A 49,805-nucleotide genomic window follows, 5' to 3' on the forward strand; every position below is an offset into this window, starting at 1 on the left:
CCCCGCGGGGAGGAGGGTGGGGGCTCCCGCCTGTAGAAGAAGGAGCACACGCGTAAAACCTGGGAGGGGGATGCTCTTTGTGGGGTGGGTTGGGGGGTGGGGGTTGGGCCGGGGTGCCGCGAGCGGCACCCCGGTGCGGCTGCTCGTCGACGGGCACCCCTCCACGCACCCGGAGCGGCTGGCCGACGCGCTCGTCGCACCCCTGGAGGCCGTCGGACGGCCCGTCGCGCGGGTCGGGGTGAGCGGCTTCCTCCGCCCCCGGTCCCTGCGGCTCGAGCACGGCCGGGAGGACCCGGACAGCCTGCTCGACGGCTGGATCGACGTCGCCGCGCTGAACCGCGAGGTGCTGACGCGCGTCGTCGAGCGGGGCGAGTACCTGCCCAGCCTGCGCGACCCCGAGACCGACCGGGCCACGCGGGCGGCCTACGTCGGCGCGGGTCCCGGCACCGTCGTGGTGCTCGACGGCGCGCTGTCGATCGGCCGCGGGCTCGACGCGGACGTCGCCGTGCACCTCGCGATCAAGCCGGCGACGCTCCGGCGTCGGACGCCGCCCGAGGAGGAGTGGGCCATCCCGGCCTACGAGCGGTACGACCGGGAGATCGAGGGTGTGCCCGACCTGCTGGTCCGGGTCGACCATCCCGAGCACCCGGCGCTGGTGCACGCCTGACGCCGGTGCGCCCGCCCCTCACGCCGGTGCGCCCGCTCGGGGCGCCCGTGGGTCCCAGACCTCAGTCGCCGCTCGCGGCGTTCGCCTCGACGTAGCCCCAGCTCTCGCACATCGGGCGCAGCTCGCGCGGGATCGCGTCCGGGCGCGGGATGCTGCGCCCGGGCTGGACGGTGCCGCTGCGGATCTTGTCCCGCCAGTCGCCGATGCCCTTGTCGAAGTCGCCGTGGTCCTGCTCGCCGTAGGCGATCATGCCCGGCTCCCACGCCAGGCCGAGGAAGTCGCAGATCCGGTGGAATTCCGACGCCGGGTCCGCGGTAACGTCCTCGTAGCGCACGGTGAGCCCGGGGAGCCGCTGCCGGACGCCGTCGAGCGCCCTCATGTACTTCAGGGTGTGCTGGATCGCGCGGCTCATCGGCCGCCGCGCCGGGTCGGCGTCGTGCCACGACCGGGCGATCGACACGGGGTGGCGCAGCAGGAAGATGAAGCGCGCGTCGGGCCAGCACGTCGCGAACCGGTCGGCGGCGAACACGTTGCTGGGCGTCTTCTCCACGATGACGTCCTTGCCGCTGCGCAGCAGCTCCCGGTGGAGGATCCGGTCCCACAGGATGTGCTCGACGTCGGCGGTGTTGTGGCCCAGGGCCTCCATCGCCTTGCGGGCGAGCGGCGTGGTGGGGTCGACGGCCAGCCGCCGGACGTGCGTCTCGATGGGCGCGTGCACCCGGGAGTGGCTGTCCAGCACCACCCGCAGCAGCGTCGACCCGGACCGGGGCGCGGAGAGCACGAACACCGGGGCCACCAGCAGGCGGTCGGCCGGGTCCCGCGGCGGGCGGATCCGGCCCTTCCCGGGCCGGGCCGCACCGCTCGTCCCCGCTCCGCCTTTCGCTGCGCCGCCCGCACTGCTCCCGCGGTCGCGGGCGCGCGGCACGCGCGTGACCCGGAGGCCCGCGTGCTTCTCCAGTGCGGTGGCACAGCGGCGGGCGAGCTGCGTGCCCGTCTCTCGCACCGTGAGCATCCCGACTCCGTTCGCGCGACCTACCGCCATCCACCGTGGCACGGCGGATGGCCACGCGCTTGCCGGAGCCGCAACTTAACCCTCCGGTCAGAGCACCAGGCAGAACGGGTGGTTCGCCGGGTCGGCGAACACCCGGAAGCCCGAGCCCTCGCCCGGCAGCCGGGTCGCGCCGAGCGCCAGCACCGCGGCCTCGCCCGCGTCGAGGTCGGGCACACCGATGTCCAGGTGCACCTGCTGCGGGTGCGCCGGGTCCGGCCACTGCGGCGCGTTGTAGTCCTCCACCGACTGGAACAGCAGCGGCCGGTCGCCGCCCAGCATCGCGACGCCGTCGGCGTCGTACGTCACGGGGGCGCCCAGGATCTCCGACCAGAACCGGGCGAGGGCGGACGCGTCCGGGCAGTCGAAGGTGGGACCCATGACGGTCACGCCGGCGGACTCCTCCTTGAGACACAGGTCGAACGTGTGCCCCGCGAGGTCGGTCAGCGTGATCCACCGCTCGTTCTCCCGCAGCACCCTCGCCCCGAGGTCCACCGCCCGGGCGGTCGCGGCGGCCAGGTCGGGCACGTACAGGTCGATGTGCGCCTGCTGGGGGTGCTCCTGTCCCGGCCATTGCGGCGGGACGTGGTCGGGCGCGAGCTGGAACGCGACGTCCCACTGGTCCGGGGTCGTGACGGTGACCCAGTCGTGGTCCGTGAACTTCACGGTGCCGCCGGTCAGGGCCGTCCAGAAGCCGGCCTCGACGCCGAGGTCGGGAACGTCCAGGACCACCGACTTCAGGATGCCCACGCCGTCGGGCACAGGCCGGTCGGTCTCGGGTCCGGTGGAGGTCGAATCGGTCATGGTCCAGCCCTTCAGGAGGTTGTCGCACGAGGAACGCTTCGAACTCCTACCTTGCACCCAGCCACTGACACTCCCCAGCCGGATAAGTTGCGCGGCGCTGTCCACCGGGTTATCCACAGCATGCATCGCTGGCGACCGGCACCCGCGCGGAGTTATCCACAGATGTTGTCCACAGTCCTGTGAATTGTGTGGTCCTGCCCGGTGAGCAGCGGACACACTGTCCCGGTGAACGACACCGTCGCCCTCGCCGAGGCAGCGCTCGCCCAGGCAGTCCTCGTCCCGCCGTCGGGCGGCGTCCGCCTGACCGACCCGGTCGACCTGGGCGGCTCCGCCCGCTCGCAGGTGCTCCGCTGCCGGGTCGACGGCGCGGCCCCGGGCGCCCCGGCCACGGTGATCGTCAAGCGCTTCCTGTCCGACGACGGTGCGTTCGTCCGCGAGACCGTCGGCCTGGACCTGTGCCCCGGCACGCCGACCCTGCTCGCGCAGGACCCGGAGCACCACCTGATCGTCATGTCCGACCTCGGTGACCTGCCCACCCTCGCCGACCTCCTCCTCGGCGACGACCGCGACGCGGCCTGGGACGGAGCCCGGACCTGGGCCCGCGCGCTCGGCCGCACGACCGGCGGCTCCCGCGCCCGGGTCGCCGAGGCGCGCAGCCGCCTGGCCGCCGCCGAGCCGTGGGACGCCGACGCCGACCTGCGGGCCGGGCTCGACCGCCTGCTCGACGTGCCCGGCACGGCGGCGCGCCGGGCCGCGGTGGAGGCCGAGCTCGCCGCGGCCCAGCACCTGCGCACCACCCCCGGTACCGCCGCGGTCGTCACGCCCACGGACACCTGCCCCGACAACGCGGTGCTCGGCCCGGACGGCTGGCGCTTCCTCGACCTGGAGGGCACCGACGTCCAGCACGCGGCGTTCGTCGCCGCGTACGGGCTGCTGCCCTTCGCCACCTGCTGGTGCGTGTTCGACCCGCCGCCCGGCCTCACGGACCTGCTCCTCGACGAGCTCACCGCCGGCCTGGCCGAGCACGCGCCCGACATCGTGGCGGGGACCGGCTGGGACACCTCCGTGCGGCAGGCGTGCGCGACCTACCTGGTCCTCGTCACGGGCTGGCTGTGGAAGAGCACCCTGGCGGGCCGCGAGCTGGTGGGTCCGGCGGGCCGGTCGCCGTCCTACCGGCAGCTCATGGTGTCCCGCTGGCGCTGGGGCGCGCTCAACCTGCGCGACGACCTCCCGGCCCTGGCGGCCACGTTCGGCGACGCCGCGGCCTGGGCGCTGGACACGTGGGGGCTCGAGGTCGAGCCGACCGGCTACCGCGCCTTCCGCTGACCCCGGGCGCCGAGCGCCGTGGTGACGACGGTCCACGGCCGCCGGGCCAGGCGAGGCAGCCAGCCGCGCTGCTGCCCGGCACCGAACGTGCCGTCGGCGGCCACCGGCTCCGCCGTCAGGGCGCCGGACGTCGCGAACGCGGCCTCGGCCTCGGCCGCGACCTCGGTCGCGGTCCCCGGCTCGTCCGCCGCGTCGATCTCCGCGACGAGCGCCCGCACCCGCGCGGTGATGTCGTCGACGATCCGCTCGACCTCCTCGATGGGCCGGCCCGCCGGGTCGTCCAGGGGCCAGTCGAGGTAGCGGCGCCCGGGGAAGACGGGGCACGCGTCGCCGCAGCCCATCGTCACGATCACCCCGGAGGTGCGCACGATGTCGTCCGTGAGCTCGCGCGGGAACTCGATGAGCCCGTCGAGGCCGCGGCGGGCAAGCACGGTCTCCGTCATCGTGTCGGGCTCGGCCACGGGCCGGGTGCCCGCGGTGCGCACGCGGATGCGGTCGCCCGCGAGGCGCCGCGTGACCGCCGCCGCGATCTGGGACCTGCCGGTGTTGTGGACGCAGACGAACAGCACGTCCCGCGGCGAGCCGTGCGTCACCTCGGCCATGGCGGCGAGCCGGTCCGTCGCGAGCCACGCGGTGAGCGCCGGCACCTGCCCGGCCGACCGCACCTGCCGGTGCAGCGCGGCGTAGCACTCCCGGACCAGCCGGTCCACGGTCCCGGCGCCCGCGTTGGCGGCGAAGGTGGTCGCGAGCGTGTCGGCCAGCCGGTCGAGGAGCGCGTCGTGGTCGCGCACGTCCAGAGCCGGCTCGCCGGGGTACCGCGGGGCCGCGAGGGCCGCGGACCCGAACCGCGCGATCCCCCGGGACGAGACGCGGTACAGCGCCGCGGCCGAGGGCACGGGTCCGACGACGGCGACCAGCCCCACCGCGACCAGCGCCTCGAGGTGCTCCTCCACCTCCGCGACGGCCCGCGCCGCGGCGACGGCCCGCGGCAGGTCGCCGGCCTCCGGCCCGCCCGGGCGCGGGTCCTCCGCTGCGGCGCGCAGCACCAGGTCCTCGGCGGTGCAGCGGCCCGCAGGGTGCGTGAGCAGGCGGGCCAGCAGACGCAACCGCTCGGGGTTCGCCATGGTGAGTTTTTGTGCCGAGCGCAGCTCGTCCGGGGTCATGGGTTTCTCCTTGGCCGACGGCGTTGTGGCCGAGCGCCAGGAGTGAGGCTACCTCGCCGTTTCGCCGGGCAGCGCGCCGAGTCTGTCACCTGAGCGGGTGACGTCCGAGCAGTGGGCGGCGCCGGGCCGGCACGGGGGTGAAACGCTCAAGGCTTCGGGGCGCCGGACCTGGGCGGCCGCACGGTCGGCACGTCGCCCACGATCGGGACGGGACGCCGGTGGAACGGGAACCCGTACCGCGTGACGAGGCCCGCGAGGACCGTGACGCGGTTGCGGGGCCCGACGAGCGACATGATGTGCACGAACAGCCACACGATCCACGCGAGACCCTTGGTGATGCGCAGCGACCGGCCCCCGGGCAGGTTGATCTCGGCGATCGCGGCGCGGCGGCCGATCACCGCCATCGTGCCCTTGTCCACGTAGCGCAGCTCCTGCAGGGGCTCGCCGTCGAGCAGGGCGCGGATGTTCCGGCCCGCAACGAGGCCGCCCTGGATCGCGGGCTGGGCGAGCTGCGGCAGGTCCGACGGCGAGATCGCGATGTCGCCCGCGGCGAACACGCCCGGCAGGCCCTCGACCTGCATGTCGTCGCCGATCCGGATGCGGCCGCCCTCGTCCTGCGGCAGGCCCCAGTCGGCCACCTCGTCGTGCACGCGCACGCCGGCGGACCAGACGGTGAGGTCGGCGTGGATCCGGGTGCCGTCGGTGAGCACCACGGCCTCGCGCTCCACGGCCGCCACCCCAGCGCCGAGGTGCAGCGAGACCCCGCGGTGCCGCAGCTCCTGGGTCGCGTACGAACGCAGCTTGGGCGCGAACGACTTGAGGATCTCGCTACCGCGCTGCACCACCTTGACCTCGAACGCGTCGCCGTGGATCTCCGGGTAGGCGGGCGCGAGGCCCGCGGTGCGCAGCTCGGCGAGCGCGCCCGCCACCTCGACGCCGGTGGCGCCGCCGCCCACGACCACGACGCGCAGGCCGTCGTCGGCGCGCTTCGACTTCGCGGCCTTCTCCAGGCGGATGAAGAGGTTGTCGCGGATCCGCATCGCCTGCGAGCGCGAGTACATCGGGAACGCGAACTCCTTGGCGCCCGGCGTGCCGAAGAAGTTGGTGGTGACGCCCGCGGTGACCACGAGGTAGTCGTAGCTGATCCAGTGGTCGTTGAGCAGGCGGATCTTCTTGGCGGCGTGGTCGGCCTCCACCAGGTGCTCGTGCACCACGTGCACGTTCTTCTGCTTGAGGCGCAGGCCGCGCAGGAAGTAGGTGACGTCGCCCGGGTTCAGGCCGCCGGTCGCGACCTGGTACAGCAGCGGCTGGAAGGTGTTGTAGACGCGGCGGTCGATCAGCGTGATCCGTACGGGCGCGTCCTTCAGCGCCCGGACCGCCGCCATGCCGGCGAAGCCACCGCCGACCACGACCACGTGCGGCAGCGGTTCGGGGTGCTCGCTCATGGTCTTCTCGAGGCCGTAGTCCTCGTCGTCCTCGGGGGTGTGCACGGGGGTGTGTGCAGATTCGGTCACAGGCACGAGTCTCTCACCGCCCGGGTTACCGTGGTCGGTCGTGAGCACCACCGAACACCAGAGCGACCCCGCCGAACCCGTCGCCCGCGGCGAGCACCTGGCCCATGGCCTGCGCACACGCCACCTGACCATGATGGGCCTGGGCTCCGCGATCGGTGCCGGTCTGTTCCTCGGCTCGGGCCTCGGCATCGCCGCCGCGGGCCCGGCCGTGCTCGTGAGCTATGCCATAGCGGGCGCGATCGTCGTGCTCGTCATGCGGATGCTCGCGGAGATGGCGTCCGCGCTCCCGTCGAGCGGCTCGTTCTCCGTCTACGCGGAGGCCGCCCTCGGCCGCTGGGCCGGGTTCCTGCTGGGCTGGCTGTACTGGTTCACGATCGTCATGGTGCTCGGCGTCGAGGTGACCGGCGTCGCCGGGATCGTGCACGGCTGGTGGCCGGCGGTGCCGCAGTGGGCGGTCGCGGCCGCCGTCGTCGCCGTGTTCGGGGCGATCAACCTGGTGGGTGTGCGCCAGTTCGGCGAGGCCGAGTTCTGGTTCGCGACCGTCAAGGTCCTGGCGATCGTCGGCTTCCTCGTGCTCGGCGTGCTGATCGTGGTCGGCGTGGTGCCTGTGTCGGGCAGCGTCCTGGGGGAGTGGGCGCAGTTCGGCGGGTTCGCCCCGGCCGGGCTGCCCGGGATCGCGGCCGGCCTGCTCACCGTCGTCTTCGCCTTCGGGGGCATCGAGATCGTCACGATCGCGGCCGCGGAGGCGCGCGACCCGCAGTCCGCGGTCGCGAGCGCCACGCGCACGATCCTGTGGCGCATCCTGTTCTTCTACGTCGGCTCGGTGGCGATCATGGTCGCCCTGATCCCGTGGACCGACGCCGCCCGCCTCGAGTCGCCGTTCGTGTCCGTGCTGCAGATGGCCGGGTTCGACGGCGCGGCGCGGCTCATGGAGGTCGTCGTCGTCCTCGCGCTGCTGAGCGCGTTCAACGCCAACGTGTACGCGACGTCCCGCATGCTGTTCTCGCTCGGCGGGCGGGGCGACGCCCCGGCGGCCGCGACCCGGGTCTCCCGCCGCGACGTGCCGTGGGTCGCGGTGCTGGTCTCGGTGTTCTTCGGCGTCGTCGCGGTGCTGCTCAACTACCTGCTGCCGGAGTCGCTGCTCGGGGTGCTGCTCAACGCCGTCGGCTCGGCGCTGCTGGTGGTGTGGCTGATGGTCGTCGTCTCGCAGCTCCGGCTGCGCCCGCGGCTGGAGGCCGCGGCGGCCGAGCGGGGCGAGACCCTGCGCCTGCGGGCCTGGGGCTACCCGTGGCTGTCGTGGGTCACGCTCGTGGCGCTCGTCGCGGTGGTGGGCCTCATGCTGTCCGACGCCGCCGCCCGGCCCCAGATCGCCGCGACCGCCGGCCTCGTGGTGCTGATCCTGGCGGTCTATGCGATCGCGCGTGCGCTGCGCCGCGTGCGGTAGGCGTTCAGCAGACCGTCACCGGGGGTCCACCCCGTGGTCGGGCGGCCGCCAGCCGGGCCCTCGATCGTCGTCGGCATGACTGAGCACACTGCCGACGGCGTCGACCGCCGGACCTTCCTGTCCCTGAGCAGCCTCGGCGCGGCGGGCGTCGCGACCGTCGCGGCGGCCGGCGCCGCCGCCCCGGCGGAGGCCGTGGAGCTGAGCCGGCACCCGCAGCGCGGGCTCAAGTTCGGCCGGGACGGGAAGTTCACGATCGTCCAGTTCAACGACACGCAGGACGACGAGAAGATCGACCGCCGCACCCTGGAGCTCATGCGCGCGGTGCTCGACGACGAGCGGCCGGACCTCGTGATCCTCAACGGCGACAACATCACCGGGGGCTGCGACACCCCGCTGGAGATGCACCAGGCGATGAACAACGTGGTGCAGCCCATGGAGGAGCGCGCCGTCCCGTGGGCCATCACCTTCGGCAACCACGACGAGGACTCGACGCCGAACAGCGGCCTGGACGAGGCCGACATGCTGGCCTTCTACCGGTCCTACCGCTACAACGTGAACGGCCCGACGGCGCGTGGCGTCACCGGGCAGGGCAACTCGAACCTGCTGATCGAGGGCCGGGGCGGGCGTCCCGCGTTCAACGTCTGGCTGCTCGACTCCGGGCGGTACGCCCCCGACACCCTCGCGGGCCAGGACTTCGACGGCTACCCGCACTGGGACTGGCTGCGCATGGACCAGGTGAAGTGGTACTACGACACCTCGGTGGAGGTGGAGCGCCGTGCGGGGCACGTGGTGCCGGCCCTCATGTTCATCCACATCCCGCTGTGGGAGTACCGGTTCATGTGGTTCGGCTCGGTGGACGGGCGCACCGACGCCGACCACGAGCGCGGCAAGGCCCGGCACCGCATCGAGGGGGAGCGCAACGAGGACGAGTGCCCGGGACCCTTCAACTCCGGCATGTTCTCGGCGATCCAGCACCGGGGCGACGTCCGCGGCGTGTTCTGCGGCCACGACCACGTGAACACCTACTCGGGCGACTACTACGGCGTGCTGCTCGGGTACGCGGGGAACACCGGGTTCGGCACGTACGGGCTGGGCGGCGCCGAGCGCAACCGCCTGCGCGGCGCCAGGGTCTACGACCTCGACGAGTCGGTCGACGGCGTGCTGGCAGGCACCCGCATGCGGTTCGCCGGCGAGTACGGCATCGACCTCACGGCCAACGACCAGTGGATGGAGCCGCTCCCGCTGCCCTGACACGTCGGAGGGGTGGTTCGCGGATGAGAAAATGTGCGCATGGCTGAGCTCCTCGCGGTCTGTCGCGTGTACGTCCTGCATCCCGACCCCGGCACCGTGGGGGTCACGGCGATCGACAAGCGTCCCGTGGACGGCCGGGTCAAGGTGCGGCCCTACGGCCTCTACGCCGACGTGCAGGCCGACCGCGCCAACCACGGCGGCCTCGACCAGGCGGTCTACGCCTACGCCCAGGAGGACGCCGACCACTGGTCCGCCGAGCTGGGCCGGGAGGTGACGCCCGGGCTCTTCGGCGAGAACCTGCGCGTCAGCGGCCTCGACGTGAACGGCGCGGTGATCGGCGAGCGGTGGCAGGTCGGCTCGGCGCTGCTGGAGGTCACGCAGCCGCGCACGCCCTGCCAGACCTTCGGACGGCGGCTCGGCGAGCAGCGCTGGGTGCGCCGGTTCACGCAGGCCAACCGCACGGGTGCCTACCTCCGCGTGATCGAGAACGGCGAGCTCGGCGCGGGCGACACCGTCGACGTCGTGCACCACCCCCTGCACGGGGTCACCGTCGCGGACTGGTTCGGCGCCCAGTACGGCCTGGCCCGCGCGGCGGCCGGGGCGGGTGCAGGCGCTGGTCCAGCGGGCGCTGGTTCGGCCGGAGCGGATGCGGCGGACGCGGACGCGCCCGCGGCTAACGCGCCCGAGTCTTTGGAGGAACTCGCCCAGCGGCTGCTGAACGCGCACGCCGCGGGCGAGATCCGGCTCAGCGTCGACATGCACCGCCGCAGCGAGCAGGCCGCAGCCCGCGCCGTCGTCGACTGACCCGCCGTCAACCGACCCGCTGAGTGCGGGCTATTTGCGCTCCCTGGACGGTCAGAGCCGCAAATAGCCCGCACTCAACGAGTCAGGGGTGGGACCTGCGGTCGTGACGGGCACGCGCGGCCTCGTGCGCGTCGCGCAGAAGGGCGAGCACGGTGTCGCCGGTCGCGGCCCCAGGGAAAAGACATACGCAGCCAGGTGGGTAACGCTGACATAGCAGTGCTACCTCTCCGTTACCCACCCGCGTGCGCAAGTGTTCCCCCGGAGTTCTCGCAACCCACGACCAGGGCGTCAGTGGCGGCGCTCGAACCGGGCACGCGCGGCATCGTGCGCGTCGCGCAGAAGGGCGAGCACGGTGTCGCCGGTCGCGGGCCCAGGGTTCACGACGGCGATCCAGCCGGCCGACCCGTACACCGGGTGCGGCCGCATGACGTCGGCGGTGTCAGGTCGCGGCCCTGCCTCCCCGTGCCCGCCCGGCCCAGGCCGCGCGTGCCCAGGTTCCGCAACCCCGGGCTCCGCAACCTCGGGCTCGACGGCTCCGACGAGCTCGGCCTGCCGCGCGCGCCCGACGTGGACGTTCACCCGCCAGCGTCCCGCGGGGTCGAGGTCCGAGGTGGTGTCGTCCGGGTAGTTCTTCGTGACGATCGTCCCGTACGGCTGGACGTTCCGGGGCATCTCGCCGTCGGGCGCGTAGTAGAAGAACGCATCGCCCCAGGCCAGCTCCGGGACGGTGGGGTCGCCGACGGCGGGCGCGACGACGAGGGCGCCGTCGAGCTCGCGGACGGCGGCGATGATCTGCTCGATGGTCGGGCCGGTACTGTGCTGAGGGTCCATGCTTCAAGCATCACCTTCTAGTGCTTCTGTGGGGTTGAGCGCATGACACCTCAGGCCTCGCGGCCGCTCCGCACCGCCGACGTCGCGCGGGAGTCCGGGTACTCCGTGCAACAGGTCCGCGACCTGGAGCGGCTCGGCGTCATCCCGGCGGCCACCCGCGCGGCGAACGGCTATGGCTCGTACGGCCCGGTGCACGTCCGGGCGCTCCGGGCGTACCGGGCGCTGGCGAGCGCCGCCGGGCCGGTGGTCGCGCGGGGTCTGCTCGCGCAGGCGCTGACCGGCAGCCTCGCCGACGCCGCCGCCGCGATCGGCGCCGTGCACGTCCGGCTGGCCGCCGACCGCGACGAGGCCCTCCGCGCGCAGGCGGCGCTCGCGGCCATCGAGGGCGAGGAGCGCGGGCCGGACGCCGGAACCGCGCACGCCGGAACCGCGCACGCCGACGCGGACGTCCTGACGATCACCCAGCTCGCCGCCGCCCTCGGGGTGCGCACCTCCACGCTCCGGTTCTGGGAGCAGGAGGGGCTGGCGGTCCCGGAGCGGGTGACGACCCTGCGTGCGCGCCAGTACGGGCCCGCCGCGATCCGGGAGGCGCGGATCGTGGCCGCGCTGCGCTCCAGCGGGTATGGGATCCCGGCCGTGCGCGACGTCGTCGTGAGCCTGCGCCGCCTCCCGGGCGCCGGGGACGGCACAGGCGAGGGGACCGCCGGGGCCCGACGGATCCTCGACCGCCGTCTCGACCAGATCGCCGTCCGCACGGTCGCGCTGCTCCGCGCGGGCGCGGACCTGGCCGACCTCCTCGCCCCCACAACCCCGTGAGTGCTGGCTATTTGTGCTTCTGGCCCGCAGAAAGGCGCAAATACCCAGCACTCAACGGCTGAGGGAGGGGTGGGGCCGGGTCGGGTGGTCAGTCGTCGCTGAGGAGCTTGCCCTGGCGCACCAGGTCCTGGAGGGTGCGCTGCACCTGCTCGACGTCGGGCACGTCGTCGAGCACCATGCCCGGCTGGTCCGTGCCGTCGGAGATCACCAGGGTGCCGCAGCCGAAGATCCGGTCGCTGAGCTGCTTCTCGAAGGTGACGTTGTTGATCCGGTAGAGCGGGATGTCCCGGCCGGTCTGCGTCAGGATGCCGGTGCGCAGCGCGACCCGCTGGTTGGTGATGATGTAGCGCGTGGTGCGCCAGCGCAGGAACGGACCCGCGGACGCGACCAGGCCGAGCACCACGAGGATCGCCGTCGCGAACCACAGCACGATCGGGTCGATCGGCAGCGGCAGCACCCACATGGCGATCAGTACCGCGACCAGCAGCAGGAGCAGCAGGATCGGCTTGACGACCTTCTTCGGGTGAGTGCGGAGCTGCATCACGATGGTCTCGCCTTCGGCGAGGTGCTCTTCCCTCATGCGGCGAATACTGCCTTACTGCGCCTTTTGGATCTACTGGTTGGATCTATTGGGCGGCCAGGTTCCATCCCTCGATCGTCCGCAGGCCGTGCCCGTACCCCAGCAGGCAGACGGCGGCGGTGCCGAGCTCGAACCGGGCCCCGAGCCGCGGGTCGACGCCGAGCCACACCGTGGCGAGCACCCGCAGCAGGTGCCCGTGCGCGACCAGCAGCACGTGCCCACCGGCCCCCGACCCCGCGTCCGACCTCCCGTCCGGCCCGGCCACCGCACCCTGACCGGTGAGCACCTGCTCCGCCCGGGCGATGACCCGCGCGGCGCGCACGGCGACCTGGTCCAGCGTCTCGCCGGGCCGGCCCTCGCCGTGCTCGGCGGACGGCGGCAGCACCTGGACGCCGTCGTCGAAGATCTGGAAGTCGCGCCCCAGGATCTCCGAGACGTCGCGCGAGGTGCGGCCGTCGACGGGACCGTAGTCCCACTCGGCCAGGTCCTCGTCCACGACGGCCCCGGGGTGGCCCACGAGCTCCGCCGTCCGCCGCGCCCGCTCCCGCGGGGACGTGAAGACGGCCGCGAACTCGTAGGCGGCCAGGGTCGCCCCCGCGGTCCGGGCCTGCTTCTCGCCGTCCGCCGTGAGCGGCAGGTCCGTGCGTCCGGTGTGCTGGCCGCTCGCGCTCCACTCGGTCTGCCCGTGTCGGAGCAGCACGAGCTGCGGCTCGCTCGGGGGCCGCAGGGCCGGGGGCAGGGCTACGGGCCGATCCGGTGGCATCGTCTCGTCGGGCATGGCACGAGCATCCTGCGTCCGGCGGCCGCGCGCACGCCTGAGGCGGCCTTCGCGGGCCGTGCGTCCGCCGGACAGCCCCTGACCTGGGCGAACACGCCACGGACAACACGCCGGCCGAGGGTGAAGAATCCTGGTGCGCGCTGGGGGCCTGCACCTACTGTGGGGCTCGTGAGTCGTGCCACACCGGCGTCGCGCGGCGCCGTCGACCGCTTCTCCACGCGAGGCCTGCCCGCGGCGCGGCGGATCGAGCTGTGGGAGGAGCACAACGCCGACGCCCTCGTCGCGTTGCAGTGCCGCATGCTCGACGACGACTCGGCGCTGGAGGCCTCCGAGGCGAACCTCCAGCTGGACCGGCTGCACCTGGCGCACGTCGAGGCCAACCCGCACGCCGTGGAGCGCACGGCGCGCACGGTCCGCACCCGCCCCACCGAGTCCGTGGCCCTCTACTTCACGCTCCGCGGCGAGGCGTACTTCTACCACGACGACGGCGTCCGCCGGCTGCGGCCCGGCCAGCTCCTGGTGTGCGACGCCGACCGGCCGTTCCTGCGCGGCTTCTCCCGGGGGCTGGAGGAGCTGGCGGTCAAGGTGCCGTACGACGTGTTCCGCTCCGCGGGCGGCACCATGCCGCGCACCGCCCGGGTGATCGAGTTCGGCACGCCGTCCCCGGCGGCGGGCGGCAGCGCCCACGCCGCGGCCCTCGCCGAGCTGGTCGCGCGCGCCGTGGGCCCGGACGGCGACGGCGCCGCCGACGAGGACGCCCTGCTCGACCTGGTCACGGCCGTGCTGGTCCGGCCGGAGGCGCCCGGGGCGCAGGCCGCGGGCGCGCACTTCGCCGCGGCCGAGCGGTACGTGCGGCAGTGGCTGCGCGACCCGACCATGTCGGCCCGCCGGATCGCCGACGCGATCGGCCTGAGCGAGCGGCAGCTCTCGCGCGTGCTCGCCGAGCACGGTACGAGCGTGCCGCGCCTGGTCGCCCGGCGGCGCGTCGAGATGGCGAGCCGGATGCTGCGCATGCCGTCGTACGCGGAGCAGACCGTCGAGGCGATCGGCCGGCGCTGCGGGTTCTCGTCGGCGGCGCAGTTCTCGCGCGTCTTCCGCGAGCAGTCGGGCATGTCGCCGTCCGAGGCCCGCCGGTACGCCCTCGCAGCCAGGGCTTGATACTTTCCGCCGACTTTCATGGCCCGCCCTTTTCCCAGGTCGGGGCGCGCGGCAGCCTGTGCGCATGCCTGAGTTCGACGACGGTCAGACCGAGACCGCACTGCCCAGCACCGCCGCCGGCACGACCCCGGAGGGACACGGCACGGTGGTCGAGACCGACGTGCTGGTCGTGGGCTCCGGCCCGGCCGGCGCGTCGGCGGCCCTGTTCCTGTCCAGCCTGGGGATCGGCAACATCATGATCACCAAGTACCGCTGGACCGCGAACACGCCCCGCGCGCACATCACCAACCAGCGCACCATGGAGATCTTCCGCGACCTGGGCATCGAGGACCAGGTGCTCGCGGACGCGACGCCGCACGAGCTGGTGGGCGACACGGTGTTCTGCACGACGATCGCGGGCGAGGAGATCGGCCGCATCCTCACCTGGGAGACCCACCCCGCCCGCGAGGCGGACGCGCGGCTGGCCTCGCCGTCGCTCACGGTCGACATCCCGCAGACCTACCTGGAACCGATCCTGGTCAAGAACGCGACCCAGCGCGGCACCCAGTCGCGGTTCTCCACGGAGTACCTGGGCCACACCCAGGACGCCGACGGCGTGAGCACCCGCGTGCTCGACCGGGTCACCGGCACCGAGTACACGATCCGCTCCAAGTACCTGATCGGCGGCGACGGCGCCCGCTCCCAGGTGGCCGCGGACATCGGCCTGCCCATGGAGGGCGCGATGGACATCGCCGGCTCCATGAACATCACGTTCAAGGCCGACCTCACGCACCTTGTGGGGCACCGCCCGTCCGTCCTGTACTGGGTGCTGCAGCCCGGCTCCGACGTCGGCGGCATCGGTGCGGGCCTGGTCCGCATGGTCCGGCCGTGGAACGAGTGGCTCATCGTCTGGGGCTACGACATCGCCGGCGAGCCGCCGCAGCTCGACGACGCCGCGGCGACCGAGATCGTGCGCCAGCTCGTGGGCGTCGAGGACCTGGACGTCGAGATCACGGGCTACTCGCTGTGGGGCAACAACCAGATGTACGCGACGCACCTCCAGCAGGGCCGCGTCTTCTGTGCGGGCGACGCCGTGCACCGGCACCCGCCGAGCAACGGGCTGGGCTCCAACACGTCGGTCCAGGACTCGTACAACCTGGCCTGGAAGATCGCGGCCGTGCTCAACGGGCAGGCGGCGCCGTCGCTGCTGGACACCTACTCGGCCGAGCGGGCGCCCGTCGCCGAGCAGATCGTGCTGCGCGCCAACAAGTCGGGCGGCGAGTTCCGGTTCATGGAGGTGCTCGGGGTCCTGGACGCCGAGACGCCGGAGGCGATGCAGGCCGCGATCGACGAGCGCAAGGCGAACACCCCGGCCGGCGCGGCCAAGCGCGCGGCGCTCGTGGAGGCGATGGACCTCAAGCACTACGAGTTCAACGCGCACGGCGTGGACATGGGCCAGTTCTACACGTCGGCCGCGATCGTCCCCGACGGTTCTCCCCAGCCTGTGGACGAGCGCGACCCCGAGCTCTACTACAAGCAGTCCACGGTCCCGGGCGCGCGGTTCCCGCACGTGTGGGTGGCCGACGTCGACGGGCACAAGCGCTCGACGCACGACCTGGTCCCGTACGGGCAGTTCACGCTGGTCACCGGCATCGCGGGCGAGGCCTGGGCCGACGCCGCCGCGAAGGTCGCGGACGAGCTCGGCGTGCCGCTGGAGGCGGTCGTGATCGGGCCGGGCCGCGAGGTCATCGACACCTACTACGACTGGGCGAAGATGCGCGGCGTCGAGGAGTCGGGCGCGATCCTGGTCCGCCCGGACGCGCACGTGGCCTGGCGCGCCCAGACCCTGGCCGACGACCCGGCGGGGGCGCTGGGCGACGCCCTGCGATCGGTCCTCGGACGGGGCGAGCACGATGCCTGAGCCGGACGCCGAGCAGGCCGCCCGCGAGCAGGAGCTCACCGACCGGGTCGCGGCGTCCTTCGCGGGCGCCGACGACGCGCGGCTGGCGACCGTCATGCAGTCCCTGACCCGGCACCTGCACGCGTTCCTGCGCGAGGTGCGGCTCACCGAGGACGAGTGGAACCGGGGCATCGAGTTCCTCACCGCCGCCGGGCACATCACGGACGACAAGCGGCAGGAGTTCATCCTGCTGTCCGACGTGCTGGGCGCCTCCATGCAGACCATCGCCATCAACAACGCGGCGTACGAGAACGCGACGGAGGCCACGGTCTTCGGCCCGTTCTTCGTGGACGACGCGCCGCGCATCGAGAACGGCGGCGACATCGCGGGCGATGCGACCGGGCAGCCCTGCTGGGTCGAGGGCACGGTCACCGACACCGCGGGCAACCCCGTGCCCGGCGCGCGCATCGAGGTGTGGGAGGCGGACGAGGACGGCTTCTACGACGTCCAGTACGGCGACGAGCGCACCGCGGGCCGCGCGCACCTCTACTCGGCCGACGACGGCGGGTACCGCTTCTGGGGCGTCACGCCCACGCCGTACCCGATCCCGCACGACGGGCCGGTCGGCGCGCTGCTCGCGGCGTCGGGCCGCTCGCCCCTGCGCGCCGCGCACCTGCACTTCATGGTGACGGCGCCCGGGCTGCGCACGCTCGTGACCCACATCTTCGTGCGCGGCGACGAGCTGCTCGCGTCGGACTCGGTGTTCGGCGTGAAGGACTCGCTCGTCATGGACTTCGACGAGCTGCCCGCGGGCACGCCGACGCCCGACGGCCGCGCGGTCGAGGGCGCGTGGGCCCGGACCCGCTTCGACGTCGTCCTGGCCCCGGCCGACTGACCCACCCGCACGACCCGACCGAACACCCCGCACCACCCGAACCACCTGCACCAAGCACCACCGGCAAGCCGCAATCCCGTGTCAGACCCACAGGTCACCCCGGTGACCTGTGGGTCCGACAACCAGAGGCTCGACGACAGACTTGGAGTGACGACGATGGTTGGCAACGGACGGTCCCTGAACAGACGGGCGCTGGCGGTCTGCGCCTCGACGGCAGCCCTGGCGGCCGCCCTGGCGGGCTGCGGCGACGTGGGCGGGGGCACGGTCGGGGGCGGCGGGGACGACGACGTCCTGAAGATCGGCTTCGTCTCGACCGAGACGGGCTCGTCGGCGCCGTTCGGCGAGGCCAACACCTACGTGATCGAGTCCATGGAGAAGTGGTTCGCCGACAACCCGGTGACCGTCGACGGCGCCGAGCAGTCCGTCGAGATCATCGTCAAGGACTCGCAGTCGGACTCCGCCCGCGCGGGCGAGGTGGCGGCCGAGCTGATCAACAGTGACGGCGTCGACCTGGTGCTCACGTCGTCCACGCCGGACATCACCAACCCCGTCTCGGAGCAGTGCGAGGCCAACTCGGTCCCGTGCATCTCGACGGTCGCGCCCTGGCAGCCGTTCGCGATCCGGGAGGGTGACGAGCCCGCCGACCTGAAGTACAGCTACCACGCGTTCTGGGGCCTGGAGGACGTGTCCGCGGTCTACGCGGACATCTGGAGCCAGGTGGACACCAACCAGAAGGCGGCCGGCCTGTTCCCCAACGACCCGGACGGGCAGGCGTGGAGCGCCAACTTCCCGGCCCTGACGCAGGACACCGGCGTCACGATCGACGACCCGGGCCTCTACCCGAACGGTACCCAGGACTTCTCCGCGCAGCTCTCCGCGTTCGAGGGCCACGACATCCTGGTCGGCGTGCCGATCCCGCCGGACTTCACCACGTTCTGGCAGCAGGCCGGCCAGCAGGGCTACCGGCCCAAGGTCGCGACGATCGGCAAGGCCCTGCTGTTCCCGTCGTCGGTCGAGGCGCTGGGCAACGCGGGCGACGGCCTCACCTCCGAGGTCTGGTGGCACCCCACGGCGCCGTTCAGCTCGTCGCTGACCGGGCAGACCGCGCAGGAGCTCGCCGACCAGTACGAGAGCGACACGGGCAAGCAGTGGACGCAGCCCCTCGGCTTCGCGGAGGCCCTGTTCGAGATCACGGTCGCGGCCGTGCAGGAGGCCGGCTCCACCGAGCCGGACGCGATCACCGAGGCCCTGTCCACGCTGGAGGTCTCCACCGTGGTGGGCGACATCGCGTGGGGCGTCGACGACAGCGTGCCGCCGTACGTGGCCAAGACCCCGCTGGTCGGCGGCCAGTGGCGCCTGGCCGACGGCGCGGACGAGGGCAAGAACCCCTACGAGCTCGTGGTGGTCTCCAACACGCTGGCCCCGGAGATCCCGACGGGCGGCGAGGTCGAGCCGCTCTGGTGACCGAACCCCTGCTGCGGGTGACCGGCGTCGCCAAGCGCTTCGGCCGGGTGGTCACGGCCCGCGACGTGTCGTTCGAGGTCTCCGCAGGCGAGGCCCTGGGCCTCGTCGGCCCGAACGGCGCGGGCAAGACCACCCTGCTCGACGTCGTCGCGGGCACCCTGCGGGCCGACGCCGGGACCGTGACGCTGGACGGGCAGGACGTCACCCGGCTCGGCGCGGCTGCCCGCGCCGACCGGGGCGTAGCGCGCTCGTACCAGGTGCCGCGCCCGTTCGGCGGCCTCACCGTGTACGAGAACGTGCTGGTCGGAGCGTCCTTCGCCGGACGGCGGCACGGCGGCGCCGGCGAGCGCGGCACGGCCCGCGGCGCCCGGGACCGGGCCTGGCACGCGCTCGAGGTGACGGACCTGACCGGGGCGGCGAACACGCCGTCGGGCAGCCTGCGCCTGCTGGACCGCAAGCGGCTGGAGGTCGCGCGGGCGCTCGCGACCGGGCCGCGCCTGCTCCTGCTGGACGAGATCGCGGGCGGCCTCACCGACCGCGAGCTGCCCCAGGTCGTGGACCTGGTGCGCCGCCTGCGGGACGACGGCGTGGCGGTGGTCTGGATCGAGCACGTGCTGCACGCGCTGCTCGACGTCGTGGACCGCCTGCTGTGCCTCGCCGCCGGCGAGGTGATCGCGCAGGGCGACCCGCACGAGGTGATCCGCAGCCCGCGGGTGGTCGAGGTGTACCTGGGCTCCACCGTCGACTCCGTGCCCGGCTCCGTGCCCGACGCCTTGCCGGGGGAGCCGGTATGAGCGTCCTGGAGGTCACGGGCCTGGAGGTCCGGTACGGCGACCTGCTCGCCGTCGACGGCGTCGGGCTGACCCTCGGCGAGGGGGAGACCCTCGCCGTGCTCGGCGCCAACGGCGCCGGCAAGTCCACGCTGCTCGCGGCGCTCGCGGGCACCCACCTGCCCACGGCGGGCACCGTGGTGCTCGACGGCGCCCCGGTCACCCGGGTGCCTGCGCACCGGCGGGTGCGGCGCGGCATCGCGCTCGTACCGGAGGGGCGGCGCCTGTTCGCGTCGCTCACCGTCGAGGAGAACCTGCTCATGGGCCGCTACCCGGGGCGGCCGGGGCCGTGGGACCTGCGCGCCGTGTACGAGGTGTTCCCGCACGTCGCCGAGCTGCGGGACCGGCGCGCCGGCGTGCTGTCGGGCGGCCAGCAGCAGGCCGTCGCGATCGGCCGGGCCCTCCTGACCAACCCGCGCGTGCTGCTGCTCGACGAGGTGTCGCTCGGGCTCGCGCCCTTCGTGGTCACCCAGATCTACTACGCCGTCCGCCGCATCACGGCGGAGGGCACCACGGCGCTCGTCGTCGAGCAGGACCTGGACCAGGCGCTGCGCGTGGCCGACCGCGTCCAGTGCCTCCTGGGCGGCCGCACCGTGCTGGAGGCCGCCGCCGCGGGCCTGGACCGCGAGGCCGTGGCCGACGCCTACTTCGGTATCGCGCCAGCCCCGACGTCCGCCCCTGCCCCGATCCCCGAACCCGCCCCGAGACCCACGGAGGCCTGATGGACTGGCTCAACGCCGGCGTGCAGGGCGTGCTGCTCGGCGGGCAGTACGCCCTGCTGGCCTGCGGCCTGTCGCTGATCTTCGGCGTGATGCGCATCGTCAACCTGGCGCACGGCGTGCTCGCGGTGCTCGCCGCCTACCTGTCGCTGGTCCTGGTCCAGCAGGGGCTGCCCCTGTGGCTCGCGGTCGTCGTGGTGGTGCCGGTGTTCGCGGCCCTCGGGTACGCCGTCCAGCGCGGCCTGTTCAACCCGGCCCTCGCGCAGGTCCGGGGTTCGGGCGAGGCCCGCCAGGGCGCGCCGGGCGCGGGCGAGCTCGCGCCCCTGCTGGTGTCGTTCGGCGTCGCCGTGGCCCTGACCAGCCTGCTCCAGGAGGTGTTCAGCGCGGACACCCGCAAGATCCCCACGGGCGACCTCGCCTCGGCGGGCGTGCCGCTCGGCCCGCTCTCGGTGGGCCTGCTGCCGCTGATCACCCTGGTCGTGGCCGCCGCGGTGATCGCGGGGGTCCAGGTCTTCCTGGCACGCACGGCCACGGGCCGCGCCATGCGCGCCGTCGCCGACGACGCCGGGGCCGCCGCGATGTACGGCGTCGACCCCAAGCACATGTACGCCGTGGCGACCGCCCTCGCGTTCGCCACGCTGGCGCTCGCGGGCGTGTTCGTCGGCATGAGCACGCAGTTCTCGCCGGGGTACGGCGACCTCGTGCTGCTGTTCGCGTTCGAGGCCGTGATCATCGGCGGGCTCGGGTCGCTGTGGGGCACGCTCCTGGGCGGCATCGTGCTGGGCCTCGCCCAGACGGTCGGCGCCCAGATCGACCCGCAGTCCGGGGTGCTCGCCGGGCACCTCGTCTTCCTCGCCGTGCTGGTGGTCCGGCCCGGCGGCCTGCTGCCGAGGAGCGTGCCGGCATGAGCGCGCCGAACACCGCCCCGGACGCCGCCGCCCCGGTGGCGTCCCCGACGGCTCCGATCGTCACGCGGGGCGGGCGCGGGTCCCTCGTCGGAGGCGGGGTGCTCCTGCTCGTCGTCGTGCTCCTCGCCGCCGTCGTCCCCTACGTCGTGACCCTCGGCGCGCTGTCCAGCCTGGTCATGCTCTTCGCCCTCGTGATACTCGGTACCACCTGGAACCTGCTCGCCGGGTACGGCGGCATGGTGAGCGTGGGCCAGCAGGCGTACGTCGGCGTGGGCGGGTACGCCCTGATCCAGCTCGCCGACGCCGTCGGCGCCCCGCCGTGGGCCGCCGTCCTGGCCGCCGGCCTCGTGGGCGCCGCGATCGCCCTGCCGACGAGCTACCTGGTGTTCCGCCTCGCCGGCGGGTACTTCGCGATCGGCACCTGGGTGGTGGCCGAGGTGTTCCGCCTGGTCACGATGCAGATCGACGGGCTCGGGGGCGGTGGCGGGCTGTCCCTGAGCGCGTTCCGCGGCACCGACCGGGTGGACCGCGTGGCCTTCGTCTACTGGTTTGCGCTGGCGCTCGTGGTCGCCGTCGTGCTCGGGACCTACCTGCTCATGCGGTCCCGGGTGGGACTCGGGCTCACGGCGATCCGCGACGACCGCGTCGCGGCGAGCAGCCTGGGCGTGGCCGTGGACCGCGGCCGCCGCATCGTCTACGTCGCCGGATCGGCCGGCGCCGCCCTCGCGGGCGCGCTGATCGCGCTGAGCACGCTCGGCGTCACCCCGGGGTCGATCTACTCCGTGAACTGGACGGCGGCGATGATCTTCATCGTCGTGGTCGGCGGCATCGGGACCATCGAGGGGCCGATCGTGGGGGCCGTCCTCTACTGGGCGTTGCAGCAGGCCCTGGCGCCGTTGGGCACCTGGTACCTGGTGGTGCTCGGCGTGGTGGCGGTGGCGGTCGTGCTGCTCGCGCCGCGCGGGCTCTGGGGCCTGGTGGCGGGGCGGTTCCAGCTCTTCCCCACGACGTACCGGGTGCGCGCCTGACGGCGGCGGCGGATCTGACGGCGCGATGAGTCCGACGTCACAGCCTCTTCAGTCGACGCGCGACTCGGTATCAACGAGGATGGATGATCCGCAGACCAGCGGGTGAACCACGTGCAGCGTAGCCGTAAGCCTGCACCGGAGGAGGACCCATGACGGACGCCGACGACGCCCAGTACCACTCCATCGCCAACCCTCGCCGGACCACGCTCATGCACCGGAGCGTGACCGACACGTACGGGTCGCAACACGAGGAACGCGAGACGCCGGCCGACGACGCCGCCGCGGGCTGACCGCGCAGCGGCTCCCGCCGAGAGCTGTGCCCACGACAGAGGGCCCGGCCGCACGCCACGACGTGGCGCACGCGGCCGGGCCCTCTGCGTCGTCAGAGCACTCCGTGCCGGCCGGGCCGCCGCGGTCCGGTCGCCGCCGTCCCGCGATGCGAGACGCGACAAAGTTCACCCGCACTCGCCGGAAGGCCTGGTCCGGGGCCGGATGTCACCGGAAATTCATGTGACGGACCTCACTCCCGTTACATTCTGGAAACACTTCCGCTAGCCTGGGGCGCGCATCCTCTCCCACAATTCGGTAGAGCAACCCGCTACGGCGAGTCGATGCAGGCGCATGAAGCACAGCGAGTTCGGCACGGTGAGCAGGCGGGCAAGGTCCCGCGGCGACCGGTACGACGTGGCAAGGAACTCGCCGGCAGCCTGGCCCCGAGACGGGGCACGGGCCCAGCAGAGCACGTCCATCACGTACGACACATGAACCGAGTGGGGTTACCAGGGATGAATGGCGAATCGATTCGACACTTCACGGACGGCCGCGTTCCCGACGCCGGGATCGCGCACCTCTTCAGCGTCGAGAACCGATTCCAGGCGCGCCTCGACGTCGAGGCTGCGCTCGCGCTCGCAGAGGCTGAGATCGGCCTGATCCCGGAGCCGGCCGGTGAGACGATCGCCCGGGCCGCGCAGATCGAGAAGCTGGACCTCGACCGCGTGGCGGCCGAGACCGCGTCGGCCAGCCACCCGCTGATGCCGCTCATCGAGGAGTTCGCCCGCGTGGTCGGGCGTCAGTACGGCGGCTGGGTGCACTGGGGCGCCACCACGCAGAACATCACGCAGACGGCGGACGTCCTCGTGCTGCGCGACGCGCACCGAGCGGTCAAGGACCTGCTCGCCAAGGTGCTGCGCGGCATGTCCAAGCTCGCGGAGGCCTCCGCGGCGGTGCCGATGGCGGGCCGCACGCACAGCCAGCACGCCGTGCCCGTCACGTTCGGCTTCAAGGTCGCCGTCTGGATCGACGAGCTGACGGCGCACACCGACCGGCTCGAGCGCCTCGAGGACCGGCTCTTCCGGGTGCTCATGGGCGGCGCCGTCGGCACGTTCGCGTCGTTCGGGCCGGCCGGCCGCGAGGTCGAGCGCCGGGTCGCCAACCACCTCGGGCTCGGCACCATGCCCGTGCCGTCGCGCGCGATCAACGACGGCATCGTCGAACTCGTCCTCGTCCTCGGCCAGGTCGCCGGGACCGCCGGCAAGATCGGCAAGGACATCTACTCGATGATGCAGCCGGAGTTCGGCGAGGCGTTCGAGCCCATCCCGGAGGGCACCGTCGGCAGCTCGACCATGCCGCACAAGCGCAACCCGCAGCTCGCCCTGGACCTCCTGTCGATGAGCGCCCAGCTCCGTGCGCTGGCCGCGCCCGCGCTGGAGTCGATGCAGCACGACCACGAGGCGAACGGCGGCATGACCGACCTCCTGGAGTCGACGGTCTCCCGCGCCGCCGTCCTGGCCGGCGACATCCTGACCCGCCTCGACGTGATCCTCGACGGCCTGGAGCTGGACGAGCAGCGGATGCGCGCCAACCTCGCGCTGAGCGAGGGCCTCATCGGCTCGGAGTCGCTCATGATGGAGCTCGGCGAGCGCATCGGCCGGCAGAAGGCCCACGAGGTCGTGTACGAGGTGGCGCAGGAGTCCGCCGTCGGCGACGAGCAGTTCCTCGACCTGCTGGTGCGGAACGCGACCGTCAGCGCGTACTTCGACCGGGACGAGATCTGCCGTCTGATCGACCCGCGCGCCTACCTCGGCGAGAGCGTCACCATCGCGCACGACATGGCCCAGCACGCCCGCGCCGTCGCCGACCGGCTCGAGTTCAGCGCCCGGACGGCCAAGCCGGTCCCGCTCTTCGTCCGTGCGGCGGCTGACGAGCCCGCCGACGAGGCGGGCACCGGGGGCGACGTCGTCGGCCCGGTCGACGACACCAGGGTGGCCGCCGCCGCGCGGACCCCGGAGGAGCTCCTGCTCGTCGGCCTGTAGGTCTCGCTCACTGCGGCTACCCAGCCGTCGCGCCCGGAACTCAGCGGCTTCCCGGGCGTGATGGCTGGGTAGCCGTTTGCGTTCCCCCTAGAAGAGGGTGTCCGACTCCCACGTGCGCCCGGCGCCGGCGCCGGTCACGACCGGCGTCGGCCGCGTCACGGGCGGCGCGCTCTCGCGGGCCTCGACGGTGAGGCTCCCGTCCCGCAGCTCGGCGTCGGGGATCATCCCGGCGTCCGGCACCAGCATCTCGCCGACGCCGCCGCGTCCCGCGGCCCACTCCTCCGCGGCGAACCCCGCGAGCTGGTCGACCCGGTCGTTGTACGGGTTGCCCACGTGACCACGCACCCAGTGGAACCGCACGGGGCCGGTGCGCTCGGTGACGGCGCGGTCGATGTCCTGCACCAGGCCGACGTTCGGCACTGGCTCGCCGGCGGGGGAGCGCCAGCCGTTGCGCTTCCAGCCCTCGGACCACTCGGACACGGACCGCACGGCGTACTGCGAGCCGGACTCCACGAGCAGCGGCTCGCTGCCGGGGTGCGCGTCGATGGCGCGGAGCAGAGCTGAGAGTGCCGCGACCTGATCGTTGCCCTGGGCCGCGCCGCCCGAGTCGAACTGCCCGCCCGCGTGGTTGATCCACGCCCATCCGATCGCGCCGCCCGGCGCGGCCGACCCGTGCGTGCTGACGATGATCACGGCGTCCATTGTGCATCCTTCTGCCCGAGAATCCGGACGCCTGGCCGGGGGTGGACGGCGTTCGAGAGTTCGGCGCGGCGAAACCGAGGCCAAGGGCCTACGAAACCCATGACCGGCGATCCACGGGCATGATGGCTGTGTGCCTCACGTACCTTCCGACCCCGCCCGTCGCTCGTCCGGCGGCACACCCACGCCCGAACAGCGCGCGCAGGGGCTGCACCCCTCGCGCCCCCGGACCCGCGCCGACATCCGGCGGTGGCGCCGGCTGCTCGCCGACGAGCGGGCCGAGGCCGCGGTCTACCGCGACCTGGCGGGCCGGCGCACGGGCGAGGAGCGGGAGATCCTGCTCGCGCTCGCGCGGGCGGAGAAGCGGCACGAGTCGCACTGGCTCGACCTCCTGGGTCCCGACGTCGGCGCGCCCGTGCGCGGCGACCTGCGGACCCGCGGACTCGGCTTCCTGGCCCGCCGCTTCGGCGGCGTCTTCGTGCTGGCGCTCGCCCAGCGGGCCGAGGCCCGGTCCTCGTACGCGCACGACGCGGACGCCACCGAGACGATGGCGGCCGACGAGCAGATCCACGAGGAGGTCGTGCGGGCGCTGGCCACCCGGGGCCGCAACCGGCTGTCGGGCACGTTCCGCGCCGCGGTCTTCGGCGCGAACGACGGGCTCGTGTCGAACCTCGCGCTCGTGCTCGGCATCGGCGCCTCCGGCGTCGCGACGAGCACCGTGCTGCTGACCGGGCTCGCGGGGCTTCTCGCGGGCGCGCTGTCGATGGGCGCCGGCGAGTTCGTGTCGGTGCGCTCGCAGCGGGAGCTGCTCGAGGCGTCGTCACCGTCGCCCACGGCCGACGCCGCGCTGCCGCACCTCGACGTCGACGCGAACGAGCTCGCGCTCGTGTACCGGGCCCGGGGCATGGCCGGCGAGGAGGCGACGGCGCGTGCCGACGCCGTGCTCGCGCGGCTCGCCGTGGCGCCCGTGTCGGGCGGGCTGCTCCTGGAGCCCGCCGCCGAGAACGACTCCGCCGACGAGGTGGACGACCTGGAGACGCACGGGACGGCGTGGGGAGCGGCGGTGTCGTCCTTCCTGTTCTTCGCGTCGGGTGCCGTCGTCCCGGTGCTGCCCTACCTCTTCGGCCTCGAGGGGCTCGCGGCGGTCGCCGTCGCGACCGCGCTGGTCGGGATCGCGCTGCTGGTGACGGGCGCCGTCGTCGGGCTGCTGTCGGGCACCTCCCCGCTCACCCGGGCGCTGCGGCAGATCGCGATCGGGCTCGGCGCGGCCGCCGCCACGTACGTCCTCGGCCTGGTGTTCGGGGCCACCGTCGGGTGATCCCGGAGAGTTCACCCGCGCCTCTTCCGCTGCCCGCCGATAGCCCTTGATGCCCTGAAATAACTGAGATATCGGGCCTCTTCCGACATACGCCGGTACCCATGCACAATATTCTCGATCCGCAAACCGCAGGTTTGTAGTTGCCGAACCTCGGAACGCACCGCAGATTAAATGTGTATGCATGGCTGCTGAGCGGCCCGTCAAGGGTCGGAGAGCGGGAGACCGATGTCGAAGGACGCACGGACGAGCACGGGGGACCACCTCCGTCGCGTCGTCGTGCGCGCCGTCGGCAGCCTCGCGCTCGGCGCCGCGGGCGTCGCGCTCGGCGTCGGCCTCGCGGCCCCGTCCAGCGCCGCCGAGCGCCCGTCGCTCGGGTCGCTGCTCGGCGACACGGTGGAGGCGACGGTGCAGACCGTCGTCCAGACGACCGAGGCGCTCGGGTCGGTCACGACGATCGACCAGGCCGTGCCGGGCGGTACCGGGTCGGCGACGACGCCGGACGCGCCGGGGTCCGCGACCCCTGCGCCGGAGGCTCCCGCGCCCGCCGCCGAGCCCGCGCCGAAGCCGGCCGAGCCCGCTGCCCCTGCTCCCGAGCCGGCGCCCGCCGAGCCCGCGTCGCCGTCGGCGGGCAAGCCGACGCCGGCCGCGCCGTCGTCGGCGGGGAAGCCGGCGGAGCCCGTCACCCAGGCCGTCGAGGACGTCGTCGCGGCGGTCTCCGGGGGCGTGCTGGAGCCGGTGACGACGCCGGTCAAGACGGTGACGGAGCCCGTGGGCCAGATCGTCGCCGGTGTCACGAAGCAGCCCGCCGAGCAGGTCGCCGAGGTCGTCGAGCAGGTCTCCGACCCGGTCCTCAAGCCCGTCACGGAGCAGGTCGGCAACGTCCTGACCCCGGTGACCGAGCCGGTCGGCGAGGTGCTCGCCCCGGTGACGGGCGTCGTCGGGCAGGTCGTCTCGCCGCTCGCTCCGGTGCTCGGCGCCGTGACCGAGCCGCTGGCGCCCGTGACGGGCGGCCTCCTGGCCCCCGTGGCCGACGTGCTCGCCCCGGTGACCGGCGCGGTGGGCGGCGTGACCGCCCCGATCACCCAGGTGCTCAAGCCGGTGACCACTCCGGTCACGGACGCCCTGGCGCCCGTGCTGACGCCGGTCGGCGAGGTGCTCGCCCCGGTCGTCGAGCCGCTGACCCCGGTCGTCGAGCCGCTGACCCCGATCGTGGAGCCGCTCGTCCCGGCGCCCGCCGTGCTGCCGGCCGAGCCGGCCACGGGCGGGCCGGCGACGGACGCGCCGACGACGGTGGTCCCGACCCAGCGGGTCGACGACCCCACAGAGCCGACGTACCCGGGGGCGCTGCAGACCCCCGGTGACGCCGCGGGTGTCGTGGTCTGGACCTCAGCCGGGGTCCAGCACGCGATGCTCGACCTGATGCGTGCCCCCGCCCCCGCGGCCGCGGTGGACACCGTCGACGCGCTGATCGTGACGGCGGGCGTCGTGGAGACGGGCGGCCCCGGCCTGCTGGGCGCGGGCCTCCCGCTCGCCGCCGGCGGCGTGGGCACCGCAGCGTCCGCCGGGAGCGCCGGCGGCGCCCTGGGCGGCGGCGCCCCGCAGCTCAAGGTGCCGGGCGGCGACGCCCTGGCCGTGCTCTCCGCCCTGCTGGTCTTCCGGGCGCGCTCCTGGCGCGTGTCGACCGACGAGTCGCGCGCCAAGCTGGCGAGCAGCTACACGGACATCCCCGTCTCTCCTGCCTGACCTGGCTGGTCCGCGCACACGTGTGCGGTACCACCCGACGGCGTATGTGCCGTCGGCTCCACGCCAGGCAAGGAGAGACCCATGCACAAGAACTTCCGACGGGCGCTGTACACGGCGCTCGTGACGGGCGGCCTCGTGGTCGTCGGCGCCGCCTCGGCCTACGCCGTGGGCGGCGGTCAGCCGGATGCTGCTCAGGGAGCCCCCGAGACGATCGAGGGTGCTGCCTCGCCTGCTGCTGCGCCCGAGGGGCCGGCCGACGGCGCCGCGGAGGTCGCGGCGGACGACGGCGCGGCTGAGGCCGCCGCGACGGTCACTCCGGCCGACGACATGGCGGAGCTTGCTCCGGCCGATGACGGCGCAGGGTCAGTCGGGCACGTCGACATCTCCGGCGTCGTCGAGGAGGTCCTCGACGGGACGCTCGGTGAGGACGGCCTGGTCGACGGGATCCTCGAGGGTCTCCTGCCCGTCGAGACCGAGGTGCCCGGCGCCGATCCCGGTGCCGGTGAGCCCGGCGTGGAAGAACCTGGTGCCGGAGAACCTGGCACGGACGAGCCGGGCACGGAGCCCGGTGCCGGAGAACCCGGCACGGACGAGCCCGGCACCGATCAGCCCGGCACCGATCCGGGCACCGACGGACCGGGCATCCTCGATCCCGGCATCCTCGATCCCGACGGGGGTGACCCCGACGTCGTCGAACCGGGTGTCGGTGAACCTGGACCCGGTGAGCCCGCGCCCGGCCGTCCCGGCCGCGACACGCTCGGGACCGGTGGTTCGCGGCCCGTGCACGAGACACTTCCCGGGGCGGACGCCCCCGGGATCACCCACCCCGCTGGTGACCGGTCAGCCGCGGCTGCCGGCATCGCGGCGGCAGACGCCGCGCCCGGTTCCGCCGACGCGGCGGACGCGGCCGACACCGACGCGTCGTCCGCCGACGTGGTCCAGGAGCCCGACACCGAGAACGCCGGCGTCGACCTCAGCTGGGGTGACAGGGCGGTCGTCGTGCCGACGGCCTACGACGGGACGCTCCTGGCGGGCGGTCCGCACGAGGGCTACCTCATCGGCACATCGAACAGGCTCGACGGGCAGGTGGTGCCGGTGGACGTTCCCGGCGAAACCCTTGCCCAGACGGGCCCCATGATCACGGGGCAGCTCGCGCTGGTCTCGCTCCTTCTGGGGCTGGGCATCGTGGTGCTCCGTATGCGTCGCCGTCGTTACGTGGTCTGAACCACGGAGCGACGGGCGACAACGGCCCGGGTGCGGTCCTGCCGACGAGCTTGTCAAGGGGCTCGTGAAGCAGGACCGGCTCAGCCCGGGTCGGAGAGGTTCGTGAGGTCGGGGCGCCGCTGGGGGGCGTCCCGGCCCACGGACCGGAGTCTGGGGTCGGGACACCGCTGGGGGGTGTCCCGGCCCACGGACCCGAGTCTGGGGTCGGGGCGCCGCTGGGGGGCGGCCCGGCCCACGGACGAGGTGGACAGAGCGGGAGCTCAGGGCATCGGGGGGTGACCTGGGCGCCCGCTCTGTCATGTCCGGGTTCGACATCGGGGTGCGGCGAACGTCATACGGACGCCGCCGTCCGACGGCGTTGCCCGGGCATACGATCGGACCACCATGCGCCATCTGCTCGCCGACACCACGCCCCTGAAGGTGTCGCCGGACTACCGGCGCCTCTGGTTCGGCCTGTCGATCTCCAACATCGGCACGCAGGTGACCATCGTCGCGGTGGGCCTGCAGGTCTACGCCCTGACCGGCTCCACCCTCGCCGTCGGCGTCCTGGGCCTGTTCTCGCTGGTGCCGCTGGTGGCGCTGGGCCTGTACGGCGGGGCGCTCGTGGACCACTACGACCGGCGCAAGGTCTCGCTCATCTCCTCGGCGGTGCTGTGGCTGGTCGTGGCCGGCATCGCCGTGCAGGCCTGGCTCGACCTGGAGTCCGTGGAGCTGCTGTACGGCCTGGTCGCGGTGCAGAGCGCGGCGTTCGCGATCAACAACCCCGCGCGCTCGGCGATCATCCCGCGGCTGCTGCCCAAGGAGCTCATGCCCGCGGCCAACGCGCTGTCGTCGCTCTCGATGAACGTCGCGCTGACCGGCGGGCCGCTCATCGGCGCGCTCCTGGTGGCGCAGCTCGGCTACGCCTGGGCGTACACGCTGGACATGGTGCTGTTCCTGGCGGCGCTCTGGGCCGTGTTCCGGCTGCCGCCGGTGCTGCCGGAGGGCATGGGCGAGGGCGGCAGCGGGAACGGCCGCAGCCGGGTGGGCGCCGTCGGGCTGCGCTCGGTGCTGGACGGTCTGCGCTACCTCGCCACCCAGCCCAACGTGCGCACCACGTTCCTCGTCGACATCTGCGCCATGGTGCTGTCGTTCCCGCGGGTGCTGTGGCCCGCCGCCGGCGTCATCTACCTGGGCGGCGGCGAGACGACGACGGGTGTGCTCGCCGCGGCCTTCGCCGTCGGCGGCATCCTGGCGAGCGTGTTCTCCGGCGGGCTGACGCGCCTGCGCAAGCAGGGGCAGATCATCGTCTGGGCCATCACGGCGTGGGGCCTGTCGATCGCCGCGTTCGGGCTGGTGCTGGTGCTGGTGGGCCGCGGGTCGCCCGACGGGACGATCGTCTGGGCCGTGGTGGCCGCCGGGATCGCGCTCGCGTTCGCCGGGGGGTCGGACAGCATCTCGTCCGTGTTCCGCCAGAGCATCCTGCAGACCGCCACCCCGGACCACATGCGCGGGCGGCTGCAGGGCGTGTTCATCGTGGTGGTGGCCGGCGGCCCGCGTCTCGGGGAGATGGTGCTCGGCGCAGAGGCGACCTGGTTCGGCGAGGGCTGGGCGGCCGTGGCCGGCGGGCTCACGTGCGTGGTGCTGCTCTGGCTGATCGTCCGCCTGACTCCGCGGTTCTGGCGCTACGACGCGCGCCACCCGGAGCCCTGACAACGCAACGTCCCTGACGCGGCAGCACCCCGGACGTGTCAGACCCCCAGGTCCCTCGGGGGACCTGGGGGTCTGACAGCTCGTGCGGGGTGGGTCAGTTCTTGTCGGCGACGTCCCCGCCCGCGGTGCCCGCACCGTTGCCGTGCGTGGGACCGGCCAGACCCGAGATCAGCGAGTTGATGTCCACGCCGGTGAGCTGCTTGATGACGCCCTGGCCCTCGCCGAGCACCGCGGCCACGTTCTTGGTGATCGCGGAGGCCCCGTCGGTCGAGACCACGGTCATGCCCTGGATCGAGGCGATCGGCTCGGCGGCGGCCCGGACGATGTCCGGGAGGCGCTCGATGAGCTCCTGCACCAGCGCGGCCTCGCCGTACTTGCGCAGGGCCTCGGCCTTGGCGTCGGTGGCCGTCGCCTCCGCGAGACCCTCGGCCTCGACGGCGGCGGCGCGCGCCCGGCCCTCGGCCTCGATACCGGCGGCGAGGGCGACCTGCCGGTCGCGCTCGGCCTCACCGGCGCGGCGGACCGACTCGGCGGACGCCTCGGCGTCCTGCAGCGCGGCCGTCTTGTTGGCCTGCGCGATCGTGGTGCGCTTGAACGCCTCGGCCTCGGTGGCCGCGTTGTTGGCGTCGCGGCGGGCGTTCGCGCCCTGGACCTCGGCGTACGCCTTGGCCTCCGCGGGCTTGCGCACCTCGATGTCGAGGCGCTCCTGCTCCACGCGCGCCTTCTCGGCCATGGCCTCCCGCTCCTGCTGGGCCACGAGCCGGTCCTGCTCGGCCCGGGCGAGCTGGCCGGCGGCGTCGGCCTCGGCGTTCGCCTTGTCGGTCTCCGCCTTGATGGCGGCCTTCTTGAGGTCGAGCGCCTTCTGGCGCTCGGCGATCTGCTCGGCGGCCTCGATCACGGCGAACTCCGACGCGCGGTTCGCCTCGGCCTCGGACACCTCGGCGAGCTGACGGGCGTTGGCGGCCTCGGCGCGGCCGAGGTTCGCGAGGTAGTCCGAGCCCGGCGTCGAGATGTCGGAGATGTTCAGCAGGTCGACCTGGAGGCCCTGCTCCGAGAGGTCCGTCTTGGTCGACTGCACCACGCGGTCGGACAGGCCCTTGCGGTCCGAGATGATCTGCTCGATCGTCATGTCGCCGACGATCGACCGCAGCGAGCCCTCCAGGGACTCCTTGATGATCTCGGTGAGCAGGTGCTGCTGGGACAGGAAGCGCTGCGCGGCACGCCGCACACCCTCCTCGTCACCGCGCACCTTGAAGTTGATCGACGCCTTGATCGCGATCTTGATGCGGTTCTTGTCGACGCCCTCGACGGTGATGCCGATCTGCCGCTGCTCGAGCGAGATCGAGAAGCCCTGCTGCAGCACCGGCCAGACGAAGGCGCGGCCCCCGACGACGACGCGCTGGCTCGCCGTCTGGGCCTCGGACTTCCCCGCGCCGCGGCCCACGACGATCAGCGCCTCGTTCGGCGGCACCCGCCGGATGCGGCTCGCGACGAACGCGAGGACGAGGAAGATCGCGAGGACGCCCGCGGCGACGGCGATGACACCTATGAGTTGACCGGTCATTTCGGCTCCTGGGGTGGGGTGTGCCGGCCGAGCCGTCGAGCGGTCCCGGCCGAGGGTGCGTTCGGGGAGGGGCGGGGGACGGGGTGGCGCCGGGGCCAGGCTCAGCGCACGGGCTCGACCTTGACCCGGGAACCGTGCTGCTCGACGACGACGACGCGCGTGCCCTGCTCGATCGGCTCGTCCGAGAACGCGAGCCGGGCCTCCAGCTCCGTGGCGGCGTCCAGCGAGACCTCACCGTGCCCGCGGTCGACGTCGGAGGTCACGCTTCCTTGCGCGCCGACCAGGGAGACCGGGGCGCCGTCCTCGCCGGCCTTGAGGCGCTTGATCAGCACGTTGACCAGGACGATCACCAGGACAGCGACCACGAGGCCAGCGGGGTAGGCGACCCAGACGGGAAGGCCGGACGAAACGATCACCGTGCCGGTCGCGCCGAAGAGCAGCGCACCCGCGCCGAGCGACGTGCCCGAGATGGCGCCGTCGAGCAGGTCGAAGAAGTCGCCGAGCAGCAGTGACGCGAGCGCGAGGGCGAGCCCGAGGAGACCGATGACGATGAAGACGAGCATGCGCGTCCGTTCGTGAAGTTTCTGGGAGTCGTCTGCAAGTTATCAGGAAATGGAATGTTATCTCCTGATAAAAGGGGTGAACTTCTACTCCGTCCGCAGGTGCGCGGGCGTTACTCCCGTGCCGCGGACTGGCGCCGCAGCGTGCGGGCCGCGGCCAGCGTCAGCAGGGTGGCGAACCAGGCCGCGGCGACGGGCACCAGAAAGCCCGCGGTCGCCCCGGCGTCGTCCACCCGCAGCCCGGCGACGGACGCGCCGAGCGAGGCGCCGATGCCGATCGAGGTGCCCACCCAGGTCAGGGCCTCGGTGAGCTGATGCTTGCCGACCATGTCCTGCACCAGGCCGTTGCCCGTGATGACGGTGGGTGCGATGGCCAGACCGGCCACGAACATCGCGGCCGCCAGCGCCCAGAGCGTGTGCGCGAGAAGGAAGAGGGACACGCCCGGGCCGAGCGCAGCCATGCCGATCACGAACCGCCGGACCGCCGGGCTCGTGAAGTGCCGGGCACCGTAGACGAGCCCCGCCACCATGGAGCCCAGCGCGAACACCGCGAGCACGAGGCCGGAGGCGCCCTTGCTGCCCTGCTCCTCCGCGAACGCGACGGTGACGACCTCCATGGAGCCGAAGATCATGCCCATGGCCACGAAGACGAGCACCAGCACGGGCATCCCCGGCACGAGGACGACCGGCCGGTGCCGCACCTCGGCGTCGGCGGCCACGACGGCCGGCTCCGTGGACCGCTGCATCAGGAACAGCAGCCCGCCGACCAGCGCCGCGATCCCGGCGACCACCAGGGCGGACGGCGCGGCCACCGCCGTCGCGAGCGTCGTGGCCAGCACCGGGCCCACGATGTAGACCAGCTCGTCGACCGACGACTCCAGCGAGTACGCGGTGTGCAGCCGGCGTGGGTCATCCAGCACGCCGTTCCAGCGGGCCCGGACCATGGAGCCGTACGAGCCCTGGCTCCCGCCGGCGATCGCGGCGAGCGGCCACAGCACCCACTCCGGGGCGCCGAGCACCGCGGCCGTGACGAGCCCGCCCAGCCCGGTGACGGACACGAGCAGCGCGGGCAGCAGCACCCTCCGCTGACCGCGCCGGTCCACCCAGCGGGCGATCTGCGGGGCGAGGAACGCCTGCGCCAGGCCCAGCACCGCCGCGACGCGGCCCGCCATGGCGTAGCTGTCGTACAGGCCCTGGACCATGAGCACGGCGCCGATGCCGACCATCGACATCGGGAGCCGGGCCAGCGCGCCGGCCACGGAGAACTTGAGCGCACCGGGAGTACGGAGCACCGCCGTGTAGGGGTTGGAGCGGGGTGAGGCGGCGGTCTGTGGCACGGGTCGAGTCTCGCACCGACCACTGACACCGGCCCCGCGTCCCCTGGTGACCCGGCTCACGTCGCGACCGGCCGTACGGGGCTGGCGACCGGCTGCCCGGTGCCGCACGATGGGCCCCATGACGGACGAGCCCCAGGTGACAGTGGTCGACAACCCCGACGAGCCCCGGTTCGAGGTGCGCGTCGACGGCACCCTGGCCGGCTTCGCGGTCTACGAGACGGATCCGGGCGTCGTGTACTTCGTGCACACCGAGGTCTTCGAGGAGTTCGCCGGCCAGGGCCTGGCGGGCCGGCTCGCGCAGGCGGCGCTCGGCATGGTGCGCGAGGCGGGCGACAAGATCGTGCCGCTGTGCCCGTACATCAAGGCGTACGTGCGCAAGCACTCGCCCGAGTACGACGACCTGCTGGGGGCTCCGGTCCCGGAGGTGTGAAAGTAAGTTTCACAATCTCGTTCACTGTGCAAACTTCACATCCGACGCGACATGTGCGAGAGTTTCCCCACGGCGTCGCCCGGTGGCATTGTTTGTCACCTCAGTGTGGCCGATCGACGCCGGCCAACCTAGCAAAACCACATCACCGAGCACCACGGCACCAACCCCCAGCAGCCAGCACCGGAGGTCAAGCACGTGAGGCACCCCGCCCGCCGTGAGGCGACCGATCTGCCAGCCTATGCGCGCACCATGTCGCTCCAGAAGGAACGGCAGGCGGGGGTGATGTCGGGGATCGGACGCCGGGAGTTCCTCACCATGGCGGCGACGGGCACGGCGGCCGCCGCGATCGGTGTCTCGATCGCGGCGCTCGACCCCGCCACGGCGCTCGGGGCCACGGCCATGACGGGCAACGCGACGCCGGAGCCGTCGTCGGCCCTCGGGCTCAAGCGCGAGCTGCGCGCCATGTGGATCGCCACCGTGGCCAACATCGACTGGCCGTCGACGAGCGGCCTCGACGCGGACACCCAGAAGGCGGAGTTCCTGCACTGGCTCGACGTGGCGGAGGAGCACCGGCTCAACGCCGTGTTCGTGCAGGTGCGCCCCACGGCCGACGCGTTCTACGACAGCCCTTACGAGCCCTGGTCCAAGTACCTGACGGGCACGCAGGGGCAGGACCCGGGCTACGACCCGCTCGCGTTCATGGTCGAGGAGGCGCACCGGCGCAACATCGAGCTGCACGCCTGGTTCAACCCGTACCGCGTCTCGATCGAGGCAGACCTGTCGCAGCTCGTCCCCGAGCACCCGGCACGGCAGCACGCGGACTGGGTGTGGGAGTACAACGGCCGGCTCTACTTCGACCCGGGCATCCCTGCGGCGCAGGAGCACATCCAGCAGTCCATCCTGCACGCGGTGGAGAACTACGACGTCGACGGCGTGCACTTCGACGACTACTTCTACCCGTACCCGCTGGACGGCCACGTGCTGCCGGACATCGGCACGTACGAGCAGTACGGCGCCGGCTTCGACACGATCGAGGACTGGCGGCGGAACAACGTCGACCACTTCGTCGAGACGATGAGCGTCCGCATCAAGGAGACCAAGCCCTGGGTCAAGTTCGGGATCAGCCCGTTCGGGATCTGGCGCAACTCCACTACCGACCCGCTGGGTTCGGACACCGGCGGGCAGGAGTCGTACGACGACCTCTACGCCGACACCCGCAAGTGGGTGCTCGAGGGCTGGCTCGACTACGTGAACCCGCAGGTCTACTGGCAGATCGGGCTCGCGGTGGCCGACTACGCGAAGCTCGTGCCGTGGTGGGCCGAGGTCGCCGCGCAGTCGGGCACGCAGCTCTACGTGGGCGAGGCCCTCTACAAGGTGACGAGCGGGGTCTTCACCGACCCCGACGAGCTCACCAACCACCTCGACCTCTGCCGGGAGGTCAGCCGCGACGTCGGGCCGATCCACGGCAACGTCTACTACTCGGCGGTGCACGTGCCGGCCGACCCGCAGGGCGCGATGAGCAAGGTCGTCGCCGACCACTACCAGCACCCGGCGCTCGTACCGCCGATGCCGCACCTGCCCGCGGACCCGGTGGTCACCCCGGTGCTCACCAAGGCCCGCCGCGTGCGCGACGGCGTCCGGATCCACCTCGCCGACATCGGCAACAAGGACGCGCGCGCGACGTCGTTCGCCGTCTACCGCGTGGAGGGCGCCGCCGAGTCGGTCGACACGAACGATCCGGCGAACCTCGTGGGCACGTTCCGCGCGGCGAGCGGGCGCGTCCAGTCGTGGCTCGACACATCGGTGGGGCGCGGCGAGACGTACACCTACGCCGTCACCGCGCTGGACCGGGTCTGGAACGAGACCGACCCGAGCCAGCCGCGGGTCGCGGAGTAGGCGTCAGCGCTCGACCGGCAGGCCCGCGCCGGCCCAGGCGACGATGCCGCCGTCGAGGTTGGTCGCCTCGAACCCGACCGCCTCGTTGAGCCACTGGGTGGCGCGCGCGGACCGGCCGCCGGAGTGGCAGATGACCAGGATCGGCGCGTCGGCGTCGAGCTCGCCGTAGCGCACGGGCAGGTCGCCCAGCGGGATGTGGACGGCGCCCGGGGCGTGCCCGGCGTCCCACTCGTCCTGCTCGCGCACGTCCAGCAGGACGGAGCCGGCGGGGACGGGGGCGGACGGGTCGAGCTCGCTGGGGTGGCGCGAGGGGATCTCGGGCTGCATCGGCGGGAACATGTCGCCAGCCTACGACGGCTGCGTGGGGGCGCCGGGCCGCCGTCACCCGAGCGAGAACGCGGGGCGGACGCGGAGCCAGGGGGCGAACCCGAGCGTGGGCGACGACGGACCCGCCCGGACCTGGCAGTATCGGGCGTATGGATGCGCGTGCCGGAACTCCCGCCCAGCCCAGCGACCTGATCGACGTCGACCGGGTGGTCGGGGCCTACTACGACCTCTCCCCGGACCCGGGCGACCCTGGCCAGCAGGTCGCCTTCGGTACGTCCGGGCACCGCGGGTCGAGCCTCGACCATGCCTTCAACGAGGACCACATCGTGGCGATCACCGCCGCGATCGTCGAGTACCGGCGCGGTCAGGGCACGGACGGGCCCCTGTTCATCGGACGGGACACGCACGCGCTGTCCTACCCGGCCTGGCGGACGGCGCTGGAGGTGCTCGCCGCGGCCGACGTCGACGTCATGGTCGACGCGCGCGACTCGTGGACCCCGACGCCCGCCGTCAGCCAGTCGATCCTGCTGCACAACCAGACGCGGTTCGCCGAGGGGACCCCGGGCCAGGCCGCCCCGGGCCTGGGCCTCGCGGACGGCATCGTGGTGACGCCGTCGCACAACCCGCCGCGCGACGGTGGCTTCAAGTACAACCCGCCGCACGGCGGGCCCGCCGACTCAGACGCGACCGGGTGGATCGCGGACCGGGCCAACGAGCTCCTGCGCACCGGCGTCGGGCAGGTGAAGCGGGTGCAGCTCGACCAGGCGCTCGCCGCCGAGACCACGCACCGGCACGACTACCTGTCGACGTACGTGGACGACCTCGCGAACGTCCTCGACCTGGACGCCATCCGCACCTCCGGGGTGCGGATCGGGGCCGACCCGCTGGGCGGGGCCTCGGTGGAGTACTGGGGCGCGATCGCCGAGCGGTACGACCTCGACCTCACCGTCGTCAACCCGCAGGTCGACCCGCGCTGGTCGTTCATGACGCTGGACTGGGACGGCAAGATCCGCATGGACTGCAGCTCCCCGTACGCGATGGCGTCGCTGGTGCAGCGGATGACCGCCGGCGACGGCCCGGCGCCCTTCGACGTCGCGACCGGCAACGACGCGGACTCCGACCGGCACGGCATCGTCACGGCCGACGGCCTCATGAACCCCAACCACTTCCTCGCCGTGGCGATCGAGTACCTGTACGGCGGCTCGCGCCCGAACTGGCCCGCCGACGCGGCGATCGGCAAGACGCTCGTGTCGTCGGCGCTCATCGACAAGGTGGCGGGCGGGCTGGACCGCCGCCTCGTGGAGGTGCCGGTCGGCTTCAAGTGGTTCGTCCCGGGTCTGCTGTCGGGCGAGGTCGGTTTCGGCGGGGAGGAGTCGGCGGGCGCGTCGTTCCTGCGCAAGGACGGCCGCGTCTGGTCCACCGACAAGGACGGCCTGCTGCTCGCGCTGCTCGCCTCGGAGATCCTGGCGACCACCGGCAGGTCGCCCTCGGAGCACCACGCGGACCTGGTCGGGCGCTACGGCGAGAGCTGGTACGCCCGCGTCGACGCCGCCGCCACGCGGGAGCAGAAGGCCCGGCTCGGCGCGCTGTCGCCGCGCGATGTCTCGTCCACGACGCTCGCGGGGCAGGCCATCACGGCCAAGCTGACCGAGGCGCCCGGCAACGGCGCGAAGGTCGGCGGGCTCAAGGTCACGACGAGGGACGCGTGGTTCGCCGCGCGGCCCAGCGGCACCGAGGACGTGTACAAGATCTACGCGGAGTCGTTCGTGTCCGAGGAGCACCTCACCCAGGTGCAGGACGCCGCCCGGAAGCTGGTCGACGAGGCGCTGAGCTGAACTTAAACGATGTGGGTGGTTCTGCCGGGGGCGGCGGTTTCCTAGCGTCACGCGGGCACGCCTCGGCCGTTCGGCCGGGCGTGGACCCGGACGAACGGAGAGCGCCATGTCCCGTGCACGACGCCGTACCCGAACGGCGGCCCTGGCCGCAGCACTCGCCCTCGTGACCACCGCGACCCTGACGACGCAGAGCGCCACCGCCGGGGTGACCAGCCTCGGGGTCACCAGCCTCGGGGTGACGAGCCTCGAGGCGGCGCCTGCGGCGTCCGACCTCTACGTGGACACGAACACCCAGGCGTACGCGGCCTGGGCGGCGGCGAGCGGGACCGACAAGGACCTGCTGGCGAAGATCGCCCTGACCCCGCAGTCGTACTGGGTGGGCAACTGGGCGGACGCCGACCACTCCCGCGACGAGGTCGTGGACTACACGGGCCGGGCCGCGGACGCCGGCGCCACCGGTGTGCTGACCGTGTACGCGATCCCGGGCCGCGACTGCGGCAACCACTCCGGCGGCGGGGTGCCCGAGAGCGAGTACGCGCGGTGGGTCGACACGGTGGCGAGCGGCATCGAGGGCAACCCCGTGGTGGTCCTCGAACCGGACGCCCTGGCCCAGCTCGGCGACTGCGACGGCCAGGGCGACCGCGTCGGGTACCTGCGGTACGCGGCGGCCTCGCTGACCGACGCCGGCGCGCGGGTCTACGTCGACGCCGGGCACTCGGGCTGGCTGAGCCCGGCGGAGGCCGCGCGCCGGTTGCAGCTGATCGGCTTCTCGGACGCCGTCGGGTTTGCGCTCAACACGTCGAACTACCAGACCACGGCGGCCACCCAGGCCTATGCGGAGCAGGTGTCGTCCCAGGTGGGCGGCCGCCCCTACGTGATCGACACGTCGCGCAACGGCAACGGGTCCAACGGCGAGTGGTGCAACCCGCGCGGCCGCGCGCTGGGTGAGCAGCCCCGGTTCGTGGACGACGCGACGTCGCTCGACGCGCTGCTGTGGGTCAAGCTCCCCGGCGAGTCGGACGGCGCGTGCAACGGCGGCCCGGCGGCCGGCGCGTGGTGGCAGGAGATCGCGCTGGAGCTGGCGGCCAACGCGAGCTGGTAGCTCAGCAGCTCAGTCGGCGGCCGTGACCAGGAGGTTGACGAGCTGGCTCAGGACGGCGGTGCCGGGTGCGGCATCGCCGTCCTCCTGCGTGGGGTTGGCGACGACGGCGGCCCGCGCGGACGACTCGTACACGCTGAGCAGCAGGTCGACCGCCGTGCGCCGGTCGACCGTGAACCGCAGGCCGAAGTCCTGGAGGATCCGCTCGATCGCGGCGCCCAGCTCGGTGCGGAGGGTCTGCTCCTGCGCGAGGAACGGCCGGCCCACGGCCGGGTCGCGCATGGCGAGCAGCTCCAGCTCGGCGCGCATCAGCGCCCACTGCTGCGCGTCCCCGACGTTCGTGACCACCACCGAGAGGATGGTGCCGATCGCGTCGTGGTCCACGGCGCCGCAGCGGACGAGGTTCGGCTCCAGCTCCTTGCCGATGGACTCCAGCGAGACGAGCTGCCGGCGCATCGCCCGTTCGGCGAGCGCGAGGAAGAGCTCTTCCTTGCTGGAGAAGTTCGAGTAGAAGGCACCACGGCTGAAACCCGCCGCCTCGCAGACGGCTTCGATCGACGCGCCGCGGATGCCGTGCTGGGCGAAGACCGCGAAGGCGGCGTCGAGCAGGCGTTCGCGGGTTCGTTCACGTCGTGGGGTCAGGGCCGTGGCGAACGCGCGCTCGACGGACGACCCTGAGCCGACGTCGCTGGCGGGCTCGGTGGTCACAGCAGCTCCTCGGGGTATCGAGTGGCCAGTCTATCAATACATCCGTGTATCCGATGCACTCGTGTATCGGATACAGTGGTGCATCGAACGTCCCCACATCGGTCCCCGCCTCGTCCAGGAGTGTGCGTGTCCTCCGTTCTCTACTCGCTCGGCCGCTGGGCCGTCCGCGCCCGTCGGCTCGTCGTAGCCGGCTGGGTCGTGGCACTCGTCCTCGTGGGCGGTGCGGCCGGCCTGCTGCAACAGGGCCTCGACAACCAGGTGTCCATCCCCGGCACCGAGTCACAGGAGGCGCTTGATCGCCTCGCTGCAACCTTTCCGCAGGTCAGTGGCGCTTCCGCCCAGGTGATCGTGGTCGCGCCCGACGGCGGGACCATCAACGACGACGCGATGCGCACCGCCATCGAGGACGGCGTCGCGGACCTCGAGGACGTCTCGCAGGTCGAGGTGGTCACCTCGCCGTACGACGACCTGATGCCCGCCTCGGTGTCCGACGACGAGCGCGCCACCCTCCTGACGATCCAGCTCGACGGCGACCAGGGTTCGATCACCGACGAGACCAAGGACGCGCTGGGCGTCGAGACCGAAGCGCTGGCGCAGGCCCTGCCCGCCGGCGCCGAGGCGCACCTCGGCGGCCAGCTCTTCTCGTCCAAGTTCCCCGAGATGACGCTCACCGAGGGCATCGGCCTGCTGGTCGCGCTCGTGGTGCTCGTGCTGACCCTCGGCTCGCTCGTGGCCGCGGGTCTCCCGCTGCTCAACGCGCTGCTCGGTGTCGGCGCCTCGATGGGCCTGCTGTTCGCCGCCACGGTGCTCGGCCCGATCAACTCGACCACACCGATGCTGGCGGTGATGCTGGGCCTGGCGGTCGGTATCGACTACGCCCTGTTCATCGTCTCGCGGCACCGGGAGCAGCTCGGCAAGGGCCTCGACGTGCACGAGTCGATCGCGCGGGCGACCGCCACGGCCGGCTCCGCCGTCGTGTTCGCGGGCCTCACCGTGATGATCGCGCTGGTCGGCCTGGGCGTCGCGGGCATCCCGTTCCTCACCATCATGGGCGTCGCCGCCGCGGTCACCGTGGGTGTCACCGTGCTGGTGTCGCTGACCCTGCTGCCCGCGCTGCTCGGCTTCGCCGGGGAGCGGCTGCGGCCCCGGCCGTCGCGCAAGGAGCGGCGTGCGGCGGCTCGTGCCGAGGCGGCCGCGGCCGCCTCGGCGGCGAACGACGACCCCGAGGCGACCCGCTCCCGCGCCGCCGTCGTGACGCTGCCCGAGCAGAAGCCGAACCGGTTCTTCACCGGCTGGGTGCGTGCGGTGACCAAGATCCCGGCGCTCACGGTGGTGCTGGTGATCGCCGCGATGGGTGCGCTGAGCTACCCCGCGCTGGACCTGCGCCTCGCGCTCCCGGACGCGGGCGTCATGGCCAAGGAGGACCCGGCGCGCGTCACGTACGACCTGGTCTCCGAGCATTTCGGCGACGGGTTCAACGGTCCGCTGATCGTGACCGGGTCCATCGTGACCAGCACCGACCCGGTGGCGCTCATGGACCAGATCGGCGACGAGATCGCGGACCTGCCCGGCGTGGCCGACGTGCCGCTGTCGACGCCCAACGAGACGGCGGACACCGGCATCATCCAGGTGGTCCCCGAGGGCGGCCCGACGTCCGCCGAGACCGAGGACCTGGTGCGCGAGATCCGCACGCTGCACGACCACTTCCTCGACGAGTACGGCGTCGACCTGTCGGTCACCGGCTTCACCGCGGTCGGCATCGACGTGTCGGACAAGCTCGGCGACGCGCTGCTGCCGTTCGCGCTCGTCGTCGTGGGGCTGTCGCTGATCCTGCTCACGATGGTCTTCCGGTCGATCGCCGTGCCGATCAAGGCGACGATCGGCTACCTGTTCTCGGTGGGCGCGGCGTTCGGCGTGGTCTCGCTCGTGTTCGAGCACGGCGTGCTCGCCGAGGCGCTCAACGTGACGCGCACCGGGCCGGTCATCAGCTTCATGCCGATCGTGCTCATGGGCATCCTGTTCGGCCTCGCCATGGACTACGAGGTGTTCCTCGTGTCCCGCATGCGCGAGGACTACGTGCACGGCGGCAGCGCCAAGCACGCCATCACCACCGGTTTCCAGGGCTCCGCCAAGGTGGTCACCGCCGCGGCGATCATCATGATCGCGGTCTTCGTGGCGTTCGTGCCGCACGGCGACATGAACCTCAAGCCGATCGCGCTGGGCCTCGCCGTGGGTGTGGCCGTGGACGCGTTCGTGGTGCGCATGGTCTTCGTCCCCGCGGTGCTCGCGCTGCTGGGCGAGAAGGCCTGGTACATGCCGAAGTGGCTCGACAAGGTGCTGCCCTCGTTCGACGTCGAGGGCGAGGGGCTGACCCGCGAGCTGTCGCTGGCGGACTGGCCCGAGCCGGGGGCGACCGACGCGGTCGCGGCCGGGGACCTGGAGGTGCACGGCCCGTCCGGCACCATCGTCGGCCCGGTGAGCGTCCGGGTGCCCGACGGCGGCACGCTGCTCGTCCACGGTGACGCGACGGCCCCGGTCAGCGCCTTCCTGCTGGCCGTGGCCGGGCGGATCAAGGTGACGGGCGGGGTGGCGAAGACCGTGGGTCTGGTGCTGCCCGAGCGTGCCTCGTCCGTGCGGCACCGCGTCGCGGTGGTCGACGCGGCCGCCGAGGGCGGGTCTCCCGCCGCGGCGGTCCGGCGAGCCCTGGGCGACAAGCCGAGGGTGCTCGTCGTGGACGCCACCGAGACGGTGGGCGACCTGGCAGCACGCGCCGGGCTGGCACAGGCGGTCGCCGCCGCCCAGCGGGCGGGTGTCGCGGTGCTGCTCGGCTCGACCGGCTTCGCCGCGACCGACCTGGCACCGGCCGGCGCTCAGACGCTGGACGTGACCCCGGGCGACCGAGCGACGGCCGGCGCCCACCTTGACCAGAACACCGACGTGACCGAGCAGGAGGTGCGGGCATGAGTACCGCAACGAGGTGGCTCCGGCCCGAGCCCTTCCGCAACCCGTGGCGCGCCGTGGCAGTGGCGCTCCTTCCCCTGATGATCCTGGGCCTGCTCATCTCGGCCCTGTGGAACCCGCAGGACCGGCTCGACACCGTCAAGGCCGCGATCGTGAACCTCGACGAGCCGGTGGAGATCGACGGCCAGACCGTGCCGCTCGGCCGTCAGCTCGCCGCCGGCCTGGTGAGCGGCGGCGAGACCGCCGACGCCGAGGCGGGCGAGGCCGCGGCGATCCCGGCGTCGGACGCCAGCTACGACTGGGAGATCTCCGACGCGGCGACGGCGGCCGACGGCCTGGCCGACGGCACCTACGCGGCGGTCATCACCATCCCCGAGGGCTTCTCCGCGGCGGCGACGTCGTTCAGCAGCGACGACCCGGAGGATGCGGAGCAGGCGACCATCGACGTCGCCACCGCCCCCGACGGCCGGGTGCTCGACGACGCCCTCGCGCAGGTGGTGGCCCAGACCGCCACCGGCGTGCTCGGCAGCACCCTGACCGAGACGTACGTGGACAACGTGCTCGTCGGCTTCTCCACGCTCTCGGAGGAGCTGGGCAAGGCAGCCGACGGCGCCGGCCAGCTCGCCGACGGCGCGACCGAGGCGGGCAAGGGCGCGCAGCAGCTCGCGGACGGCGCGGGTGACCTCGCCGACGGCGCGACCGAGGCGGGCAAGGGCGCGCAGCAGCTCGCGGACGGCGCACACCAGACCGCGGCCGGCGTGGCCGGCGTCGGCAACGGCGTCTCCAGCCTGGCCGGCGGTGCGGGACAGTGGGCCTCGGGCGCCGAGGAGTGGGCGGCGGGCGCCGACCAGGCCGCAGCGGGCGTCGACCAGCTGGCCGCGGGTGCGGGCCAGTCGGCCGTCGGTGCGGGCGACCTGGCCTCGGGGGCCGACGACCTCGCGGGCGGTGCGAAGAAGGTCGCTACCGGGGCTGAGGGCCTCGCGGGCGGGCTCGCGGAGACATCGGCGAAGCTGCAGGGCAGCTCCGCCGCTCCGGGGCCGGCAGACGCGGCGACCCAGCTCGCCGCGGGCGCGTCCGACGTCTCAGGTGGGGTGTCCCAGCTGGTCAAGGGCATGGACTCGGCCTGCGCCGATCCCGCGATCGACCCACGCCTGATCGCCCTGTGCGCGCAGCTGCCGCAGCTCAAGGAGCTCGAGTCGGGCGCCGAGCAGGTCGCCGGTGGCATGTCCGGTCTGGCCGGGCAGCCCGGCTCCTCGACCAAGAAGCCGACTGGCCTCTACGAGCTCACCGCGGGCATCTCCGGCCTGGCCGAGGGCGGCGCAGAGCTTGCGTCCGGCGCCGGTCAGGTCTCGGGCGGGGCTTCGGCCCTCGCCGGCGGTGCGCACCAGCTCGCCGGTGGTCTGAACGAGCTGGCTGCGGGTGCCGACCAGGCAGCCGGCGGCGTGAGCGCGCTGTCCGCGGGCGCGAGTGAGCTCTCCACCGGCGCTGGCGGCATCTCGTCCGGTGCGTCGCAGCTCGCGACCGGTGCCGGTCAGCTGGCGGCCGGTTCGAGCCAGCTCGCCACGGGTGTGGACGGTCTGGCCGGTGGCGTCACAGAGCTGGGCAGCGGCACCAGCCAGCTCGCGACCGGCGTCGACGGCCTGGCCGACGGCGTCGGCGAGCTGGCGGGCGGCGCGACGGACCTCTCGGACGGCCTGGGTCAGGCGACCGAGGAGATCCCGTCGTACACGGAGCAGGAGCGGAAGTCCCTGGCCTCCGTCGTGGCCGACCCGGTCGCGACCGACGGCGAGGTCACCGACCTCAACACCGGCGCGACCGGCCCGATGTTCGCCGTGCTGGCGCTCTGGCTCGGCGCGCTCGCGCTGATGATCGTGTTCCCGCCGGTGCCGCTGCGCGCCCGCGGCTCCACGCGCGGCGCGTTCCGGCTCACGCTCGGGACGTTCGTCGTCCCCGCCGCGATCAGCCTCTTCACGGGCCTCGCGACGGGCGCGATCCTGGCCGGCATCGAGGGTCTCGACGTGGGCGGCTGGCTCGCGGCGATGGGCTTCGGCGCGCTCGTGTCGGTCGCGTTCGTCGCGGTCAACCAGGCGCTCGCCGCGGCGCTCGGGCACATCGGCCGAGGCGTGAGCCTCCTGATCGCGGTGCTCGTCATCGCGACGGGAGTCGTGTCGACCGTGCCGGGCCTGCTGGACGGTCTGGCCGGGTTCCTCCCGGTGGGTCCGGCCCAGGTCGGCCTCGTGCGGCTCATCGAGCCCGGCACGGGCGGCATCGGCATGGCGATCGCCGCGATGGTCCTCTGGGCCGCCGCGGGTCTGGTCGTCACGACGCTCATGGTCGCGCGCGAGCGCACCGTCCGGGTCGCGGAGCTCCTCCGCACCGCCTGACCCACCTCCGCTGAGTGCGGGATATTTGCTCTTCCAGCAGGCTGGAAGGCGCAAATATCCCGCACTCAGCTGTTTTCGACGCGGCGCAGGCGGCCCGCCGTGTCCGGCCACGGCACGTGCACCGGCTCCAGCGGGACCAGGGCCTTCGCCAGGAAGGCGTCGCGCAGCACGACGCCGGCGGGGGAGAGCTCGCTGATCGCGAGCTCCCGGCCCGCGCCGTCGAGCAGCCAGTGCTCCGCGAGCTCGCGGAGGCCACGATCGAGCACCAGCTCCTCGGCCGCGTGGTAGTCGCACACGTCGCCGACGGCGTGGCCGAGGCGGTTGCGCGGGATCACCTCGGCGTAGTCCTCGGTCACCGGTTCGAGGTAACCGACGGTCTCGCCGTCCTCCCGCGTGACCGCCAGCCATGTGTCGACTGGGGCTGTCTCCGGCATAGTCATGGCTCGACCCTAGGGTCGCCCACGGCGCCCGCGCCCGCTGTTTTCGAGCAGGGCACGGGCACCGGCGCGCGGGACGCTCAGCCCAGGTCGGACTTCCGGATCAGCCCGTGCACACCCACCGTCCGGTCGACGACCTGCGAGACGGCGAAGTCGGCCGCCGCCGAGAGATAGGCGTAGGCGACCGCCCGGTCCAGGCCGTGGTCGTGCTCCAGGAAGTCCAGCGCGTTGACGACGGCCCGGCGCATCGCGACGTCGAGGTCGCTGAGCTGGCCGCCCACCGCGCCGTCCGGGTCGGACAGGCCGATCGGGATCCACGCGTCCGCGGTCTCGGCGAAGGGGTACGAGTACGCGACCGACGGTGCGTCCCCGGAACCGGGCTTGCAGACCGTGAGCCGGAACGTCCCGCGCAGCGAGCCCTCCATGGCGGTGAGCGCCACCTCGCCGTCGCCCATCGCCATGTGCGGGTCGCCGACGTAGAAGAGCGCGCCCTCGGCGCTGACCGGCAGGTAGAACGTGGAGCCGGCGCCGAGGTGGCTGATGTCGATGTTGCCGCCGCCCAGCGTCGGCGGGATCGAGTTGGCCTCGGGCGCGGTCAGGCTGGTCGTCTCGGCGTAGGCGACGCCCATCATCCCGAAGAAGGTCCGGAGCGGGAACCGCACCCGTCCCCGGCCGGAGCCCATGGTCGCGTGGTCGCCGTGCACCTCGGCGAACACGGACACGTTGCCGTACTCGGTCGGGACGCCGGAGCCGCGGCCGTCGGTCGCGACGGGTGGCATCACCTCGTCGAGCGTGATCCCGGCGGGCGCGCCCGCCGCCGTCGCAGCGAGTGAGCCCTTGCCGTGGCGCGACGAGACCACGCCGTACGGCACACGGGGCGTGGCCTCCAGCGTCTCGATCTTCAGCACGTCGCCCGGTTCGGCACCCTCCACGAACACGGGTCCGGTCACGACGTGCGGCCCGTCGACGTCGAAGTTCCGCGCCGTCCGGGAGTACCCGGCGGCGATCGCGGCGGCGTCGTCGAGCACCTCGCGGCGTCGCACGCCGTGCTCGGCGAAGTAGGCGACCGGGTCCCGGCCCTGGTCCTCGAGGATGCCCTCGTGGGACACGGAGTCGATGGTGATGGTCCGTCCCGAGCGCACGCGCGCCACGGCGTCGGCGTGCACCGACGGGACGTAGCCCCACAGGACGTCGTCGGTGTCGGAGCCCAGATAGACGTCGCCGCGGATACGCCCCCGGCCGGGCTGGAGGATCCCGGAGAACTTCCCGGAGCCCCGCCCGCCAGCACCCCGCGCGGCGGACGCACCCGCCGCAGCCGACGCGGTCGCGGCCGACGCCGGCACCGCCGATCCCGCGGCCAGCGCCGATCCCGCCCCCACGCCGAGCGCGGCCTGCAGGAACCGGCGCCTGCCCAGGGCCGCGACCAGCGTCTGTGCTGCCGTTCGTCCGTCGTGCTGTCCGCCTTGCTGTCCGCGAGGTGTCACGGGTCCACGCTCCTTCGGTCGGGCGCGCGGTCGGGCACCGCGCGCCCCTGACGCTAGGAAGCGGAGATTTCGCCCGGATGTGCGGATCGTTACGACAGCGACCATTCACCTGCTGCCAGGCGGCCCTCGCTGCTGGCAGCAGGTGCATGGTCGACGCCGGTCCGCGGCTGGGCTGCGGGGGCTGCGGGGGCTGCCGTGCCGCCGGCCGCGGCCCGGCTCGTCGACACGCCCGCCCGCGGGCGACGGCCGTCAGTCGAAGTAGCGCACCACGTCCACCGGGCCGCCCTGCGCGGCGAACTCCTCGTGGACGGCGGCGCGTAGCCCCGCGTCGCACAGGTAGTCCAGGGCCGTCGCCGCCAGTCCGGCGGCGCTGTCGACGGCGGCCGCGACCGCCGCCGGGGTCGCCGCCGCGGCCGCGAACTCCGCCGTGTGCAGCGCGACGTCCGGCGCGGAGACCTGCACCAGGGGGTGGATGCCGGGGATCCGGAACGAGACGTTGCCGAAGTCCGTCGACGCCGCGAGCGTCTCCGAGAGCACGCCTGCGGGCAGCGGGTCGCGTCCGCGCCGGCGCTGGGCCGAGACCCACCGCTCGGTCAGCGTGTCGTTGGTGCGCACGGGGAGGCTCGGGTGCGCGCCGTCGTCCCAGGTGATCTCCACCTCGGTGCCGGTCATCAGGGCCGCACCACGGGCGATGTCGTCGAGGCGGCGCGAGAGGTCGCGCAGGGTGTCGGGGTACTTGGAGCGCGCGTACAGGTGCACCACCGCGCGCTCGGTGATGATGCTGGGCCGCGTGCCGCCCTCGGCGATCGTCGCGTGCACGCGGTCCACGGGCGGCATCTGCTGCCGCAGCAGGCCGATGCCGTGGTAGGCGAGGGTCGCGGCGTCCAGCGCGTTCCGGCCCATGTACGGCTGGGCCGAGGCGTGCGCCGGCCGACCCGTGAAGGTCCAGGTCAGCAGACGGCGGCCGAGCCAGACCTGGTCGGCGACGTCGAGCCCGTACGGGTGCACCATGATCGCGGCGTCGATGCCCTCCAACGCCCCGTTGCGGGCCAGGACCTCCTTGCCGGAGTGCCCCTCCTCCGCGGGCGTCCCGAGCAGGACGACGCGGCCCGCTGGGACCACACCGGACGCAGAGCCGGCAGCGCCGCCGAACGGGTCACCCGACGTCAGCACCTCGTGCAGCGCGAGGAACGCACCGACGCCGGACGCCGCGATGACGTTGTGGCCGCAGGCGTGCCCGATGCCGGGCAGCGCGTCGTACTCGGCGCAGATGGCGATGGTCGGCCCGGCGGGGTCGCCGAACTCGGCCCGGAACGCCGTCGGCACCCCGTGGGCACCCAGTTCCGCCTCGACGCCGTGCCGGGCGAGCACCTCCACCAGCGTCGCGGCGCTCTGGTGCTCCTCGAAGGCCGGCTCGGGGTGCTCGTGCAGCCGCCGGACGATCTCCGCGAGCTCGGGTTCGAGCCGGTCCGCCGCCTGCTCGACGGCGGCGACCAGGTCGGCGGGCGCGCCGACGTCGGGCCGGGCCGTGCCCGTGCCGGCTGCCCCACCGTAGGCCGCGCCGGCCAGGGCGGCCCGCCGCCCCGCGGTCTCGGCGACCAGGTGGTCGAGGTACGCGGTGCTGGGCGGAGTGGGGCGGTTCATGCGGTCCATCGTATGGAGAGCGTTACACGACCGAATAATCACCCTTTACGTGACGACCCCAGGCCGCCCGATCACCCGATCGCGCCGGGGAACGGGATCTTCCTGGACTGATCCATCCCGTCCACCTCGCCGAAACGGAACGCCCGGTCCGGGTGTGGGGGGGGGGGGAGGGGGGGTGGGGGAGACCCCCACTTCGCCGGGACGACGCCGGCCGTCCCGCCCACTCGACGATCCCGCACCTCCG

General features: G+C 73.3%; 42 protein-coding genes. 26 read left to right on the forward strand and 16 right to left on the reverse strand.

The window, feature by feature from the left end; translation table 11 throughout:
• Positions 1–103: 103 nt before the first annotated feature.
• Complete coding sequence (locus tag ACFV9Q_RS13860; protein ID WP_377234878.1) at positions 104–667, forward strand: uridine kinase; 564 nt, start codon at positions 104–106, stop codon at positions 665–667.
• Between the two features lie 61 nt (positions 668–728).
• Here ACFV9Q_RS13860 and ACFV9Q_RS13865 read toward each other — a convergent pair whose 3' ends face one another.
• Positions 729–1,679, reverse strand: coding sequence for a sulfotransferase family protein (locus ACFV9Q_RS13865; protein WP_377234879.1), 951 nt, complete (start codon positions 1,677–1,679; stop codon positions 729–731).
• An 87-nt stretch (positions 1,680–1,766) separates the two neighbouring features.
• Positions 1,767–2,519: a VOC family protein gene (locus ACFV9Q_RS13870; RefSeq protein WP_377234880.1), complete on the reverse strand. Its 753-nt coding sequence runs from the start codon at positions 2,517–2,519 to the stop codon at positions 1,767–1,769.
• Positions 2,520–2,744: 225 nt separating this feature from the next.
• Between ACFV9Q_RS13870 and ACFV9Q_RS13875 the strand changes: the two genes are divergently transcribed.
• Positions 2,745–3,845 carry a hypothetical protein gene (locus ACFV9Q_RS13875; protein ID WP_377234881.1) on the forward strand — a complete coding sequence of 367 codons (1,101 nt, stop codon included), beginning with the start codon at positions 2,745–2,747 and terminating at the stop codon, positions 3,843–3,845.
• Here ACFV9Q_RS13875 and ACFV9Q_RS13880 read toward each other — a convergent pair.
• Positions 3,827–5,008, reverse strand: coding sequence for a low molecular weight phosphatase family protein (locus ACFV9Q_RS13880; RefSeq protein ID WP_377234882.1), 1,182 nt, complete (start codon positions 5,006–5,008; stop codon positions 3,827–3,829). The genes ACFV9Q_RS13875 and ACFV9Q_RS13880 overlap by 19 nt on opposite strands.
• Before the next feature lie 146 nt (positions 5,009–5,154).
• Positions 5,155–6,522, reverse strand: coding sequence for an NAD(P)/FAD-dependent oxidoreductase (locus tag ACFV9Q_RS13885; RefSeq protein ID WP_377234883.1), 1,368 nt, complete (start codon positions 6,520–6,522; stop codon positions 5,155–5,157).
• Positions 6,523–6,562: 40 nt separating this feature from the next.
• Here ACFV9Q_RS13885 and ACFV9Q_RS13890 point away from each other — a divergent pair, with 40 nt between their 5' ends.
• The 3 genes from ACFV9Q_RS13890 to ACFV9Q_RS13900 all read left to right on the forward strand — a co-directional run bounded on the left by ACFV9Q_RS13890 (position 6,563) and on the right by ACFV9Q_RS13900 (position 10,021).
• Positions 6,563–7,966, forward strand: coding sequence for an amino acid permease (locus ACFV9Q_RS13890; RefSeq protein ID WP_377234884.1), 1,404 nt, complete (start codon positions 6,563–6,565; stop codon positions 7,964–7,966).
• A 75-nt stretch (positions 7,967–8,041) separates the two neighbouring features.
• The gene (locus ACFV9Q_RS13895; RefSeq protein WP_377234885.1) at positions 8,042–9,217 is read left to right on the forward strand and encodes a metallophosphoesterase family protein; all 1,176 of its coding nucleotides are present in this window, start codon (positions 8,042–8,044) and stop codon (positions 9,215–9,217) included.
• 39 nt (positions 9,218–9,256) lie between these two features.
• On the forward strand, positions 9,257–10,021 hold the full coding sequence (locus ACFV9Q_RS13900; protein WP_377234886.1) for an MOSC domain-containing protein: 765 nt from the start codon (positions 9,257–9,259) through the stop codon (positions 10,019–10,021).
• 288 nt (positions 10,022–10,309) lie between these two features.
• Here ACFV9Q_RS13900 and ACFV9Q_RS13905 read toward each other — a convergent pair whose 3' ends face one another.
• The gene (locus tag ACFV9Q_RS13905; RefSeq protein WP_377234887.1) at positions 10,310–10,852 is read right to left on the reverse strand and encodes a DUF6194 family protein; all 543 of its coding nucleotides are present in this window, start codon (positions 10,850–10,852) and stop codon (positions 10,310–10,312) included.
• A 42-nt stretch (positions 10,853–10,894) separates the two neighbouring features.
• On the opposite strand from ACFV9Q_RS13905, the gene ACFV9Q_RS13910 reads away from it, so the two are divergent.
• Positions 10,895–11,668: a MerR family transcriptional regulator gene (locus ACFV9Q_RS13910; protein ID WP_377234888.1), complete on the forward strand. Its 774-nt coding sequence runs from the start codon at positions 10,895–10,897 to the stop codon at positions 11,666–11,668.
• Positions 11,669–11,756: 88 nt separating this feature from the next.
• On the opposite strand, the gene ACFV9Q_RS13915 is transcribed toward ACFV9Q_RS13910, so the two are convergent.
• Both ACFV9Q_RS13915 and ACFV9Q_RS13920 read right to left on the reverse strand, forming a co-directional pair.
• Positions 11,757–12,248: a PH domain-containing protein gene (locus ACFV9Q_RS13915; protein WP_377228168.1), complete on the reverse strand. Its 492-nt coding sequence runs from the start codon at positions 12,246–12,248 to the stop codon at positions 11,757–11,759.
• Positions 12,249–12,294: 46 nt separating this feature from the next.
• Complete coding sequence (locus ACFV9Q_RS13920) at positions 12,295–13,026, reverse strand: histidine phosphatase family protein (protein WP_377234889.1); 732 nt, start codon at positions 13,024–13,026, stop codon at positions 12,295–12,297.
• Between the two features lie 168 nt (positions 13,027–13,194).
• Between ACFV9Q_RS13920 and ACFV9Q_RS13925 the strand changes: the two genes are divergently transcribed.
• The 10 genes from ACFV9Q_RS13925 (at position 13,195) to ACFV9Q_RS13970 (ending at position 24,219) form a co-directional block, all read left to right on the forward strand.
• On the forward strand, positions 13,195–14,184 hold the full coding sequence (locus tag ACFV9Q_RS13925; protein ID WP_377234890.1) for a helix-turn-helix domain-containing protein: 990 nt from the start codon (positions 13,195–13,197) through the stop codon (positions 14,182–14,184).
• A 64-nt stretch (positions 14,185–14,248) separates the two neighbouring features.
• Positions 14,249–16,084 carry an FAD-dependent oxidoreductase gene (locus ACFV9Q_RS13930; protein ID WP_377234891.1) on the forward strand — a complete coding sequence of 612 codons (1,836 nt, stop codon included), beginning with the start codon at positions 14,249–14,251 and terminating at the stop codon, positions 16,082–16,084.
• A complete protein-coding gene (locus tag ACFV9Q_RS13935) occupies positions 16,077–16,958 on the forward strand; it encodes an intradiol ring-cleavage dioxygenase (RefSeq protein ID WP_377234892.1) in 882 nt (293 codons plus the stop codon). Before ACFV9Q_RS13930 ends, ACFV9Q_RS13935 begins: the two co-directional genes overlap by 8 nt.
• A 156-nt stretch (positions 16,959–17,114) precedes the next feature.
• A complete protein-coding gene (locus ACFV9Q_RS13940; RefSeq protein ID WP_377234893.1) occupies positions 17,115–18,422 on the forward strand; it encodes an ABC transporter substrate-binding protein in 1,308 nt (435 codons plus the stop codon).
• Entirely contained in the window at positions 18,419–19,216 is a 798-nt protein-coding gene (locus ACFV9Q_RS13945) for an ABC transporter ATP-binding protein (protein WP_377234894.1), read from the forward strand. Before ACFV9Q_RS13940 ends, ACFV9Q_RS13945 begins: the two co-directional genes overlap by 4 nt.
• Positions 19,213–19,974, forward strand: coding sequence for an ABC transporter ATP-binding protein (locus ACFV9Q_RS13950; protein WP_377234895.1), 762 nt, complete (start codon positions 19,213–19,215; stop codon positions 19,972–19,974). The genes ACFV9Q_RS13945 and ACFV9Q_RS13950 overlap by 4 nt, the downstream gene beginning before the upstream one ends.
• The gene (locus ACFV9Q_RS13955) at positions 19,974–20,879 is read left to right on the forward strand and encodes a branched-chain amino acid ABC transporter permease (protein WP_377234896.1); all 906 of its coding nucleotides are present in this window, start codon (positions 19,974–19,976) and stop codon (positions 20,877–20,879) included. Before ACFV9Q_RS13950 ends, ACFV9Q_RS13955 begins: the two co-directional genes overlap by 1 nt.
• A complete protein-coding gene (locus ACFV9Q_RS13960; protein WP_377234897.1) occupies positions 20,876–21,907 on the forward strand; it encodes a branched-chain amino acid ABC transporter permease in 1,032 nt (343 codons plus the stop codon). Before ACFV9Q_RS13955 ends, ACFV9Q_RS13960 begins: the two co-directional genes overlap by 4 nt.
• 149 nt (positions 21,908–22,056) lie before the next feature.
• Positions 22,057–22,197: a hypothetical protein gene (locus tag ACFV9Q_RS13965; protein ID WP_377228178.1), complete on the forward strand. Its 141-nt coding sequence runs from the start codon at positions 22,057–22,059 to the stop codon at positions 22,195–22,197.
• 495 nt (positions 22,198–22,692) lie between these two features.
• Positions 22,693–24,219 carry an adenylosuccinate lyase family protein gene (locus ACFV9Q_RS13970; RefSeq protein WP_377234898.1) on the forward strand — a complete coding sequence of 509 codons (1,527 nt, stop codon included), beginning with the start codon at positions 22,693–22,695 and terminating at the stop codon, positions 24,217–24,219.
• An 87-nt stretch (positions 24,220–24,306) separates the two neighbouring features.
• Here the strand turns inward: ACFV9Q_RS13970 and ACFV9Q_RS13975 are convergent, their stop codons facing one another.
• A complete protein-coding gene (locus ACFV9Q_RS13975) occupies positions 24,307–24,921 on the reverse strand; it encodes a ribonuclease H (RefSeq protein WP_377234899.1) in 615 nt (204 codons plus the stop codon).
• A gap of 130 nt (positions 24,922–25,051) precedes the next feature.
• Between ACFV9Q_RS13975 and ACFV9Q_RS13980 the strand changes: the two genes are divergently transcribed.
• From ACFV9Q_RS13980 to ACFV9Q_RS13995, 4 genes are all read left to right on the forward strand, one after another.
• Positions 25,052–26,236: a VIT1/CCC1 family protein gene (locus tag ACFV9Q_RS13980; protein WP_377234900.1), complete on the forward strand. Its 1,185-nt coding sequence runs from the start codon at positions 25,052–25,054 to the stop codon at positions 26,234–26,236.
• Between the two features lie 225 nt (positions 26,237–26,461).
• Positions 26,462–27,979 (forward strand): hypothetical protein, encoded by a 1,518-nt coding sequence (locus tag ACFV9Q_RS13985; RefSeq protein ID WP_377234901.1) that lies wholly within the window; start codon positions 26,462–26,464, stop codon positions 27,977–27,979.
• A gap of 81 nt (positions 27,980–28,060) precedes the next feature.
• Positions 28,061–29,203, forward strand: coding sequence for a hypothetical protein (locus ACFV9Q_RS13990; RefSeq protein ID WP_377234902.1), 1,143 nt, complete (start codon positions 28,061–28,063; stop codon positions 29,201–29,203).
• Between the two features lie 384 nt (positions 29,204–29,587).
• Positions 29,588–30,895, forward strand: a complete 1,308-nt coding sequence (locus tag ACFV9Q_RS13995; protein ID WP_377234903.1) for an MFS transporter — start codon at positions 29,588–29,590, stop codon at positions 30,893–30,895.
• Positions 30,896–30,989: 94 nt separating this feature from the next.
• On the opposite strand, the gene ACFV9Q_RS14000 is transcribed toward ACFV9Q_RS13995, so the two are convergent.
• From ACFV9Q_RS14000 to ACFV9Q_RS14010, 3 genes are all read right to left on the reverse strand, one after another.
• Entirely contained in the window at positions 30,990–32,459 is a 1,470-nt protein-coding gene (locus ACFV9Q_RS14000; RefSeq protein WP_377234904.1) for a flotillin family protein, read from the reverse strand.
• A 101-nt stretch (positions 32,460–32,560) separates the two neighbouring features.
• Positions 32,561–33,022 carry an NfeD family protein gene (locus ACFV9Q_RS14005; RefSeq protein WP_377234905.1) on the reverse strand — a complete coding sequence of 154 codons (462 nt, stop codon included), beginning with the start codon at positions 33,020–33,022 and terminating at the stop codon, positions 32,561–32,563.
• A 110-nt stretch (positions 33,023–33,132) separates the two neighbouring features.
• On the reverse strand, positions 33,133–34,356 hold the full coding sequence (locus ACFV9Q_RS14010; protein WP_377234906.1) for an MFS transporter: 1,224 nt from the start codon (positions 34,354–34,356) through the stop codon (positions 33,133–33,135).
• A 118-nt stretch (positions 34,357–34,474) separates the two neighbouring features.
• Here ACFV9Q_RS14010 and ACFV9Q_RS14015 point away from each other — a divergent pair, with 118 nt between their 5' ends.
• Positions 34,475–34,786 carry a GNAT family N-acetyltransferase gene (locus tag ACFV9Q_RS14015; protein WP_377234907.1) on the forward strand — a complete coding sequence of 104 codons (312 nt, stop codon included), beginning with the start codon at positions 34,475–34,477 and terminating at the stop codon, positions 34,784–34,786.
• A gap of 249 nt (positions 34,787–35,035) precedes the next feature.
• Positions 35,036–36,682, forward strand: a complete 1,647-nt coding sequence (locus tag ACFV9Q_RS14020) for a glycoside hydrolase family 10 protein (protein ID WP_377234908.1) — start codon at positions 35,036–35,038, stop codon at positions 36,680–36,682.
• Positions 36,683–36,685: 3 nt separating this feature from the next.
• On the opposite strand, the gene ACFV9Q_RS14025 is transcribed toward ACFV9Q_RS14020, so the two are convergent.
• Positions 36,686–37,021, reverse strand: a complete 336-nt coding sequence (locus ACFV9Q_RS14025; RefSeq protein ID WP_377229299.1) for a rhodanese-like domain-containing protein — start codon at positions 37,019–37,021, stop codon at positions 36,686–36,688.
• Positions 37,022–37,158: 137 nt separating this feature from the next.
• Between ACFV9Q_RS14025 and pgm the strand changes: the two genes are divergently transcribed.
• Together pgm and ACFV9Q_RS14035 are read left to right on the forward strand one after the other, a co-directional pair.
• Positions 37,159–38,844: a phosphoglucomutase (alpha-D-glucose-1,6-bisphosphate-dependent) gene (gene pgm, locus ACFV9Q_RS14030; RefSeq protein ID WP_377234909.1), complete on the forward strand. Its 1,686-nt coding sequence runs from the start codon at positions 37,159–37,161 to the stop codon at positions 38,842–38,844.
• A gap of 106 nt (positions 38,845–38,950) precedes the next feature.
• Positions 38,951–39,946 (forward strand): glycoside hydrolase family 6 protein, encoded by a 996-nt coding sequence (locus ACFV9Q_RS14035; RefSeq protein ID WP_377234910.1) that lies wholly within the window; start codon positions 38,951–38,953, stop codon positions 39,944–39,946.
• A 9-nt stretch (positions 39,947–39,955) separates the two neighbouring features.
• Here the strand turns inward: ACFV9Q_RS14035 and ACFV9Q_RS14040 are convergent, their stop codons facing one another.
• Positions 39,956–40,651: a TetR/AcrR family transcriptional regulator gene (locus tag ACFV9Q_RS14040; RefSeq protein ID WP_377234911.1), complete on the reverse strand. Its 696-nt coding sequence runs from the start codon at positions 40,649–40,651 to the stop codon at positions 39,956–39,958.
• Between the two features lie 126 nt (positions 40,652–40,777).
• Between ACFV9Q_RS14040 and ACFV9Q_RS14045 the strand changes: the two genes are divergently transcribed.
• Positions 40,778–43,615, forward strand: a complete 2,838-nt coding sequence (locus tag ACFV9Q_RS14045) for an MMPL family transporter (protein WP_377234912.1) — start codon at positions 40,778–40,780, stop codon at positions 43,613–43,615.
• Positions 43,612–45,996, forward strand: coding sequence for a YhgE/Pip domain-containing protein (locus tag ACFV9Q_RS14050; protein WP_377234913.1), 2,385 nt, complete (start codon positions 43,612–43,614; stop codon positions 45,994–45,996). The genes ACFV9Q_RS14045 and ACFV9Q_RS14050 overlap by 4 nt, the downstream gene beginning before the upstream one ends.
• A gap of 65 nt (positions 45,997–46,061) precedes the next feature.
• Here ACFV9Q_RS14050 and ACFV9Q_RS14055 read toward each other — a convergent pair whose 3' ends face one another.
• The 3 genes from ACFV9Q_RS14055 to ACFV9Q_RS14065 form a co-directional block, all read right to left on the reverse strand.
• The gene (locus ACFV9Q_RS14055) at positions 46,062–46,436 is read right to left on the reverse strand and encodes a hypothetical protein (RefSeq protein WP_377234914.1); all 375 of its coding nucleotides are present in this window, start codon (positions 46,434–46,436) and stop codon (positions 46,062–46,064) included.
• A gap of 77 nt (positions 46,437–46,513) precedes the next feature.
• Complete coding sequence (locus tag ACFV9Q_RS14060) at positions 46,514–47,917, reverse strand: acetamidase/formamidase family protein (protein WP_377234915.1); 1,404 nt, start codon at positions 47,915–47,917, stop codon at positions 46,514–46,516.
• A 249-nt stretch (positions 47,918–48,166) separates the two neighbouring features.
• Complete coding sequence (locus ACFV9Q_RS14065; RefSeq protein WP_377234916.1) at positions 48,167–49,570, reverse strand: M20 family metallopeptidase; 1,404 nt, start codon at positions 49,568–49,570, stop codon at positions 48,167–48,169.
• Positions 49,571–49,805 lie beyond the last annotated feature (235 nt).

Source organism: Promicromonospora sp. NPDC059942 (assembly GCF_042731755.1).
GTDB lineage: Bacteria > Actinomycetota > Actinomycetes > Actinomycetales > Cellulomonadaceae > Promicromonospora.

Bases quoted from the DNA above. Each gene is read 5' to 3' on its own strand.
- ACFV9Q_RS13955 (WP_377234896.1), top strand. From the start codon at position 19,974: ATGGACTGGCTCAACGCCGGCGTGCAGGGCGTGCTGCTCGGCGGGCAG.
- ACFV9Q_RS13995 (WP_377234903.1), top strand. From the start codon at position 29,588: ATGCGCCATCTGCTCGCCGACACCACGCCCCTGAAGGTGTCGCCGGAC.
- ACFV9Q_RS14025 (WP_377229299.1), bottom strand. From the start codon at position 37,021: ATGTTCCCGCCGATGCAGCCCGAGATCCCCTCGCGCCACCCCAGCGAG.
- ACFV9Q_RS14015 (WP_377234907.1), top strand. From the start codon at position 34,475: ATGACGGACGAGCCCCAGGTGACAGTGGTCGACAACCCCGACGAGCCC.
- ACFV9Q_RS13970 (WP_377234898.1), top strand. From the start codon at position 22,693: ATGAATGGCGAATCGATTCGACACTTCACGGACGGCCGCGTTCCCGAC.
- ACFV9Q_RS13895 (WP_377234885.1), top strand. From the start codon at position 8,042: ATGACTGAGCACACTGCCGACGGCGTCGACCGCCGGACCTTCCTGTCC.
- ACFV9Q_RS13900 (WP_377234886.1), top strand. From the start codon at position 9,257: ATGGCTGAGCTCCTCGCGGTCTGTCGCGTGTACGTCCTGCATCCCGAC.
- ACFV9Q_RS13985 (WP_377234901.1), top strand. From the start codon at position 26,462: ATGTCGAAGGACGCACGGACGAGCACGGGGGACCACCTCCGTCGCGTC.
- ACFV9Q_RS13990 (WP_377234902.1), top strand. From the start codon at position 28,061: ATGCACAAGAACTTCCGACGGGCGCTGTACACGGCGCTCGTGACGGGC.
- ACFV9Q_RS14020 (WP_377234908.1), top strand. From the start codon at position 35,036: ATGTCGCTCCAGAAGGAACGGCAGGCGGGGGTGATGTCGGGGATCGGA.
- ACFV9Q_RS13940 (WP_377234893.1), top strand. From the start codon at position 17,115: ATGGTTGGCAACGGACGGTCCCTGAACAGACGGGCGCTGGCGGTCTGC.
- ACFV9Q_RS14005 (WP_377234905.1), bottom strand. From the start codon at position 33,022: ATGCTCGTCTTCATCGTCATCGGTCTCCTCGGGCTCGCCCTCGCGCTC.
- ACFV9Q_RS13880 (WP_377234882.1), bottom strand. From the start codon at position 5,008: ATGACCCCGGACGAGCTGCGCTCGGCACAAAAACTCACCATGGCGAAC.
- ACFV9Q_RS13975 (WP_377234899.1), bottom strand. From the start codon at position 24,921: ATGGACGCCGTGATCATCGTCAGCACGCACGGGTCGGCCGCGCCGGGC.
- ACFV9Q_RS13870 (WP_377234880.1), bottom strand. From the start codon at position 2,519: ATGACCGATTCGACCTCCACCGGACCCGAGACCGACCGGCCTGTGCCC.
- ACFV9Q_RS14065 (WP_377234916.1), bottom strand. From the start codon at position 49,570: ATGGACCGCATGAACCGCCCCACTCCGCCCAGCACCGCGTACCTCGAC.
- ACFV9Q_RS14000 (WP_377234904.1), bottom strand. From the start codon at position 32,459: ATGACCGGTCAACTCATAGGTGTCATCGCCGTCGCCGCGGGCGTCCTC.
- ACFV9Q_RS13960 (WP_377234897.1), top strand. From the start codon at position 20,876: ATGAGCGCGCCGAACACCGCCCCGGACGCCGCCGCCCCGGTGGCGTCC.
- ACFV9Q_RS13950 (WP_377234895.1), top strand. From the start codon at position 19,213: ATGAGCGTCCTGGAGGTCACGGGCCTGGAGGTCCGGTACGGCGACCTG.
- ACFV9Q_RS13910 (WP_377234888.1), top strand. From the start codon at position 10,895: ATGACACCTCAGGCCTCGCGGCCGCTCCGCACCGCCGACGTCGCGCGG.
- ACFV9Q_RS13935 (WP_377234892.1), top strand. From the start codon at position 16,077: ATGCCTGAGCCGGACGCCGAGCAGGCCGCCCGCGAGCAGGAGCTCACC.
- ACFV9Q_RS13965 (WP_377228178.1), top strand. From the start codon at position 22,057: ATGACGGACGCCGACGACGCCCAGTACCACTCCATCGCCAACCCTCGC.
- ACFV9Q_RS14055 (WP_377234914.1), bottom strand. From the start codon at position 46,436: ATGACTATGCCGGAGACAGCCCCAGTCGACACATGGCTGGCGGTCACG.
- pgm (WP_377234909.1), top strand. From the start codon at position 37,159: ATGGATGCGCGTGCCGGAACTCCCGCCCAGCCCAGCGACCTGATCGAC.
- ACFV9Q_RS13930 (WP_377234891.1), top strand. From the start codon at position 14,249: ATGCCTGAGTTCGACGACGGTCAGACCGAGACCGCACTGCCCAGCACC.
- ACFV9Q_RS13905 (WP_377234887.1), bottom strand. From the start codon at position 10,852: ATGGACCCTCAGCACAGTACCGGCCCGACCATCGAGCAGATCATCGCC.
- ACFV9Q_RS14035 (WP_377234910.1), top strand. From the start codon at position 38,951: ATGTCCCGTGCACGACGCCGTACCCGAACGGCGGCCCTGGCCGCAGCA.
- ACFV9Q_RS14050 (WP_377234913.1), top strand. From the start codon at position 43,612: ATGAGTACCGCAACGAGGTGGCTCCGGCCCGAGCCCTTCCGCAACCCG.
- ACFV9Q_RS13920 (WP_377234889.1), bottom strand. From the start codon at position 13,026: ATGCCCGACGAGACGATGCCACCGGATCGGCCCGTAGCCCTGCCCCCG.
- ACFV9Q_RS13915 (WP_377228168.1), bottom strand. From the start codon at position 12,248: ATGAGGGAAGAGCACCTCGCCGAAGGCGAGACCATCGTGATGCAGCTC.
- ACFV9Q_RS13865 (WP_377234879.1), bottom strand. From the start codon at position 1,679: ATGCTCACGGTGCGAGAGACGGGCACGCAGCTCGCCCGCCGCTGTGCC.